General features: G+C 44.7%; 44 protein-coding genes (1 of these 44 running past the window's edge). 10 read left to right on the top strand and 34 right to left on the bottom strand.

Annotated features, from left to right (window positions below):
• The 9 genes from HFE01_RS00220 to HFE01_RS00180 all read right to left on the bottom strand — a co-directional run.
• Positions 1 to 364, bottom strand: partial view of a M24 family metallopeptidase gene (locus tag HFE01_RS00220; RefSeq protein ID WP_107734116.1) — the beginning only. Its footprint begins 743 nt before the window's first position; only the first 364 of its 1,107 coding nucleotides appear in the window; the start codon lies at positions 362 to 364; its stop codon lies beyond the left edge, outside the window.
• A 19-nt stretch (positions 365 to 383) separates the two neighbouring features.
• Positions 384 to 1,310, bottom strand: a complete 927-nt coding sequence (locus tag HFE01_RS00215) for a carbohydrate ABC transporter permease (protein ID WP_167438326.1) — start codon at positions 1,308 to 1,310, stop codon at positions 384 to 386.
• Positions 1,307 to 2,212, bottom strand: coding sequence for a carbohydrate ABC transporter permease (locus tag HFE01_RS00210; protein WP_167438327.1), 906 nt, complete (start codon positions 2,210 to 2,212; stop codon positions 1,307 to 1,309). Before HFE01_RS00210 ends, HFE01_RS00215 begins: the two co-directional genes overlap by 4 nt.
• 33 nt (positions 2,213 to 2,245) lie before the next feature.
• Entirely contained in the window at positions 2,246 to 3,601 is a 1,356-nt protein-coding gene (locus HFE01_RS00205; protein WP_225164849.1) for an ABC transporter substrate-binding protein, read from the bottom strand.
• Positions 3,602 to 3,724: 123 nt separating this feature from the next.
• Positions 3,725 to 5,317, bottom strand: coding sequence for a response regulator (locus tag HFE01_RS00200; protein WP_167438328.1), 1,593 nt, complete (start codon positions 5,315 to 5,317; stop codon positions 3,725 to 3,727).
• 16 nt (positions 5,318 to 5,333) lie between these two features.
• Positions 5,334 to 7,160 carry a sensor histidine kinase gene (locus tag HFE01_RS00195; protein WP_167438329.1) on the bottom strand — a complete coding sequence of 609 codons (1,827 nt, stop codon included), beginning with the start codon at positions 7,158 to 7,160 and terminating at the stop codon, positions 5,334 to 5,336.
• A gap of 13 nt (positions 7,161 to 7,173) precedes the next feature.
• Positions 7,174 to 8,472, bottom strand: a complete 1,299-nt coding sequence (gene melA / locus HFE01_RS00190) for an alpha-glucosidase/alpha-galactosidase (RefSeq protein WP_167438330.1) — start codon at positions 8,470 to 8,472, stop codon at positions 7,174 to 7,176.
• 135 nt (positions 8,473 to 8,607) lie between these two features.
• The gene (locus HFE01_RS00185) at positions 8,608 to 12,633 is read right to left on the bottom strand and encodes a DUF5695 domain-containing protein (protein ID WP_167438331.1); all 4,026 of its coding nucleotides are present in this window, start codon (positions 12,631 to 12,633) and stop codon (positions 8,608 to 8,610) included.
• Between the two features lie 372 nt (positions 12,634 to 13,005).
• Positions 13,006 to 13,698, bottom strand: a complete 693-nt coding sequence (locus HFE01_RS00180) for a TetR/AcrR family transcriptional regulator (RefSeq protein ID WP_016821438.1) — start codon at positions 13,696 to 13,698, stop codon at positions 13,006 to 13,008.
• 136 nt (positions 13,699 to 13,834) lie between these two features.
• Here HFE01_RS00180 and HFE01_RS00175 point away from each other — a divergent pair, with 136 nt between their 5' ends.
• Entirely contained in the window at positions 13,835 to 15,187 is a 1,353-nt protein-coding gene (locus HFE01_RS00175; protein WP_017426322.1) for an MATE family efflux transporter, read from the top strand.
• Between the two features lie 101 nt (positions 15,188 to 15,288).
• Here HFE01_RS00175 and HFE01_RS00170 read toward each other — a convergent pair whose 3' ends face one another.
• On the bottom strand, positions 15,289 to 16,176 hold the full coding sequence (locus HFE01_RS00170) for an AraC family transcriptional regulator (RefSeq protein ID WP_167438332.1): 888 nt from the start codon (positions 16,174 to 16,176) through the stop codon (positions 15,289 to 15,291).
• Between the two features lie 109 nt (positions 16,177 to 16,285).
• On the opposite strand from HFE01_RS00170, the gene HFE01_RS00165 reads away from it, so the two are divergent.
• The gene (locus HFE01_RS00165; protein WP_151255463.1) at positions 16,286 to 17,224 is read left to right on the top strand and encodes an EamA family transporter; all 939 of its coding nucleotides are present in this window, start codon (positions 16,286 to 16,288) and stop codon (positions 17,222 to 17,224) included.
• Between the two features lie 131 nt (positions 17,225 to 17,355).
• On the opposite strand, the gene HFE01_RS00160 is transcribed toward HFE01_RS00165, so the two are convergent.
• The 3 genes from HFE01_RS00160 to HFE01_RS00150 form a co-directional block, all read right to left on the bottom strand.
• On the bottom strand, positions 17,356 to 17,835 hold the full coding sequence (locus HFE01_RS00160; protein ID WP_151255464.1) for a DinB family protein: 480 nt from the start codon (positions 17,833 to 17,835) through the stop codon (positions 17,356 to 17,358).
• A gap of 104 nt (positions 17,836 to 17,939) precedes the next feature.
• Positions 17,940 to 18,272, bottom strand: coding sequence for a chaperone CsaA (gene csaA / locus HFE01_RS00155; protein WP_151255465.1), 333 nt, complete (start codon positions 18,270 to 18,272; stop codon positions 17,940 to 17,942).
• A gap of 57 nt (positions 18,273 to 18,329) precedes the next feature.
• A complete protein-coding gene (locus HFE01_RS00150) occupies positions 18,330 to 19,232 on the bottom strand; it encodes a DMT family transporter (RefSeq protein WP_151255466.1) in 903 nt (300 codons plus the stop codon).
• 158 nt (positions 19,233 to 19,390) lie between these two features.
• Between HFE01_RS00150 and HFE01_RS00145 the strand changes: the two genes are divergently transcribed.
• Positions 19,391 to 20,281 (top strand): AraC family transcriptional regulator, encoded by an 891-nt coding sequence (locus HFE01_RS00145; RefSeq protein ID WP_151255467.1) that lies wholly within the window; start codon positions 19,391 to 19,393, stop codon positions 20,279 to 20,281.
• 296 nt (positions 20,282 to 20,577) lie between these two features.
• On the opposite strand, the gene HFE01_RS00140 is transcribed toward HFE01_RS00145, so the two are convergent.
• Genes HFE01_RS00140 through HFE01_RS00130 form a run of 3 tightly spaced genes read right to left on the bottom strand, consistent with a single transcriptional unit; the run spans position 20,578 to position 22,812 of the window.
• Entirely contained in the window at positions 20,578 to 21,330 is a 753-nt protein-coding gene (locus tag HFE01_RS00140) for an amino acid ABC transporter ATP-binding protein (protein ID WP_017426316.1), read from the bottom strand.
• A 14-nt stretch (positions 21,331 to 21,344) separates the two neighbouring features.
• Entirely contained in the window at positions 21,345 to 22,004 is a 660-nt protein-coding gene (locus HFE01_RS00135) for an amino acid ABC transporter permease (RefSeq protein ID WP_017426315.1), read from the bottom strand.
• Positions 22,005 to 22,044: 40 nt separating this feature from the next.
• A complete protein-coding gene (locus HFE01_RS00130; RefSeq protein ID WP_113050958.1) occupies positions 22,045 to 22,812 on the bottom strand; it encodes an amino acid ABC transporter substrate-binding protein in 768 nt (255 codons plus the stop codon).
• A 318-nt stretch (positions 22,813 to 23,130) separates the two neighbouring features.
• On the opposite strand from HFE01_RS00130, the gene HFE01_RS00125 reads away from it, so the two are divergent.
• The 4 genes from HFE01_RS00125 to HFE01_RS00110 all read left to right on the top strand — a co-directional run bounded on the left by HFE01_RS00125 (position 23,131) and on the right by HFE01_RS00110 (position 27,274).
• A complete protein-coding gene (locus HFE01_RS00125; RefSeq protein WP_113050959.1) occupies positions 23,131 to 24,057 on the top strand; it encodes an ABC transporter permease in 927 nt (308 codons plus the stop codon).
• Position 24,058: 1 nt separating this feature from the next.
• Positions 24,059 to 25,009, top strand: a complete 951-nt coding sequence (locus HFE01_RS00120) for an ABC transporter permease (protein WP_045244152.1) — start codon at positions 24,059 to 24,061, stop codon at positions 25,007 to 25,009.
• Positions 25,010 to 25,250: 241 nt separating this feature from the next.
• Complete coding sequence (locus HFE01_RS00115; RefSeq protein ID WP_107734142.1) at positions 25,251 to 26,894, top strand: peptide ABC transporter substrate-binding protein; 1,644 nt, start codon at positions 25,251 to 25,253, stop codon at positions 26,892 to 26,894.
• Positions 26,894 to 27,274 (top strand): DUF3899 domain-containing protein, encoded by a 381-nt coding sequence (locus HFE01_RS00110; protein WP_107734123.1) that lies wholly within the window; start codon positions 26,894 to 26,896, stop codon positions 27,272 to 27,274. The genes HFE01_RS00115 and HFE01_RS00110 overlap by 1 nt, the downstream gene beginning before the upstream one ends.
• A gap of 256 nt (positions 27,275 to 27,530) precedes the next feature.
• On the opposite strand, the gene HFE01_RS00105 is transcribed toward HFE01_RS00110, so the two are convergent.
• The 16 genes from HFE01_RS00105 to HFE01_RS00030 form a co-directional block, all read right to left on the bottom strand.
• Complete coding sequence (locus tag HFE01_RS00105) at positions 27,531 to 28,208, bottom strand: vWA domain-containing protein (RefSeq protein WP_107734124.1); 678 nt, start codon at positions 28,206 to 28,208, stop codon at positions 27,531 to 27,533.
• 43 nt (positions 28,209 to 28,251) lie between these two features.
• Positions 28,252 to 28,800, bottom strand: coding sequence for a hypothetical protein (locus HFE01_RS00100; RefSeq protein WP_016821461.1), 549 nt, complete (start codon positions 28,798 to 28,800; stop codon positions 28,252 to 28,254).
• A gap of 339 nt (positions 28,801 to 29,139) precedes the next feature.
• Positions 29,140 to 30,240: a toxic anion resistance protein gene (locus HFE01_RS00095; protein WP_107734125.1), complete on the bottom strand. Its 1,101-nt coding sequence runs from the start codon at positions 30,238 to 30,240 to the stop codon at positions 29,140 to 29,142.
• A 96-nt stretch (positions 30,241 to 30,336) separates the two neighbouring features.
• A complete protein-coding gene (locus HFE01_RS00090) occupies positions 30,337 to 31,017 on the bottom strand; it encodes a hypothetical protein (protein ID WP_107734126.1) in 681 nt (226 codons plus the stop codon).
• Between the two features lie 58 nt (positions 31,018 to 31,075).
• The gene (locus HFE01_RS00085) at positions 31,076 to 32,107 is read right to left on the bottom strand and encodes an ATP-grasp domain-containing protein (RefSeq protein ID WP_107734127.1); all 1,032 of its coding nucleotides are present in this window, start codon (positions 32,105 to 32,107) and stop codon (positions 31,076 to 31,078) included.
• A 25-nt stretch (positions 32,108 to 32,132) separates the two neighbouring features.
• A complete protein-coding gene (locus HFE01_RS00080; RefSeq protein ID WP_107734128.1) occupies positions 32,133 to 32,960 on the bottom strand; it encodes an HAD family hydrolase in 828 nt (275 codons plus the stop codon).
• Positions 32,957 to 34,108: a cysteine protease StiP family protein gene (locus HFE01_RS00075; protein WP_107734129.1), complete on the bottom strand. Its 1,152-nt coding sequence runs from the start codon at positions 34,106 to 34,108 to the stop codon at positions 32,957 to 32,959. The genes HFE01_RS00080 and HFE01_RS00075 overlap by 4 nt, the downstream gene beginning before the upstream one ends.
• Positions 34,105 to 35,451, bottom strand: coding sequence for a phosphoribosyltransferase family protein (locus HFE01_RS00070; RefSeq protein WP_107734143.1), 1,347 nt, complete (start codon positions 35,449 to 35,451; stop codon positions 34,105 to 34,107). Before HFE01_RS00070 ends, HFE01_RS00075 begins: the two co-directional genes overlap by 4 nt.
• Before the next feature lie 52 nt (positions 35,452 to 35,503).
• Entirely contained in the window at positions 35,504 to 36,691 is a 1,188-nt protein-coding gene (locus HFE01_RS00065) for an HpcH/HpaI aldolase/citrate lyase family protein (protein WP_107734130.1), read from the bottom strand.
• 167 nt (positions 36,692 to 36,858) lie between these two features.
• Positions 36,859 to 37,593: a TerC family protein gene (locus HFE01_RS00060; protein WP_013369621.1), complete on the bottom strand. Its 735-nt coding sequence runs from the start codon at positions 37,591 to 37,593 to the stop codon at positions 36,859 to 36,861.
• A gap of 26 nt (positions 37,594 to 37,619) precedes the next feature.
• Positions 37,620 to 38,885, bottom strand: a complete 1,266-nt coding sequence (locus HFE01_RS00055) for a TerD family protein (RefSeq protein WP_090888378.1) — start codon at positions 38,883 to 38,885, stop codon at positions 37,620 to 37,622.
• 102 nt (positions 38,886 to 38,987) lie between these two features.
• Complete coding sequence (locus HFE01_RS00050) at positions 38,988 to 39,569, bottom strand: TerD family protein (protein WP_013369619.1); 582 nt, start codon at positions 39,567 to 39,569, stop codon at positions 38,988 to 38,990.
• Between the two features lie 31 nt (positions 39,570 to 39,600).
• A complete protein-coding gene (locus tag HFE01_RS00045) occupies positions 39,601 to 40,176 on the bottom strand; it encodes a TerD family protein (RefSeq protein WP_016821472.1) in 576 nt (191 codons plus the stop codon).
• Between the two features lie 46 nt (positions 40,177 to 40,222).
• Positions 40,223 to 40,816, bottom strand: coding sequence for a TerD family protein (locus tag HFE01_RS00040; protein ID WP_017426303.1), 594 nt, complete (start codon positions 40,814 to 40,816; stop codon positions 40,223 to 40,225).
• Positions 40,817 to 40,844: 28 nt separating this feature from the next.
• Positions 40,845 to 41,291 (bottom strand): tellurite resistance TerB family protein, encoded by a 447-nt coding sequence (locus HFE01_RS00035; RefSeq protein WP_017426302.1) that lies wholly within the window; start codon positions 41,289 to 41,291, stop codon positions 40,845 to 40,847.
• A 490-nt stretch (positions 41,292 to 41,781) separates the two neighbouring features.
• The gene (locus HFE01_RS00030; RefSeq protein WP_243208109.1) at positions 41,782 to 43,551 is read right to left on the bottom strand and encodes a helix-turn-helix transcriptional regulator; all 1,770 of its coding nucleotides are present in this window, start codon (positions 43,549 to 43,551) and stop codon (positions 41,782 to 41,784) included.
• 161 nt (positions 43,552 to 43,712) lie between these two features.
• Between HFE01_RS00030 and HFE01_RS00025 the strand changes: the two genes are divergently transcribed.
• From HFE01_RS00025 to HFE01_RS00015, 3 genes are read left to right on the top strand one after another with little or no spacing between them, the layout of a single operon-like run.
• The gene (locus tag HFE01_RS00025) at positions 43,713 to 44,624 is read left to right on the top strand and encodes an ABC transporter ATP-binding protein (RefSeq protein ID WP_107734133.1); all 912 of its coding nucleotides are present in this window, start codon (positions 43,713 to 43,715) and stop codon (positions 44,622 to 44,624) included.
• Entirely contained in the window at positions 44,621 to 45,556 is a 936-nt protein-coding gene (locus tag HFE01_RS00020) for an ABC transporter permease (RefSeq protein WP_017426299.1), read from the top strand. Before HFE01_RS00025 ends, HFE01_RS00020 begins: the two co-directional genes overlap by 4 nt.
• Positions 45,557 to 45,591: 35 nt before the next feature.
• Entirely contained in the window at positions 45,592 to 46,290 is a 699-nt protein-coding gene (locus HFE01_RS00015; protein WP_017426298.1) for a DUF4097 family beta strand repeat-containing protein, read from the top strand.
• An 84-nt stretch (positions 46,291 to 46,374) separates the two neighbouring features.
• Here HFE01_RS00015 and HFE01_RS00010 read toward each other — a convergent pair whose 3' ends face one another.
• Together HFE01_RS00010 and HFE01_RS00005 are read right to left on the bottom strand one after the other, a co-directional pair.
• Positions 46,375 to 47,682, bottom strand: a complete 1,308-nt coding sequence (locus tag HFE01_RS00010) for an MFS transporter (protein WP_107734134.1) — start codon at positions 47,680 to 47,682, stop codon at positions 46,375 to 46,377.
• Positions 47,683 to 47,711: 29 nt separating this feature from the next.
• Positions 47,712 to 57,653 carry a non-ribosomal peptide synthetase gene (locus HFE01_RS00005; RefSeq protein ID WP_260403043.1) on the bottom strand — a complete coding sequence of 3,314 codons (9,942 nt, stop codon included), beginning with the start codon at positions 57,651 to 57,653 and terminating at the stop codon, positions 47,712 to 47,714.
• Positions 57,654 to 57,671 lie beyond the last annotated feature (18 nt).

The following is a 57,671-nucleotide window of genomic DNA, read 5'->3' as shown; positions in this document are numbered from 1 at the left end:
CTTGAAGCTGTCCCGACTGTTGAAGTGAGACATGCCGACTCTCTAGACCCAGTCTACGAACACCCAATTTACTTGTGAGGTCAGCGATGGTCTGGAAGATTTGTGCCTCATGCCGAATAACTGAATATTCTGCTGCCTGATCTGTTGCCTGCAACATATAGCGGAAATCCGTCACCAACAAAGCCTCTTCCTGCGTAACGAGCGCAATTCCGGCGGAGCCTGTAAATCCGGTCATATATCGTCGATTGGGTCCATGTGTAATAAGTAGTGCATCTATCCCTAGAGCCGGGAATTCCGAGCGTAACCGAGCCAGTCTGCCTGGAACACCCTGTAACCGTTTTGCTGAACCGTTGGGTTTATCCAAAGCTACATCAGCCTCCTTTTTAGCCTTTAATCCCTGTCAGTGTGATGCCTTCAATAAAATAGCGTTGTCCGATAAAAAATATCAGGACGATCGGAGCCAAAATCGTGCTGGATGCCGCCATCAGGTAAGGCCAATTGGTATTGTTCAATCCCCGAAAAGTCGCCAGCCCCAGCGCCAGTGTAAAATGCTTTTCGTCACTCAAATAAATAATCGGGCCCAAAAAGTCGTTCCACACATCAATAAAGGTAAATATCCCGATCACGATCAATGCAGGCGAAGATAAAGGAATAATGACGCGCCATAATACAGTTAGCGGTGTACCTCCATCCATATAAGCGGCTTCGTCCAGATCGCGCGGAATCGTCAGCATAAATTGTCGCATCAGAAAGATGTTGAACGCCCCTCCACCAAACCATGCAGGAACAATCAGCGGCAAAAATGTATTCAACCCGCCCAGTTCACGCCACATGACGAAAGTAGGTATGAGCGTCACCGCATAAGGCAGCATCATCGATCCGATCAGCAGAGAAAAAATCAGATTACGTCCAGGCCAGCGCAGGCGGGCAAAGGTAAACGCCGACACAATCGAGGTCATCATTACTCCTGCCAGCACACACACCTCAATGATGAACGTATTCAGAAAATACCTGCCGAACGGTACCGAAGTCAGTGCTTCTGGGTAATTGCTCCATTGAAAAGGAGAGGGTATCCACTCTGGCGGGAATACGAAAATTTGCGATGTTCCCATCAGAGAGCTACGAATGAGCCATACAAATGGCAACAGCATTAAAACACTGCCCATCATTAAAACGATATACAGTACGATGCGACTGATTTGGAATGGTTTGGAACGGGCGGCGGTAGCAGGACTTCGGGAGCGTTCAGGCTGTGGAAGTGGATGTTGCGGTGTGTCTGAAGGTTTGACAGAAGAAGTAACCTGATTCATGAGCGTTCCCCCCCTTCATAGTGAACCCACTTTTTGGACGTGGAGAAAATCAGAACAGTTAGGACCATAATGACGAAAAATAAGATCCAGGCCAGCGCTGAGGCGTAGCCGATTTTCGTCTCCGTAAAGGCTGTACGCCACAGGTAGAACACATAGAACAGGGTTGAATTGTTAGGTCCCCCGTTTGTCATGACATACGCCTGATTGAATGCCTGAAAGGTGCTAATTAAAGACATAACCAAATTGAAGAAGATGGTTGGTGTCATCGAGGGAATCGTAATATGGAAAAATTTATGCAGTCTATTGCCGCCGTCTACCTCAGCTGCTTCATACAGATGGGTGGGAACCGACTGAAGTCCCGCCAAAAAGATAATGACCGTATTCCCGATCCCCCAGGTGCTCATCATGATGAGCGAGGGTATTGCAGTATTCTCGTCATAAATCCATTTGCTCCCCGGCAGGCCAACACTCTCCAGCAGCGAGTTCAACAGACCAAAATCTGGGTTGAACATCCACAACCACAGCATCGTGTTGGCAATACTCGGCACAATGGTAGGTAAATAGTAAATCGTGCGGAACACCGACAAACCTTTTACCTTTTGATTTAATAGCAGTGCAATGATAAAAGCTGCCGCCAAGCCTAGAGGTACGCTGCCCAGTGCATAATACGAGGTCACGAACATGGATTGGGAAAAGGTAGTATCCGCGGTCAAAATGGTTCGGTAATTATCCAATCCAATAAAGGTCATCTGTCCACCAATCGTCCAATCGGTCAAGCTGAATACGAACGATGCCACAATCGGTCCAATCGTAAATATCATTAATCCCAGGATGGCAGGCAGCGCGAATAGCAGACCCCAGTTTCGCTCCATGCGCATCATTCCTGATTTTGGTCGCTTCATGGGCCGTTCTCCTTTCGCAGCTGTCCTGCCGCATTATTCATCCGGATACACTCCTTGAAGTAGTGGCTGAATAATGGGTTCCAGTTCATCCAGCGCCTGCTGCGGCGTCTTCTTGTTCGTCCAGATTAGATCCAGCCCTGGGGTCAGTTTGGAACCAATATCAGGCCAGTTGCGAAGAGTCGAAGTTGACGGCTTGATCGCATAATCTCTGGCATACTCAATGCCAGCCTGCTGAAATTCCGGTGGATGTGCTGCATTATTCGTCCACGACTGGATGGCCTGCTCGTCGGTATAATATTTTTCTTCGATAGGCATCCACAGACCGGACTTGAACAGATCCACCTTTTCAGGATTGTTATGGTACAAATAAAATTCGAGCGCTTCTTTCGGGTGCTTGGTGCTCTGGAAAATAACTGTGGCCCCCGCAACGATCATCGTTTTGGGCTCTTTAAGCTTCGGCAAAACACCGATACTCCATTGCAGCTGCTTGTTGTTTGAAAAATCGAGCAGGGACCATGTTCCGTCTACCACCATAGCCACCTTTTTAGTCTGGAGCCGAATCGTATTGGACGGCATGTCCTGCTGTTGGATCAAATCAGGAGAAACATGCTCCTTGAAAACCAGATCTTGCAGCTTCTGAAACACCTCTACCGACTCAGGGCGGTTCAGAGTATACTTCTTGCCTGTTTTGTCGGTTAAACCTCCGCCATTGCTTGCTAAGAGCGGCCCCCAGGAGCTGCGGTCGTTGCCAAAGGCAAAGCCGTATTGCACAATATTTTTCGGATCAAATCCGCTGTCTCCCGGATGCTTGCCATTCTGATCCTTGGTCAGCTTTTTGGCAATCTCCAGAAATTCATCCCATGTCCACGCTTTTTCAGGATCAGCCGGAGGAACGGGTACCCCTGCTTCTGTAAACAACTCCTTGTTATAAAATAGCTGCATCACTTCCAAAGCAGTGTAATTACCGATAGACTTGCCGGGTTCGCTGTAAAGATAGGAGGATTTGAGCTTGTTTTTTAATTCGGGATATTCGTCATAATAGGAGGATAAATCTAGGAGTCTACCTTCACTTGCCCATTTCATCGTGAGCGAATCACCTAGGTAGGCGATATCAGGAAGCTGATTGGCAGCCATTAAAGTGTTAATTTTCGTGGTGTAGTCACCAGGAACATGCTCGCCCTTCACCCGAATGTTCGGATGGGATGCATTAAAGCTTTGAATCATCTTTTCCATCGCCTGCTTTTCGTCATTGCTCCCCCAGTACATAAACTTGAGTTCGACCGCATTGGGATTAGCCGGTTCGCCAGCGCTACCACTGCACGCCGTCAGCCCTGTCAGCATCGCCGTCATCACCAGAGCCATCCATGTCCGTAACCTTCGTTTTCGCAAATCAACCGGCCCCTTCCTGAACTGGTTTCTCCTTACAAGCCTATTATGCGCTGAGAGCCCGAAGCCGACCACCTAACGACTCCAGACTCTCTTTGTTTTGGTATGATTTTTTTAACAGCGCGTTTACAAAAATGTTTTGCGGAATTCCGTTGGCGTTAATCCGGTATGCTTTTTAAAGGCAATACTAAAATAGTTCGTATCTGCGAAGCCCACAGCCTCCGCCACCTCTGCTACCTTGCGATTCGGGTCCAACAGCAATTCCCGGGCTCGCTCGAAGCGTACACGCGTCTGGTACTCAGCGAAGCTTTCACCTGTAACCTGCTTAAAACGGGCACTCAAATACTTGGGACTCATATTCATGTACGCTGCAAGACGGTTCAATCCGCCATCCTCCTGAAGGTGCTCACGAATCCATTCCTTGGCCCGTTGGAATTTGCGCGGAATCCCCTTTTCACGCGATTCCCGCACTTGGCGACCCACCCGGACAAAATAGCGTGATACATAATCAATCATCTCAGGTCCGTGCCGCAATCGGGACAGTTCCAATAATGGGTCTTGCTGCTGTATGGATGTTTGTCCTTCGGATGCATCGCTCTGAACAATACGCATAACGAACAGAACAAGCTGAGTGACGATCATTTTCACCTGATTGACAGGCAAGCCCGCTAATTGTCCAGACCATTCCTGCAAAATCGCATGTACAGCAGCATCATTGCCGGCACGAATTTCCGTAATCATCAGCAATTCCTTCTCCAGCAAATGACTACTGTTCGGCTCAGCCGCCTGAATGCTCTCGAAGGGGATGATCTGGCTATAGCCCACCCACCCCCGATGCTCCACAGCCTGTACTGCTTCCTCATATGCTTCAGGAAGCTGCTCCATCCGTTGTACGGGACGGCTAATCCCGATGGACATCCCCTGGCTCAATCGTTCCTGCACCGCCTGACGAATCTGCCGGGCCGTCTGCTCCGCTGCCCTGCAAGATGCCGCCGCCAGCAGTACAACACGCCGATCACGGGAAACCGCCGCACCATGCGCCTTCGTACCGGCTGCTGCCGCAGCCTCCCAAGCCAACTCAGCGAATACATGCGTGCTCTTATTGGCAGAACTCTGCGACTCGTTAGGAGCGGATGCTACCTGCTGCGAGGCCTCCTCCAACTCACAGCACAGCACAGTATAAGGCGGTCTGCTCGTCTCGCCGAAAAATCCCAGCCCGTCCATCTCCTGAACGACCTCGGCCGCGGGGCGCCGCTGCTGGAGCAGATCCAGCAGCAAGTGCTCCCTGTACAATGGCTCCAATGAACGATGACGGTGAATAGCTTCCTCCTCGCTTCTACGCCATTGCGCAATGCGATCCTCAGCCCGTCTCAGAGCCGCTTCAAAGTCTTCGCTTGTCACTGGCTTGAGTAAATAATCAACCGCTTGAAGCGAAACGGCCTGACGAATATACGTCATGGATTCGTACCCTGTCAGGAATAACAGCGGGGTCTGCTGATCCTTTTCCCGAATGGTTTTGGCTATGTCCAGCCCACTCATATCCGGTAAATTAATATCCAGTAAAATCATGTCCGGTCGCCGCTCTGTATACAACCGTAATGCCGTTGCGCCGTCCTCCGCCATATCACTGACTTCCACTGACAGGCCACTTTCCGCCACCATCAGCCTCAGTCCTTCCCGAATATGATATTCGTCGTCCACAATCAGCAGCCGGTACATGCCATCCTCCCCTTTCTTATTCGGTTCGAATGGGTGCCAGTAAGGTAACCGAGGTGTACTGACCCAACTCGGTTGTCACAGACAGACCATATTGGGGACCATAATGCCGAAGACGTTCATGTACATTGCGGAGTCCAAAGCCAATCGCACTCCCCCGCTCGGCATCTAGCGATTTCCGAATATCGTCCAGACGCTCGGCTCCAATACCGCCCCCATCATCGCTAACTGTTAAACGCAAAGCATCGCCTTCCCTCGCACCGGATAACATAATATAGCCGCGGTCGGTACGCCCTTTCAAACCGTGGTAAATGGCATTTTCAACGAGTGGCTGGAGAATCAGCTTGGGTACGTAAAACCCGCAAATATCCTCCTCGACTTCGCAAATCCACTCGAACGAATTCCGAAACCTAAACTGCTGTACCTTTACATAGGCGCTTACATGCTCGACTTCCTGTCCCAAACTGATTTGCTCTCGACCATAACTTAGCGAAATGCGAAAGCATTTACCGAAGGCACCAATCACCTCTGCCATATCCCGCTGCCCATTCGCCAGCGCCATTCCCTTCAGTGACTCCAGTGTGTTGTACAGAAAATGCGGATTAATCTGCGCCTGAAGCGCGCGAAACTCGGCCTGTTTGCGCGACAGCAACGCTTCGTATACTTGCCCGTACAGCTCATGATTTTTTTGCATCATATGAAGAAATCGCTCCCCGATCTGCCCTACCTCATCCTTAGGGTTAAATACAACGGAAGCAGGAGCTTCAGGAGCTTGGGCTGAGGCCATGGTGGTCACACTCCCATCCACCGCCATTAATCGGCTCAATTGAAGCAGGGGGCGACGAATCGTGTCACTTAGCCGATAAGACAGCATCCAGCCCAACACCAGTGCAATCAAAAAGGTCCAGATGGTCCAGGCCCCAATTTGCCGCGCGTCCTCGAATAGCACGGACTGATCGACTTTTTGTAGGAGTGTCCATTGTCCCTCGTTTAACGGTCCGTAGGAAATCATCGTCTGGCGGCCGTTCCATGTTCTCCAGTCCTTCGTAAGCACGGGTCTATCCACAGCAGATTTGGCGATTTGTCGCAATAGCGATGGGTCCGCAATGCTCTGCTCCGGCAATCGGTATACAGGCTCGCCCTCCTGATCGAGCACCCACATCTGGGTATTGCTGTCTGTTTCATGAAAAGCAAGCCCCCGAAACAGACTGGCCTTGTCGATTTCCAACAGCAAAAATCCAAGCGGCTCATAATCTCCAGTCGTTTTTCGCAGCAGCTTTCCGACGTAAATACGATCCTCCGCCATCCCGCGCCCTGATTCAAACGGCGGATGAGCCATCCACATCATAGGTTGCTCGGCGAGCAGACGGCGGTAGTACACACGTGCTTCCTTTAATGTAGGAAGGCCGCCAAAACGGACCGAAACATTCCCTTGATAGAGAGAATGCTTGAGTCCGCCATTGGCGGCATAGATGAGCGAGGACGTGATATACGGCTTGGTCTGGGTTTGCGTACGAACGACCATGCTGAGTGTTTCGTCGTTCCGCAAGTATTCATAATCATCTTCTGGCTTGGTCTCCAGTGTGGACTGCACATCAGGATTGCTGAGAATGGCGTTGGTTAGATCATTCAAATCGGAGAGTGTCGCATTAACGTAATTTTCACTCATTTGCCGGGACTGCATTGCCAGTGCTTCTGACTTCTCACCAAGAGAATGGGCCGCAATCCGGTAAAAGGTAAAGGTCAGCACTACCATCGGAATGACGGTCAGTACCAGCGTCAATACGATAAATTTCCCACGGATCGTAGGAATCCCGGCAAACTTTTGACGCCCTCTGCCCCCCATTCATTGGCCTCCCTTACACATAAGCGGGAAGCCATGTCCCGTGCGCTGCAATCAGGTCGTCACACAGAGAAACGATATCATCCATGGATAACTCAGCTGAAGTGTGCGGGTCCAGCATGGCGGCGTGATAAATATGTTCTTTTTTTCCCGTAATCGCAGCTTCAATCGTTAATAGTTGGGTGTTGATATTCGTTCGGTTCAGTGCAGCACATTGGGGCGGCAAGTCACCGACAAAGGTCGGCGTAACCCCATTACGATTCACCAGGCAGGGCACCTCCACACAGGCTTCCTTCGGCAAATTGGTAATCAAGCCTGTATTCATCACATTACCGCCAATGGCAAAAGGCTGATTGGTTTCAATTGCCTCAAATATATAAGAAGCATATTCGTTCGACCGTTCATGGCGCAGATCCTGATTGCCCAAAAGTTCCTCACGCATCGTCTCCCAGCGTTCAATCTGGCTTACGCAGCGGCGCGGATATTCATCCAAATGAATATTGAACCGTTCAATCAGCTCCGGATATGTCCGTTTGATAAAATACGGATGATACTCTGCGTTATGCTCGGACGATTCCGTAATGTAATAGCCGAATTTCAGCATCATTTCAAAGCGCACCATATCATGATGCTTTTCCTGCTGCTTGGCGGCAGCCCGCTTTTTAATCTCAGGATACAAATCCACCCCGTCCTTGCTCACTTCGAGCAGCCATGCCATATGATTGATACCTGCAATTTTCGCCTTTACCCCTGCCTGCTCCAGTCCAAGACTTTTGAACAACTCCGGTATACACGCCTGTACGCTATGACACAGCCCTACTGTCCGGACACCACCGTGTACGTTCATTACATTCGTCAGCACAGCCATCGGATTTGTATAGTTGAGGAACAGTGCATCCGGGCATACTTCGCGCACGTCTGCTGCAAAATCGAGCATCACCGGAATCGTTCTTAAATTGCGGAAAATGCCGCCAATGCCGACCGTATCGGCAATCGTTTGGCGCAGACCGTATTTTTTGGGAATCTCAAAATCCGTAATCGTACACGGATCATAGCCGCCCACCTGAATGGCATTTACTACATAGGCTGCTCCACGTAGCGCTTCCTTGCGGTCAGTGTAGGAGTGAATCACACAGGTACTCCCTGTTGTTTTTTTCAAATTGGATAAAATATTTTCCGAATCCTTCAGCCTTACGGGGTCAATATCGAACAACGCCAGTTCAAAGCCCTGCAAAGCAGGTGTCAACATACAATCGCCAAGCACATTTTTAGCAAATACCGTACTGCCTGCACCCAGAAATGTAATCTTGCTCATACTTTGTCCCCCATTCACCTTTTTGTTCGCGGTTTTGCACCTCATATGCAAGGATACCCATCGCCACTCTCCCCTTTACAGGAAGAAAGTGACGATGGGAAAGATTAGCCATGACTATGCGTTGTTGCCTCCCACTCAGGATACTCCCACTGATTTAGCTGGGCTGATAAGCCGAGGCGGCCAGACAGATGTTACCGGAGATGTCGTAGTTGGCGGAGTTGTTGAAGTCTCCGGGCTAACTGATGTTGCCGGTGAAGCCACGGCTCCTGCCTCCATTACGGTTACCTTGGCTATTGCCTTCAACTCTGTCCCTTCCACTTTGCCCTTCAATTCAAACGAACCTGGAGCAGCATATTGTGCAGGGTCTATATCCTCCCATTCCACAGCTACCCATTTGGTGGAGCCTTCCCCATACGTAGCTTCCACTACGCTTGGCAGTTCAGGTTTTTCACCCACATGAGTGGTTACATTCACCTCTTTTAATGCAGTAATGTTCTCAGTTGCCACCAGACTCTGTGCTGTACCAGAGGCCAGACCTGCCACCTCGTTTGCATTCAATGCGCGGCTGTAGATCCGGAAGTCATCCACCAGACCATTGAAATATGGATCAGGGTACTGGGACTTACCGATAAAATTATTTTTCGTCTGTCCCAGACTGGTTGGATTCAAGGTCAGATTGGTATTGCGTCCCACTTCTTTCCCATCCACGTACAAAATACCTGTGGAGCCCGAAAGCGTGACCGCAACATGCTTCCATACGCCTGTCGGCAATACAGGGGCATCAATCGTCTGTTCCTGTCCTTGCCCGTTACCCTGATTCGTAATGGCAAATAGCATCCGGTTCCCGGCTTTAGGGGTCAGGAACATATATTCATTGGTCCCGGAACCAAAGTCAAAAATCCGCACATAATCGCTCAGGCTGTTCGCTTTGACCCAGCCGGATACGGTCAATTGCTGTGCCCGACTGACAATTCCTGCCGGAAGCTGCACATAGCTGTCCTTGCCGTTCAGGCTGACAGCATTGCCTGTTTTACCCGCAGCCCATGCCACGGTCCCCTTAACGGTAGCATCATTGCCGCTATCTGATGAATCTACAGCAAGAGCACCGCTTGTTTCGTCAAACTTGTAAACGGCAAGCCGTTCAGGTAACGGTGCCGCCGGTTCAGCGATCACAGTTACTTTAGCCTCTCCTGATAACTGGGAATCGCTGGCTGTCAGCTTGAAGATATACGTTCCTGGCTCGGAAACATCCACCTTCGTACGTATTGATGTCTTGCTGCTGAATGTGACCTTCGCGTTCTGTGGTCCTTCAACCAGACTCCACTCGCTTGTCACTTTTCCTTGCGGAAGCCCGTCATCTGTAGTTGTACCTTTCAGAATAATCTGATCCGGCAGCTTCACCTTGGAATCTTTGCCTGCATCAACGACAGGTGCTTTGTTGGGATCTGGTGTGGTTGGTGTCAGCTCTACCGTATAGGAGGATGCTGTACCAATTTCCAATTTAAGCTTATTGGTTGGTGCATACGCATTAAACTTGCCTTGCGATTGTCCCCCCACTTTAACCAGGTACGTTCCTTTCTTTAAACCATCAAATGTAACGTACGTAGAATGAGCTTGGCCCGGCGTTTGATTTTTCAATTGAAGCCATACATTATCCTTGGATGTTGCCAGCTTGGCTTCAGTATACTGATCCTTTTCCAGCTCGATATACAGCTTTTCCGTGATCAAATTGACCCGTTTGAACAAACCGTCCAGCGGCTTGATCGTATACACGTTACCGCTTTTGCTCACCTCTGCACCGTAGCCCGTCAATCCGAATATCGGATCAACCGCGATATCCGCGCTTAAGGTTTTAAGTGCACCGAACAATCCGAGGTCAGCCTCACCGCTCATGCCGCGCCAGCCGTTAAAGAGCGGGACGTTTTTACCGCCGCCGGTGCCGTTTGTTCCGTTATTGCCTTTTTCCGCTTGATACGTCCATGCGACCGCCCCGATGTTCTCAGGATCCGAGCTGATTTGCCCGGAGTTAATCGCTCCGACATTGGCAATTTTGGCAGCATAGGACAGCCGTTGTTGCTCCTCGCGATGATTGTCCTCATGATGACGAATCCAGTCATCCATCGCATATCCCGCAAGTGAAGTCGTGTACTGGAAGTTAAACCAGTTCTCCCCGGTAATCGTCACCGGATCGGTATAGTAGTACCATACAGGCATATGACCGCGTGACGCACGAGTTTTGGCATTAATTTTCCCCATCATTTCCAGGGCTTTACTTTGCTCGCCCTCTGTATCTATATTCTGCTTGGCTAACGTATATACAGCCTCTTCGCCTGTATTGTCGTAGCTATATTCAGAACCGTAAGGATACTTTGTATTTTTAAAATTGTTATATTTGCGATCCATTTTTTCCTTGAGATCATTCGCTTCATCATCGTAGCCCTCATCATGAAGGGCCTGAATAATATCCGGTGTGGTCAGCTCGCCCATCAAACCTGTTTCCCAGTTGTACGCAACGGGTCCTTCATACAATGCTTTGAAAATGTTATAGGCCCGCAGCAAATAGGTTTCCTTCGGATGCTTGTAAGTGACGAGATCCGGGTATTCCTTGGCAATTTTGTACATGCTGAAATACGTGTTGTATACATGCGGGTATGCATATCCCCGGTAGGTCGGTGTATCATTTGGCTCTGGCATCAGGAAATCATGAATTAAATAATCCTCATGATGTCCATTCATCAAATTCGTCCAGATCGCCGTCTCCAAATAATCGTCCACAGCCCGCACTTCTTTGGCGACTGGAGAAAGCGTGTTTTTCTCAGCCAGGAACTGTCCGTGGGTCAGACCCCAATCGTCCCCCCAGCCCCAATAGCCGTTAAAAATATTGCGTTTGGATTTGGTATGCATCATCCAATCGTCAAATACCTTATCGCGTAAATCACCTGGTACGTTCCACTGGGTTTTGTCTACCATAAAGGTAGCGTGCCGTTGCAGCGCCTGATCAATCGGCTCGATGGCATAGAATTGCAAAACCGTTTTGCTGCCATTTCCGTATTCCACCGTAATGAAATTCGGGCCCAGCTTAGTAAATTTCAGTTCATAAATGTGGTGTCCTCCGGCCTTGCTATCCGTCTGCGGAATAACGGTTCCGTCTGGATAGGTCACCTTGTTGATCGTTTGCTTGGTACGCAGATCCACCTTCGCCTTTTGGTTCGTAGGCACAATCATGCCTGGTACGACCGTAGTATCCACCAAGTTTTCTTGATACAACGTATCTTTTACATCATGCTCGTCCTTCACCGCCAGAAACTTGAAGCCATAGTTTTTGCTTTGACCGGGATTCAGGATCAGACTTGTGTTGGGTAAATATCCACGGTTGGTGGACTTGATCACATTGGAATGAATATAAAATACATTCAATCCCTCCAGCCATTTGCCTTCGTTGGCCGGATTCCAGGCCCACTTGCTGCCCGGATGCTCCTCATCTCGCCAATGATCTTGATATTCAAAGCCTGCTCCTGTTGTGGAATCAGGAATCAGTAGCAGCGAAGAACCAATGCCGCTCGGACGCCCAGCTGTAATATAGGAGCTGTTATTGCCGACGAAGGAATGCGTCACGACTCTCGTTTCGTAAATCGCATCACCATAGGTCCACTGCTCATTAAAAGGTAAAGGTAATCCAAAATCGCCAATCTCTAATTTTTTGCCACTCGTATTCTGTACCTGTATATTCCACAGTACTGAACCATTCGACTCCGCTGAATAGGTTTCAATGACTTTAAAATTGCGTATGCCTTCTGCATTATTTGAGTTCTCGTACGTGACCGTAACACGGTTGCCGCTGGTCGTAATCTTACGTGCGTCTGCCGACTTATTTGTCCACGCCTTCGTCCAGCTACCTTCATCCAGTCGGTACGTGAACATCAACTCCCCTAGCCACTGATGATCTGCCGTGTTCTGCTCAGGTGTCACCGATGCGTTCATGACATATTCCGTCGGAAAAGCATCTCCTTTGATACGAATAGATGAAATTTCCCCATGCTCTCCTGTCTGAATCGTCAGCTTGTCATTGGATAGCTCATGGGCCTCTGCCGTATGCGCCCCAAACAACACAGACGCTGTGGTTAAAAACAAAAACGCCGCCAATATTCCCTTAAATTTCATCAACACGGCCTCCTTTTTGATCTCGGGGTCCTGATTTGCTTGCCAATCACCTGAAGTCTCTTCATTTCGCCGCAACCTCCTTGGAAATGTAAGCGCTACAACTCTATTGTACAAAGCCTTGTCCATTGGTAAAATCAACATTTTCAACCGATTTATATAGGATTTCAACCTAATCGTGTCGTGGGATGAGTTACGACGAAGGAAGTGAGCGCGCGTGCAGATTGTGCTTCCGCTCACTGTTGCGACGAGATTTTTTCAAGAAATTTATATTGAGCTGCTATAGTGGGGAATAAAGTTATATATTCAATAACAATTTAGAGTAAACGCAAACCTAATTAAAACCGCCCATCCAATAATGGATGGGCGGTTTTTTTACATACTACTTTCCTGCTCCTTGATCACCTGCTCAATTCCCAACAAAATCAGCTTTAATCCGAACTCGAACGCTCTGTCGGTTCCCATCAGCTCGAACAGCCCATTTTTGAACATCCGCCGGAATAGTCCTACTTCTGTCTCACTCATGGAATCCAGAAGGTGAACCATCTCTTCACCCGGAAGTGCTCCCTTGTCCTTATCCTTAAGGAGCGCGGAGACATTACGTTCATGCTGATAATCGTCCAGGACGAAGTAGGAGACATAGTTCACAAGCGTTGTAACCACTTGCATTTTCTGCTCTTGCTCAAGCGGCGCCGACTCCACGCAGAGCAGCATACGGTTGGTGAACCGGATGATGTCCGGTTCGTGGGGCAGCGTCATCATCATGAGCTGCGTGGAGCAGGGGTACCGATACAGTACACTCCGCATCGTTACCGCCAGCTCCCTCAGTTGCTCCTTCCAGTCCCCCTCGGAATGAAACTCCTCCAGAATCGTTTTCGATACCTGGTTGGCCAGACGCTGATAGAGATTCTGCTTGCTTTTGAAGTACCAATATAGAGAGGGAGCCTGAATTCCCAGCCGATCGGCCAATCGTCTCAAGCTGAATTTCTCGATACCATCCTCCCCTAGAAGCTCCCACGAAGCTTCTAAGATCTTATCTTCCGAAATCTGAGGTTGCTGCTTTTTCATCGGTTATCCGCCCTTTAATCTAACAGTGTAAGTTTATTCTTTACAGATTTATTAATTCATGATAACATCTAACACTGTAAGGTTCAATCTAACGGTGTTAGATTAGGCCAAATAAATAAAGAAAGCAGTGACTCGCATGGATGCAGAAAACCTCCATTACTTTGAAAAAGCACCGATCGCTAAAGCCGTAGCTCACTTCGCTGTACCGATGATGCTAGGTACGTCAATGAGTGTCATCTATTCCATCTTAAATGCCTATTTCCTTGGCACTCTCCACAATACCGCCATGTTAACCGCACTCGCACTAACCTTGCCGTTATTCGCGGCCATTATGGCGATAGGAAATTTGGTTGGCATCGGCAGCGGTGCATTTATCTCCCGATTGCTGGGAGAGAAAAAGTATGCTGATGTAAAGAATGTGTCTTCATTCGCCTTTTACAGCAGTTTAGTTCTCGGTCTTATCTTGATGGCCCTTGGTCTCCCGTTGATCGATTCACTCGTTCAGGGTCTGGGGGCGACACCTGACTCCTTCGGCTTCACGAAGGACTATGTCACGATTATGCTTATAGGTTCGCCATTCGTCGTATTATTCTTCACACTGGAGAATATCGTGCGCTCGGAGGGTGCTGCAATTACGTCGATGATCGGCATGATACTCAGTGTTGTCGTGAATATTATTCTCGATGCGCTGGTCATCTTCGTTTTCCATTGGGGCGTGATCGGCGTTGCGTCAGCTACGGTTATTTCTAATGTGGTTGCGAGTATATTCTACGCCTTCCATATGGGATATAAGAGTCAATTTTTAACCATCTCCATAAAATGGTTCAAGGCTACCAAGGATATTCTGAGCAATGTATTCAAAATCGGAGTTCCCGTGTTTATTATGAGTCTCTTTATGGGTGCAATGTCACTCGTCTTTAACCATTTTCTTGTCGAGTATGGGGATCAGGCCATAGCGGCTTACGGAATTTCCTCACGTTTATTACAATTTCCTGAGTTTATTTTGATGGGCTTATGCGAGGGTGTTGTACCATTGATTGCCTTTAGTTTTACAGCGAATAAATTACGAATGAAACAAACCATTGGATTTACAATCAAAGCGATTTTGGCCTTGGCAGTCGTGTTTGGCATCATCGTCTATCTGATTTCCGACCATCTAATTGGTTTATTTACCAATGACCCGCAATTAATTGTAATGGGCAGCTACATTCTGCATGTGACCTTCTTATCCTTGTTCATTACGGGGATGACCACGTTGTTTACGGGGATTTTCCAAGCAACGGCGCAGGGAACCGCTGCGTTTATTATGTCCGTCATACAGGGAATTACTCTGATCCCCGTGCTATACATTGCCAATCGAATGAGTGGCTTCCACGGGGTGGTCTGGTCGCTCGTCATTGCGGATGCCGTCGCGTTCCTTGTTGGAACTATTATGCTGTATGTGCTGCGGAACAGATTGCAGCCAGAGCTGGATCATTTAGTACAGTAGAAAACATATAACATGCAAGAAGGCAGGATAAGGACATTAACCGATCCTGTCTTTTTAGATTCCGCCGCTACTTAGCGTGGTAATAAAAAAAGCCCTGAATATCAATCATCCATTTTTAATTTTTTGTAGGCTAATGGTGTCATGTTCATCGCTTTTCTGAATCTTTCTATAAAATAGCTGGTACTGTTAAATCCAACCTTATAGGCAACTTCTGTAACGTTAAATTCTGCTTGTTGCAATAAGACTAAGCTTTTTTGAATCCGATAATCCATTACATAATTCAACGGAGTTACCTTTAAAATTCGTTTGAAATATCGGCAGCATTCAGAACGGCTCAATTGACCAGATTTTGCAATATCATCTAATGTGACTTTTTCAGCATAATGCAAATAGATCCAGTTTAACATTTGTTTGATCCGTTGATTCTTTACCATTTCCACCTGGTCGTATTCTAATGGAAAACCATTCATGACTAGGTTTTTCCAAATTAATGTTAAATACATCGTAATATCGATTTCATAGTATGGAGATTTATGTTGAATACATTGATTAATCTTCAACATGGCATCTAAAATGTTTTTCCCCCAAAGCTCGTCAGAATCTATGTATACATAAGGTAAATTTGTCGCTTGAATGTAAGGAGCTACGTAAGGTGTGTAAAGCTCTTGTGATAAAACGAAATGAGGAGAAACATTTAAACAGACATAGACGCAACCCGATTGATTCTGATCTTCCGCCATATGTAGGCAGCCACTATTTATAAATAACCCATCACCTTGTCGTACGATTCGTTTATCCTCATTTATTTGGAAGATCGCCTCCCCTTTTACAACCAGAACAAATTGAATTTCATCATGCCAATGCAGTGGTATGTATCCATGTATATTTTGGTTAATCGTTGTTTCATAACATGCAACCGGTAGTACGACCGTCCGATGCTCGGTTAGTTCTTTTAGGTTTTGGCCAATTATGAAATCTTTTATTTGCAAATCATCACGACCTCAATATATTTATATTTTAACATCAAATTTAGGTATAATTTAAAATTTTTTTCACCTATTATAACACTATTATTATATTTCAAGGTGGAGAACATTCATGGATAAATCAGCTAGAAAAACAGGATTATTTCTTGTTATCACAGGAGCTATATTTTGGGGGATCAGTGGGACCGTTGCAAAAAAACTTTTTCAACAAATCGATGTAAATTGGCTTGTAACAACACGTTTGCTCATAGCTGGTGTTTTACTCTTGGCCCTTCAATTTTTAATAAAAGACCGTACACAAATATGGGGTGTGTGGAAAAATAGAAGGACTGCTTTCCAACTCGTTGTCTACGGTTTGGTTGGTATGCTGTCAGTTCAATATACGTATATGGCATCGATCCAACGAGGTAATGCTGCTGTTGCGACATTATTACAGTATTTAGCGCCTATAATGATTATCATCTATTTAATTCTGCGAAAGCACACTGTCTTCACACGAAAGGATCTGTCAGCGATTTTGCTGGCTTTAGTTGGTTGTTTCTTCTTGTTAACAAACGGCTCCATTTCTCAGCTATCCGTTCCGACGATCGCAATCGTTTGGGGGATCTTATCAGCAATAGCCCTAGCTTTTTATACCCTATACGCAATACCTCTTCTAAAGCAATACGATTCCCTAGTTATTGTGGGTTGGGCGATGGTTATCGGCGGTTTTGGATTAAGCTTGATTCATCCACCTTGGCAGGTTGATTTTAAAACCTTGACACTAGAAACCTATTTATATCTAGCATTCGTGATCATATTCGGCACAATGATCGCATTTTGGTTCTATATAGAAAGCTTACAAAGTCTTTCACCAAAAGAAACAAGCTTTCTAAGTAGTCTGGAACCTCTAGCTGCTGTTCTAACAACTGTGTTTTGGTTAAAAGAGCCTTTTGGTTTTTTCCAATGGGTAGGTGTAATATGTATCATCGGACTGATATTGTTATTGGCATTCAATAAAAAGCCTTCTTCAAATAACCAATCAAGAGAAGATATCCCGCTCTCAAAGTAAGCTAAGCTTATGGAGAGGCATTAGGATAAAGCTGCTCCTTAATGGAGAAAACGGCAGCCGTTTTTATGGCTGCCGTTTCATTATATTTATGAAGCTACTGTTTGAGGTGTTGGGGCTCGCTAGATAATACATCAAACGTTAGTTTTACTTTGAGGTGGTTGCTTAATCATAAAAGGTACATTTTCTACTCCAACCATTCGTACATACGTAAATAATTGACCTTTATGGTGAATCTCATGGTCTTTCGCCATGGATAGCCAGAAGCTCCCAGTGCCGAGAAAGTTTCTAAATTCAATCTCCTTTTCTAGCTGTTGAGCATTTAATTCCTTCAATTCTCGGATTGTTTCCTCCGTCAATTGATCGACTATGTTGCGTACATCGGCTATTGTGTGATATTGATCTATTTTTGTCGGGGGAGTGAAGGTACCATTTTTTACGGTATCCACGAACATTTTCATAGAACTGGCTATGTGAACGATTAGGGAACCCATGGGCATCGCATTGTCCCAAGGCTTAAAGTCAATATGCTCATCAGGAATGACTTCAACCAATTCTTGCAACACCGATCTGTGCCTTAGCCATTCCTGAAGATATTGAGCTACTACAGACATGTTACCAACCTCCAAAATTTAGTAGTTTTCTAAGGTATTCATTCTATATTCGCAACCAATTCCCTTCTTCATGAAAAGGTCACAGATGAAACAGGAACCATTTATTATCCGATGGGCGTTCCATCAGGTAGTTTAATATCTGGTTTCAATAAAACCACGTCCCCCTTCTCGGGGATACCTCCAAGGACTAATACCTCTGAATTAAAGCCTGCTATCCGTCGAGGAGGAAAGTTGACTACAGCTATGATTTGTTCTCCTATAATCTCTTCCGCCACATATCTTTTTGTAATTTGTGCACTCGATTTTTTTATTCCAATCTCTTGTCCAAAATCGATTTCAAGTTTAATAGCAGGTACTTTGGCTTCTGCAAAAAACTCAGCGTTAATTATAGTTCCAACCCGAACATCGAGTTTCAAAAAATCATCAATCGTTGCCATGTAAGTATTCTCCTCATCCATTATTTTCTTAAATTTCACGATAAACCGTAGACAATTTTAATATTTTGCAACCGCAAACTTTAGCGATTTTGCCCAAAAATACATCCCCATACCGAATAAAGTCATGATTCCACCTATGAATTGAAATGCAGACATTATTTCTCCCAAGAATAAGTAGGCGAGAAGTATGGCGAGAACAGGCTCTCCAATAATACCCACTGACACCATAGTTGCCCCCATTGACTTCAACAGCAGATTAAAAATATATTGACCAAAAATAGTTGGAATTACTGCAAGTAATAAGAAATACGTCCAATCCGACGAGTCATATTCGATCAAGGAATAATGATTCACCAAATTGTAGACTAGCAGGACACTGCCGCCAAGAAAAAAGACAATCACACTATAAAAATTTGCACTTATTTTGTGGCTTACCTTCTGTCCTGCTATCATATAAGCCGAAACCAAGATTGTTCCTAATAGGGATAACCCATCTCCGATTAATGCCCCTTTCGAAGTCCCTATGTCTCCCCAAGCTATAATGATTGAACCGATAAGAGCAGCGATCAAGCAAAAAATAGTGAATAGGTTTACTCGTTCTCTGAACATAAAGTATGAACCAATCATTACGAATAAAGGCTGCAAGGATAAGATGACCATGGAGCTCGCAACTGAGGTATATACCAAAGATTCCATCCAGAATAAGAAATGTAACCCGAGAAAAAGACCAGCCAAGAAAACGGTACCCCAATCTTTTTTGGTCATATCTGAGGTACGGAGCATTTTCCAGGGTACAAAAGGAAGCATTAATATGACTGACATATACAATCTATACATTCCAGCCACGGAGGTTGGAGTATGTGAAGATTTTATCATGATGGAAGAGACGGAAACCGACAAAATACTGATGAACAGCATAAAATACGGATTCAAAGATAGCGATGTTTTATTTATTTTCATAATGACCCTCTCAGATGTGTTTGACCCATTGTCTGTGCACAGAACAATTGAATAATAAACTGAACTGAGTATAATAATATCACCGCTTTTATTTATTTTGTGTAAGTATATCTTTCATTTATATAGGAATATCGTCATAAGAAAGGACCTTCTCTTCAATGGAAAAACAACTGCACGAGACCATTCTCTATCCCGATGTTTCATTTCCATACATCATGTACACCCATTCGGTTCATGAAAGTATTCCTAAAGGTAGAGGATTTAACGATCTACATTGGCATGAAGAACTACAGATCACTTTGGTTACTAAGGGAAAACTTGTTATACAAGTGAACGGGATTGATCATGAATTAGACACAGGTCAAGCTATTTTAATTAATAAGGGTGTTCTTCACGTGACTACCCAGCTTTCACATCACGGTCAATATGTCAGCTTTAATTTTCCAGAGAAGCTGTTGGCCTTTTATGCGGATAGTGCGATGGAAAAAAATTATGTACTGCCTTATACAAACTCTTTCTTACTGTCGCTTGTAATTAAAGGAGATGCTGAATGGCAAATTCAAATACTACAAATGCTGTGGGATATGAAACAGAAGTTTGATATGAAAAAAAGTTGGGGTTGGGAATATGAGGTATCCATCAAAACGGCACAATTATGGTTCATCTTAATATCTAATATTTCGCTTTCTGAGGAAGCACCTAAATACGTGAAAATACAACAGGAAAGACTTCAATTGATGCTTAGCTTTATCCATCAAAACTACTTCAACAACATAACACTACAAGAAATTGCCGATATAGCACATTTAAGTGTTTCAGAGTGCACTCGTAGTTTTAAGCGAACTATTCATATGACACCTTACGACTACTTGATTAAATACCGCATCAAGAAAAGCAGTGAATTACTAACCTCAACACAATATACCATCACTGAAATAGCCCACAGAGCGGGCTTCAATCACGTAAATCACTTCATTCAGTCTTTTAAAAAACATTATAATAAAACACCTAAAGAATTCCGCAAATTAAGAAATGAATTCATGAATTAAGAAATGAAGTAGCCAGTGTCAGCTTTTATTGCAACCTAACAACTGCAAAAAAGGGAGATGGCGCTTTGCCATCTCCCTTTCTCTTATTCCTACTCACACTTCCTGCTTAAAAACATATTACATACCAGGTGGTCGGTGAGCGGAGCGGGCAGAATTGTTCTGAAGAAGCGGAGCGTTCGCCTTTGCAACGGGGTTTTAACCTTACCAGGTGTCATATTAATGAAAAAATCCCGTTGCAACAGCGATCGGAAGAACAATCTGCACGCGCAGCGCCTCCCCTGGAAAGAACTATGTTTTTAAGCCTCCACCCGATTCAAAAACACCTTCGTCCGTTCCAGCTGCGGATTGCCAAAAATCTGCTCTGGTGTACCAGATTCCGCAATTTCTCCATTATCCATAAAAATGACGCGATCCGCCACATCTCTCGCGAAATTCATTTCGTGGGTCACGATGACCATCGTCATATGCTCTTCAGCCAGCTTTTTGATCACTCGCAGCACCTCGCCTGTCAGCTCGGGGTCAAGGGCCGAGGTCGGCTCGTCAAACAGTAAAATATCAGGGTTCATCATCATTGCCCGGGCAATCGCTACACGTTGCTTCTGTCCCCCCGATAATCGGGACGGATACGCATCCGCTTTATCCGCCAAGCCGACTTTAGCCAGCAACTCGGCGCTTTGGCGTCGCAGTTCAGCCTTGCTCACCTTTTTCACCAGCTTTGGAGCCAGTTCCAGATTATCCTGCACCGTCAAATGAGGGAACAGATTAAAATGCTGAAACACCATGCCCATTCCGGTAGTAATGCTTTTAATGTCGCCTGCCGGAGCATAGTGACCATTTTCCACCAGTGCTTTATCATGGATGCGAATCGTCCCACCCGTCACATCCTCCAGGTGCACCAAGCTGCGAAGCATGGTACTTTTCCCTGAGCCTGAAGGACCGATGACAGCTACAACCTCGCCCGCTTTAACATTAAAGCTCACTCTTTTCAGAACGTCGAGTTGGCCGAACGATTTTTTCAAATCGGTTACTTCTATTGCGTTTGTGTTCATATCCGACATTCCTTTTACTCAAATTTAAAGCGTTTTTCCAGCGCTCTGAAGAATATGGTAAGCACCAAAGCCATCAACAAATAAATAACGGCCGCTACAACATAAGGCACAATCGTAAAATCGCGGTTTACAGCTGTATTAGCAAAATGCAGAAGTTCCGGTACCGCTACCGCATACAGCAAAGCCGTATCTTTCACCAAGGTCGTCGCCTCATTGGTTACCGCAGGCAAAGCAATCCGTACCATTTGCGGCACAATGACTCTAATCAGCGTTTGCGACTTGCTCAAGCCCAGCACTTGCGAAGCCTCGTATTGCCCTTTATCAATCGACAACATTCCACCTCTAAAAATCTCTGCAAAATAAGCCGCATAATTCAGTACAAATGCCAGTACCGCAGCCGTTGTCCGGTCCAGTACCAGATACTCCCCAATGACAGGCAACATCGGCAGACCAAAACAAAAGAACAATAATTGCAGCAAAAGCGGCGTACCTCTTATAACATAGATGTACGTGTGCATCAACCAGGCAATAGGCTTAAACCGACTTTTGGCCAGCAGCGTAACGATAAATCCGAGCGGAATAGACAAGATGAGCGTAATGAAAAATAAAATGACCGTCATCTGTGCCCCTTCAAGCATAGGCTTCATAATTCGTAAAATATATTCCATACTCATAACCTTCGACTCCTAAACCCTTAGTTCATTACATTACGTATTAATTTAATACTTTATCTTCACCGAACCATTTTTTTGAAATCTCAGCTGCTTTTCCGTTCTTGTGTAGCTCATCCAAAGCAGATTGTAGCTGCGTCAACAGCTCTTCATTCCCTTTTTTCACGCCGATGCCGTATTCCTCAGGGGCCAGTGATTCATCAAGCAGCTTATACGTCCCTTGTTCCTTGGACATATAGTACTTGGCAACAACCTCATCAATAACAACTGCATCTAGGCGACCGGTTTTCAGATCTGTCAAAGCAAGAACGTTATCCGGGTACTCAGACACTGACTTCAATTTACTTTTAATCGGATTCGCATCTAATGCATCGGCTGCTGAGGACAACGTTTGGAGCCCCACCGTTTTGCCCGCCAGATCAGTCAGCTTGGAAAGACTGGAAGTGGCCGGAACGACAATAACCTGACTATTTTTCAAATATGGCTTCGTGAACAGCACCTTTTCCTTACGCTCATCTGTAATGGTGTATCCATTCCAAATGAGATCAATACGTCCACTGTTCAGTTCGGATTCTTTGGCAGACCAGTCAATCGGCTGGAATTCCACTTGCTTGCCCATTTGTTCCCCTGCCGCCTTCGCGTAATCAATATCAAAACCGGTCAGCTCATTATTTTCATCTCTAAAGCCCATCGGCGCGAATTTATCATCAATTCCAATAATCAACTTGCTGTTATCCTTAGCGCCGGAACATCCGGCCAACACGATCATAATCAACCCAATCATCATCGTAAACATGGCTGCTTTTCTCATCTTATTCCCCTCCAACAATGGTGACCCCCGCATTCAAGAACAGGTGGCAAACGCTTTAGTTCGTTAACACGTTATCAGAGTATCATCATACCATACCGCAGGATACTCGTCGAGAGGAATCAGCGGAATCTTAACCTTATAAACATGGAAAACTTGTGACGAAAATTTGACCTGTGTTCTATAATGTAAAACCTTACCTTGACATGTTACCTTATCCGTTTTATTATTTCCTAGTATTCTTATATACTTTTATTTATTTCGAAGATTCAGCAGCAATAGAATGTAAATCAGCTTGATAGACAGGAGAAATAAAGTCCCATGTACATTTTAAAACGTCTTTTCACGATGCTCATTACGTTATGGATTATCGTTACTTTAACGTTTATTATCATGCACATCATTCCGGGAGATCCGTTCTCGAACGATTCCAAGACGATTCCGGAGGCCGTATTGCAAAACATGCGTGCTCGGTACAATCTGGACAAGCCGCTCGCTGTGCAGTATGTGTTGTATCTCAAAAATCTGCTCGTGCTGGATATGGGGCCGTCTATTCAATCGAAAACGACTGACGTAAATATGCTTATCGCCAGAGGCTTTCCACCATCTGCACTACTAGGCATTCAATCTATCGTGGTAGCGATTATAGCCGGTATTTCACTCGGAACATTGGCTGCTTTACACCATAATCGACCACTGGACTATATTTCGATGTTTATCGCCATTGTGGGTATTTCCGTTCCCAGCTTCATATTGGCACCACTGTTAATCAAGTATGTTGCTGTCAAATGGCATCTGCTTCCGGTCGCCTCATGGGGAACCTGGCAGCATACAGTGCTTCCGTCGTTAGCTCTCGCTGTTTCACCTCTTGCTGTTATCGCCCGTTTTATGCGGACAAGTATGCTAGAAGTCATGCATGAGGAATACATACGCACCGCCAAAGCGAAAGGATTGTCCTCCTGGGCAATAGTCATTCGTCACGGACTACGCAATGCATTGATTCCGGTGCTGTCCTTTATCGGACCGCTATTCGCTTCCGTGATTACAGGTACCTTTGTTGTCGAAAAAATATTCGCCATTCCCGGCATCGGTAAATATTTCGTAGACAGTATCTTTAACCGGGATTATCCAGTCATTATGGGGACGACCATTTTCTACAGTGCCATTCTGGTTGTCACCTTATTTTTAATTGATATTTCCTATCGCCTTGTCGATCCGCGAATCCAATTAGTCAGCAAAGGAGATTAACATGAAAGCAGCACCTACTGTCGAAAAGGACAGCCTTTTTAGTCTTGTAGACCGCAGTCAGATGCCCACCCCCACGTTGACCAGACCCCAAGAGTCACCCTGGCGGGATCGGCTTCGCAGACTTTTTAACAACAAGCTTGCCCTGTTGGGGCTTTCCCTACTTATCATTATTATTGTGCTGGCGATTGTCGGACCTTCCATGGTTCCTTATGCTCCCAGCGACCAGTCCCTTTTGAAGACAAATCTTTCTCCTTCGGGAGAGCACTGGTTTGGCACGGATGATCTGGGCAGAGACGTATGGGCACGGACATGGGCCGGAGCCAGAATTTCACTTATGATTGGTTTTGCTGCTGCTGCCATTGATTTGGTGCTTGGCATACTCGTCGGCTGTGTAGCTGGTTATTGTGCAGGCCATGGTAAAATGGGCGACCGAATCGACAATGTCCTGATGCGAATTATTGAGATTTTGTACAGCATTCCTTATCTGCTGGTCATCATTCTGCTGCTCGTCATTATGAAGCCCGGCCTGCTCACGATGATTATTGCTTTATCTATTACCGGATGGGTCGGCATGGCCCGGGTAGTACGTGGGCAAATCCTACAGCTCAAGCAGCAGGAATATGTACTGGCAGCCCGTAGCCTGGGAACATCTCATTCACGCATCATTTTCAGGCATCTACTGCCGAATGCAGCAGCAATCATTATCGTAAATTTGACGTTCACTATTCCGTCGGCTATTTTTGCCGAATCGTTCCTGAGTTTTCTCGGTCTGGGGATTCAGTCTCCTTCGGCCAGTTGGGGGACGATGGCTAACGATTCGCTCGGCGTTATTTTAAGTGGTCAATGGTGGCGCCTATTTTTCCCCGGTCTGATGATATCGCTCACCATGCTGGCGTTTAACACACTTGGAGACGGGCTTCAGGATGCACTTGACCCGCGTTCACAGCATTAAAAACACAGATATCCAAATTGGACAAGGAGGGGTGTCACCATGATCCGCAGCTTCTCGCCTAACCGCAGAAACAACGGCAGTTCCTTTATGGAAGTGCGCACACGCGGCATACCTGCCGGAAAGGAGGTTGAATAAATCCCGGCTGATCGTTTCGCTCTCTATAATATTGCTGATTTGAAATCGTTTTGGGATTTACACACAACGTTCAAATAACTAACCATAATAATGGAGGAAAACCATGATGAAAAAAATGCATTGGATGACAATCATCCTACTTTTGGCTGTAACGGCTTTGGCAGGATGCTCTGGTACTGGGGATAAGACAGCAAGCAATGACTCGTCCGCTGCGTCTCAAGCAGATGTCCCGCAAGAAATTACAGCCAATCTGGCAGGTGGTGAGCCTTATACACTGGACCCTGCTTTCGCATCAGACACAACGTCCTATTTTGTCATTGATAACTTGTACGAAGGGCTGTATACATACGACAAAGCCGGTAAAATCGTAGAAGGTGCTGCCAGCAAAGTAGACGTGTCTCCTGACGGCAAAACATACACCTTTACCATTCGTGACGGTGCAAAATGGTCGAATGGTGACCCGCTGACAGCTAAGGATTTTGAATACTCCTGGAAACGGGTACTGAATCCGAAAACGGCTGCTTATGACCCTTCTGCCCTCTACTACATCAAAGGTGCCGAAGCGTACAACACAGGCAAAGGTAAAATTGAAGACGTAGGTGTTACGGCTAAAGATGATAAAACACTTGTCGTTGAGCTAAAATCACCGCTGAGCTTCTTCCCTACGATTGCTGTCGGTCACGCCTATTTACCTGTGAACCAAGCTGTTGTGGAGAAAAGCGACAAATGGGCAGCAGAAGCTAACACGATTGTTGGCAATGGCGCTTATGTAGCCAAGGAATGGAAACATAACGAGCAAATTACGCTGACGAAAAACGATCAATACTGGAACAAAGATGCCATTACAATGGCAACGATTAATTTTAAAATGGTGCAAGACTCCACAACCTATTATCAAATGTACAAAACAGGTGATCTGGATCTGATTTTGAGCCTTCCTGTAGATACACTGGATCAGGAAAAGAGCAGCAAGGAATTCCTGTCGCACCCATCTTTTAGTGTGTACACGTATTCTTTCAACGTAAAACAAAAGCCGTTTGACAATAAAAAAATCAGACAGGCCATTGCCTACGCCATTGACCGTGAAGCACTGGCTACCAACGTAACCAAAGGTGGCGAGACTCCGGCATACGGCTATGTTCCATACGGAACAACAACACCATCTGGTAAGGACTTCCGTGATGAAGCGCCGAAAAAATACTATGAGTTTGATGCAACAAAAGCAAAACAATTGCTGGCCGAAGGTCTGAAAGAAGAAGGTTTGACCAAGCTGCCTCCGATCACTTTCAAATACAACACGTCGGACAAGCATAAAAAAGTAGCTGAAGCTATTCAGGAAATGCTGAAAACGAACCTGGGCGTTGAAGTGACGCTGGAGAATCAGGAATGGAAAACATACATTGATACCTTTAAACAAAAGAACTTCCAGATCGCCCGTATGGGCTGGGAAGGAAACTTCCTTGATCCACTTGGCGTATTGGGACACTATACTTCCAAAAATTCGAACAACTTTACCAACTGGAGCAACCCGGAGTATGACAAGCTGATCGAATCCTCAACCTTTGAGCTTGATCCGGCAAAACGCTTTGAACAGCTTCATCAGGCGGAAGACGTATTGATGGAAGATTTGCCGATTATACCGATCCAGTTCTCTGCGGACACTGCATTAATTAGTCCTAAAATTCAAGGCATCGTATTCGATGCTCGTTCGAATCCAGATCTCCGTTTTGCAAAACGGGTCGTAAAATAATGATTTTACGTTTTGGGATCACTGCCCTGATTATCGGTACCTTAGGATTTCTATACGCCGCACCCCATCTCGTGTACGGTCGTGAAAACCTGGCTACTGCAAATCTACTATTTCTGTTAGGATTGCTAGGCTTGGTAATCGGTGCAATCTTCCATGTCCTGCAAAGTGGCTTTCTCACCCTCTTTCTGCGGGGATTTGCCGACATCGGGCAGTTGTTCATGCGTCAATCCAAGGCATTGCAGGAGGAAAATGAACGTTTGCGTTCCGATGAATCTCTGTCAGCCTGGAAAACATCCATGTTCCGCCACCTCAAGGTATATACTTCGGGGTGCGGAGCGGGACTTATATTTTGCTCGATAGTATTAATGGGGATGAGTTAGGTGGTATGAGAAGCTTTCTTGCGATTGGCGGTTAGTGGGCACTGCGCGTGCAGATTGTTCTTCCGATCGCTTCGCTTCTCCAGAACAATTCTGCCCGCTCCGCTGGCAACCGCCAATAGAGCTTCTACATGTTTTAGAGTAGGTGTAGGAGTGAATTAGACCAAGAGTAAATCACTTGTCCTGCCGCTTTGTAACTGATCTACAAAAAAAGAGAGAGTTCCGTGGATTTTATTCATGGGACTCTCTCTTTTTTATTTTAATAAATATGCTTGTCCTTCGCTTCTTGCAGCCATGACGGGAACTCGTTAAGCAATAGTTCGTACAGTTGATTGTCTTCCATAGATTCGATATCTTGTATTTGGAAGAAATTGGCGTTGTCTACCACACGACCTTCTATATTGTCGAGCTTCTTTAATACGCCAAAATCAGATTCACCCACACCGATAAATTGCCAGAAAATTGGTTCTCCTGATGAATCAATGACCGCGTTGTCAATATTGTCCCCTTTGCCACGCTTCACACCGCCATCATTAATAAAAATAACAAAAGCCGGATCTGAAGAGGGTTCTTCCTTGGTGTACTTGGCGATGACATCGCGCATCACTGGAGGCTCATCATTTCGACCAAACTTGGGTAAATAATCATTGGAAAAAATATGTTTTTCCACATAGTTGTCAACGTCATTTTCGGTAACGGATGGCAACCGTGAAAAACGGTGATCATAGACCCACACATCCAGTACACCATCATCATCCAAAGAACTCGCTACAGCAACAATTCGCTCCAACACTTTCTGAACGGTCCCATTTTTGTACAAACTTCTCATAGATCCTGAAATATCGAGCACTAATCCAACTCTCGCGGTCACATTCGTTAGATTCTTTTTAGTCAGTACCAATTGCGCATTCTTTTTAAGTAAAGAAATACCGCTCATGTTCCCCACGCTCCTCTATGCTGTTTTCACTAGTCCATTTAACCTACCATCTGCGTCGTCGCTCGTCGCCACTTAGAGGAAAGTCGCTCAATTCTCCGAGTTGGTCATGTGCAGCCTTATAAATGCGGAGAATCGCTTGCACCTTGTTAAAATCATTGTCTTCCGGACCGAATCCTTCCATATACATCCTTTGGATAATGTTTTGGAAAAAATCCATACGCTCGCGGATGGAATCCTGTTCGATTTGCAGCACATCTTCAAAGCTGTGTGTCTCAGCAAATTCAGACAGCTCATCAAAATCCTGTTCCTGATATCGCTCTCCCCGAGTTTCGGGATTGAGATCAATAGAGGTACGCAGGGTTGACAATAAAATATTTTCACGTGCCAGCATGACATGAAAATCTTTGTTTTTAAACAGATCCGTAACGATCAGACGGCACATTTCCTTGTTTTGCAGCAGAATCCCATCAAAGGGATGCAGCGTCCACACACCGTAGTTAAAAAATAAATTAAAATTGAAGCTACTGCTCCCATACTGATATACAATGTTGATTTTCGATTCATCGATGATTTCAAATGAAAATTCCAGCATGCATTCTCCTTTGGGATTCCAATATTTAACTCTATCCTATCAGAAAATGCATGATTTTCAATAAAAAATTTTATTTCACAGTTTCATTTAACTCCACAATAGAGTCTGCTTTTTCACTACTGGCAGCCACGAGTAAAAAGACAATCACACACCCCAAAATAAAGGACATCATACGCTCATTCTCTCCTTTGTCATTTCACTTTTTAAGAGTTTATGCACGAGAATGCTATATATGTTCATCATGTCCTTTATGGTCCGCTGCCAAACCAAAGAAAGACGCCTTTTGAAATCACCCTGGCGTCTTTTTTCATAGATTATTGTGTTATTGTATATTAGCTATCAGTTTAAAAACGAACTTAGCCCCTCAGAAGAATGGTTGTCCTTCAGTGGTTTGGATTGTTCTTTCCCTTCGATGCCCAAACGCTGGTTAAGATTGGCATTGATTGCTGTCATTTTACTTGTATAATCGTGGCAACTTTCAATAATTCGACGGTTCGATTTTTCAGACAGATCCAAAGCAGATACCAAATCACCAATCGCCTGATTCACAGCCTCCAATGACATAGAAGGCTTGCTAAGCAGATCCGTTGTTCTCTCGGTCGTCGTTTTGAGAAGCTTCGCATTTTCCTTGAATTGATCCTCAATCGTACGGTTAGTCGCATAAACGGCCGAAATAATTTTATCTTGATCCGCCAGTGCCATCGCGATCATAGCCGATACGGTGATCAGATTCGATGTTTTATCAATCGCATTATTAACAGAATCAATCAGTTTATCATTGTTATCATTAATAATATCCGTTGCTGCAATCGCCTGATTGTATAACAAAATCATTTCAGTCATCGACTGTGTGCGAGTAACCACTTTGCGCAATCCCCGCTCCAGATGAGGCTTACGATTTTCATTTTCCGGCTTGGCAATCTCGCTTTCGAACAGCTCTTTCAAGCGATTACCAAAGGCAATTTTCGTCTGTAAATTGTAGATTTCTTCAATGGAAGCCTTCTTCAACTGCCTCATGCTGACGATATTCTCTTCCAGATTATCCTTACCATCTCTCAAGGCAGTAATGATTTTCTCGATGTTCGTCTTCACCGACTGATACTTGTAGATATAGTTTTTCAACGGGCTTTTACGCAGGAGCTTGCCAAAAAAACCTACATCTTTACTCTGCTGGAGCGTTTCGCATTCATCCCGGAGTTTTAAGATCATATTCGAAACCTCAGCCCGGTCACCAGACATGAGGTCGTTTACCGGACGATCCAACATTTTAAGGGTTTGTCCCGCCCGTTCCTGCGTTTTAACCCCCAGCTTGCCAATGTCATCCATTAAGGTATCCAGACTCATAACATCGCTTTGCGATACCTTTTGAATCAGCTGTGAAGCCTCCTCAGTCACCTTTTGTTCATCTTCTTTTTTCAATTCAGCCCATGGGGTCGCCATCATGCTAACCTCCTATTCTGAAAACAACTGTTGCTGAAAGCTAATAGTGTTTTTCAGAGCAGCTATGCTGCTGATTTTGTATTCTATTAAAATAACCTACAATTCGGAGCTGCTGTACCGCTGGTGAATAAGCTCTGCTTTGCTCTGTAATTCCATCAGGTCCTTATGCTCCACCGTGGATACAATTACAGATATTTTGCTATCTACATCTCGCAATCCGTTTAGTAGCGTCCTGCGGTTGGTCCGTTTCGCGTCGCCACTGAGACGAAGAAACGGGTTAATCAGTCCATTCAAGTCCTTCAAAATCAATCTCCGAACCGTGTGATTCACTTCACTATTGTTCAATTCATGCAAAAGCGGGATGACCCGCTGTAAACGTGCAAATAGAGCCAGCGCCTTTTCGACAATTTCGTTATCAAGCGCATCTTTCTGTCCCTCGGAGATCACCATATCCTCCAGTACATCCAAATACTCCATGACCTGAATAAATTCACTGGTCATCTGGTCTGGCAAACGTGCTTGTCCTGTGATAGACTCTCGCAGAGCGGTAGTTTCCTTTTCATGTTGCTGTGCCTGATCAGCCTGCTCCTGCATCACCGGAATCACGGAACCGGTCAGATTAGGACGAGGATGGCGAACAGCCATGACAGCACTGTATCCTCCGATACAAATGATCGGGATTGCCAGACACACAAACAACGGCAACCAATAACTTAGTAAAAGCGCAATCAGGTAGCTGACCACAGCAATCGTGGCACCCCACATTTTAGAAGTCATAGCTTATACCTCCTGACGTAAACCCTTACCATATTGTAGAAAACAATATTTGCCTATGTCAATGTAAGGATTTGCGTATCGTGACTGGCTGCTCGATGTGACTGGCTAGAATGTCGTATTGCGGGTGTAGTGAACCGATTTCATAACCCAAAGCCGATTTCACCGCCAGGTAAGGAAAATTGATACCAGACAAGCACGATACATGAAGTCCTCCAGACATCCGCGGATTGATCTCTAGCAACTTGGCCTGCTCGCCGTTATATTTCACTTGAATGTTATAATTGTACGGAATGTGATACGCCTCAGCGACCTTCTCTGCCACCTTCAACAGCTCAGGATGCTGCTCCAGCAGCCGTAATCGTCCTCCTGCCTTCCTACGCGGAACAGCTGCTAACAATTTTCCGTTTCGGTCAGCCAAGCAGTCGATACTGTATTCGTATCCCTCCAGCAGTTCCATCACCATCAAATTGGGAAACGTCTCTGTGGAAGACAATACGCGATAGGCCTCCTCGAACGAAATATGATTCAGTGCATGGCCGAACAGTTCCTCCAGCGGATCACGTTTATTATCAATGATACGAAAGCCCATTCCACCTTCTGCATTACATGGCTTGAAACACACCTTATGCCCAAGCGCCATTAATGACTCGTAAGCCTGTTTAAACTGCTCGGCATTACTGGCAATGGCATAATCGGGAATGGTGACAATATCCTTTTGACGAATAGATTCATAAAAAAGATCCTTCTCCATCAATTGCTCCAGCAGTTCGGTATCCCGGCACACCATTACTTCTGTACCAATATCGTCGAACAAATAAAGATGCTTGCTAATATCGAGCATATTCCACCGTGGAATAAAGATATCAATTTCATGGCGTCTGCAAAAATCAGCACAAAACTGTGCATACTCCACACCGCTCGTGCGCGGCTCTACTTCAGCTACATCACTGGCCTGCAGTGCCATGTGCTGCGGATCAGAGTGCGTGGCATAGATCTCGAACGGAATACCGTCCTCATTGTTGCGTATAGCATTCATATAATGATACACCACCGAAAACCAGCGGTTAAAATACACTTTGACCTTCTTCACAACGCCACGTCCCCTATTATTTTAATCATGAAGTACGAGACGCTGTCATGCTCCCGTGTACCTCATAGACATATTCCATAATTTCATTTGCTGCATAAACCCCCGACACTTCCGTAAATCGGTAATTGACCTCTAGCTTATCCCGCTGCTGTTCCCGATACAATTCACCATGACGCGGGGCAATCGCATAGTCGGCATAATCAAGCAGACAACGGTCCAGTAAAGAGTCACCGGATGCAACCACAGCTCCCCCATTGGTGAGGTTACGGATATGCGCCACGGCTGCCTGTTTATTCACGGCCGCAGGCACCAGATATACTTTGCGCCCTTGAATGGATACCTCCCAGCCCATTTCATGCATCATCCGCCCCTTCTCCAGCACCTGTTCCAGCGGCATCCGATCCCGTTCAATTACAAAAGCATAAAATAGTTCATCGCAAAAACGCTCGTTTACGACCCAGTCTTCATGAAGAACCTGTCCGAACACCTGACGTGCCTCTTCCGCATGAGCACCATCGCGGCGTACTTGTTCGTGAATACGTCGATTCCACCCTCGGTCCACCTCGCCTCCGACAATGATGTTTCCGCCATTACTGGTCACGGCATATGCGGGAACCAGCTCCGTCTGAAACACGGTGATTCGTCTATACTGTTCCATGGTCCGAGTCGTCACAGGCATAAACATGACATCTGCCGGTAGTGTCTTGAGCCATTGCAAAGCTTGTGCAGAAATAAAGGCCGACGTCGCCCCATCGATCTGTTCCGCAGGCAACAGACCAGGGGACTCCAGCGGCACGCCAAGCGAGCGTTTGGAGTAAATCAGCGTCTGATCCAGGTCACTGGCGTAGATCATTCTTGTCCCCCTTTGAGCGGCTTGATGATCCCGCAACAGGAATAGGTCAATCCTTCAAATACCTCAACAGGCACTCCACGATCCTTGGCCAGCAGCATAATATGCTGAAGATTCGGATTATCTTCACGGTCAATCAGAATTTTCCATGGCACCCTGCGGAGCAGTACGCGAGTCGTCTCCCCCACTCCCGGCTTGACCAGATTAATATCCCGAATCCCAAATGCCTGCTGAATCGCCTCAATATCCCGTAAGCCCTGCCACGTCACGACAGGCGGATTCAATGTCATCTGTTCCGCATAGGCAGCCGCCGTTTTAGCCACGGCTTGAAAATAACCGGACACCGTATCCACAAACGTATTGGATTGATCCACCGACCGCCAGGATTCATAAAATTTAGCCCCATGAAAGTCGTCCGGACCTATCAGATCATCGCGTAATACCGTCCGGCTCATCAGACCTGATACGGTTGAATTCAGACAAGCGCTCGGGATCAAATAATCTTCTCGTGTACCAAAGGTCTCCGAGCAGCTACCCGGATCGGCCAGCACCGCCAGATCATCATTTAGGCGCAGCCCGTAATCTGCATTCATCTCACGACAGGCCTCGATCAACACCTGACGAATGGCGCCTTTCCCCGTCCAGCCATCGACAAACTGAAGTTCAATCCCCAGCCCATGCTGCTGTAGAATGTACAAAATAGCATTCCGGTCAATGCCTTTGCCACGAATAATAGAAATACTGTAATGCGGCAAGGATACGCCATACTTCCAGTCAATATAACGCTTGATCAGGATACCAATAGGCGTCCCTGCTCTGGCAAGAGAAACAATCGCCGTGTTCAATCCTCTTTTTCTCACAATCATCTCAGCCACAGAAGCTGCCGCTAATGCAACCTTTTCGGCAGATTGGGCAAGCGTGTCGTGAAACAATCCAATATACTCTGCTGTGGGCTGATATTCCACTGGCAGCATTTCTGAATAATGGACGCCCGACTGTATCGCTTCTTCCCGATCCTCCGTCCCTTTTTCCAACGCAACCTGGCTCAAATCCTTTAATAAAAAGGTGACATCCGAGGCAGGATAACTGCCTAGCGGTACGGGCGGATGAATGTTCTTCTGCTGTATTTGCTCCATAAGTGCTTGCTTCATATCCGCGCTCCTTTACTCTCCTGCCTAGTTAAACCATTAAAATAAACGACATGCACTTTATCACAGCCCAGACGGCTCAATGCCTCCAACATGGGCTTCATTCGCTCTGGGTCCGACTCTCTTTCCAGCAAAACGAATATTTCGTCATATTGACCTGGCTCTACATTATAAATAAAATTGCGTACCGTACTGTCCTCAGGTGAGGGATAGGTCACGCCACTTGCGACGCCATACCCTTCTTCTCTATGGGGATACACCGGGCTGCGTGTGGTGGACTGATAATATACGTTCGGGCCTAACTCCGCTGCAATCCGCATTGGAATGTACATGAATTCCCCCGTACCCATTACCAGTGTTCGTTGTCCTGAACGAAGTTGGTTCAGTCGTTCAGCTGTGTACGCGATTTCTGCATCCAGCGCTGGATTGTCGGCGGATTGTAGACCAAAACGGCCTGTATATTTAAGATAAGGAGCTGTATTGGCGTACCCGTCGGTAGATATGGAGGTATGTGATATCCGCTCAAAAGCGGAAGCATCCTCTTCAAAACAGCGGTCAATTGTTCCAGACAAATCTTTATTAACCTCTGCGGTGCTAGTGGCTGCATGCTCTGCGTTCCCGGTCTGTCCGGCATATTCTGCGTGATCCAGTACCGGTGTTCCCTGTATTTCTATCTTTCCTTTGAGCAAACTTAGAGGCGTAATCCTAATATCTAGCTCTGCTTCCAGATCAGCAAAAGCTCGCTCATCGCTGTCTGTCCGCCAGTCCAATAACGAAGCTATCACATACTGTTTGCGCGGAAAATGTTCCTGAATATCCCGTATAATATTAAGCGTTGTTTTTCCCGTCGTAATCTCATCATCTACCAGCACAATGGGTCCATCTCCGGCAAAAGCATCCTCATTCAGTGCATAACAACGATGATCAACAGCATGAGAATGCTCTTCTTCAAACCGAATAATAGGCCGAAGGCCCGGAATATCCTCGCGTGTCGTATGAATATACGTGGCACCGCCATCAAACAACCGATACATGCTGTGTCCCAGTGCTGTAGCGGTCTCGGCAAAACCAACAAATTTAATCGGTTCTGGAAAAGAAAAAGCCAAACGCTCATCCATCAGCTTTTGATAGGCCTCTTTTGCATAATTCGGGTCAAGAAGTCCTCTCACGGCCTCTCCAATCAGTTTATCCATCTGTTGTCCTGACTGTGGGACAAGCTCTTTATATAGGAGGATCGCCAGGGCCGCCCCACTTAACAGAGAGGTGTATGGATTTACCGAAATATGCTTGCCCAGCACCTTGCTGACAAACAAAAACGAACGCTTTTTATTGACCCGTGCCGCCATTGCAAACAGCTTGTCCACAGGAAGACGGAATGGATTATGAGTCTCCGTAATTCTAACGCTGAACTGCTCCAGAATTGGCAGCAGATGTGTTTTCATGGTTGGGTAAGAGACTGACAAAATGTTGTTGTTCATGTAACACCCCGTATACTTTAGATCTATTTATAATACGATAAGCCCAATTCAAATGAGGCTTAATTTCATTCATTTTGTTGGCATAGGTGCTCTTGAATACACCTAGGCTACCGTCGTTACGTTCAACAATTTCAAGTGCATCCATATACTCTTCATGGGTCACCGCATACATGGCCTGTACCGGCTTAATGTGGGACGGATGAATGATCGTTTTGCCAATAATCCCATTCTCTTTATCCATCATGACTTCGCGAATCAGTCCGTCCACTGCATCTGAGATGAAGTCCATTCGCAAGTAGCGTCCCGGCTTCCCAAATGCGTCTTCGAAGGGCGATACTCTTAATTGAGGTTTAAAGATACGTTCTCGGTGAGAGAAATACTCCCATACAGGACCGGAAACGACATAGTCCGAGTCCACGCGTCCGAACAAGTTAATAATATCTGCGATGCAATCCCGAATGACGGCAATTTCATAAATCGTAATATCCGGGCTGCGTCTCAGCCCATACAGACTGGAGAAATCGGTGGCCCCAATTCGTACATTCAGCACATATTCCTGAACCTCATCCAAAATTTCTTTAATCGCCAGCAGTTCTTTCCAACGAGTTTCCCGATAAATAATTTTAGAGCTTTCGAGAATCGGCAATCCATACAACACAGGCGTACGGCTTGCGTCTCCTGCCCCTGTATGCATAGTCCGGTTATATTCAGCAATGAGTGCAAAATACGCCCGTCCATTATCAGAAGAGAACTTGGGGAGGACAAAGCCCGTGAGCAGCGCCAGGGTTTCTCCCAAACTGTTCAGCAGTCGTTCCAGCTGCTCCACAGAGCGCACACGTACAAACAGCAAAGGTAATTGCTGTTCACTCATCATCCCTGTTCGTACATAGGACAATAGTTGAAGCAGTTGCTGTGCCAGCGATTCTTCGGCCTGTCCGACCTGCTGATCCCCTATAGCATCCTCCAAATCCAGAATGACTGTGGTTAGTCCTTCATGCTTTCCATTTTTGATCTCTTCCGCTACCTCCGAGCGGGTTGCCGGCATGTACAAAGCCGCTCCTATGGCATAAGCCAATATATTTTTGGGTGAACGGTTATGAAACTCCATCGGTGGAGTACAGAAGATCGCTTCTACTTCCTCAGAGGTTAAATCATTAAAATATTTCAGGGCCCTTCCCCTCCTCTTGCTCTATCTCGCCTGACTGAAGCCCTGTGCCTCGGGTATAAAAGAAATCCCCCCTTAGTTTCAGGAGGGATTTCGCTATACTTTGTACATTAAGCCTCTTTGTCGGCCTTTTTCTTTCTTTTCGCCGAGCTAAGAATCATTGTGCCTACAAAGACGGCAATCAAAATGCCGAAGAATAATACTTGCGACATATGAAAGCCAAAAGCAGCAGCCAACATTTTACCCCCAATAATGGCGATCATAATAAAGGCTGTCTGTTCCAGTTCCGGAAATTTATCAATGAGCTTGAGGAACACTTGTGCAACACCACGCATCATCAGAACGCCGAGTATACCACCCAGGAACAGAACCCATACTTTCTCGCTCACACCAAAAGCGGCAATGACACTGTCAATACTGAAGGCAATATCCATCAGTTCGACCATTAATACGGTTTTCCAGAAAGAAGTAGGTTTGTTTTTCACTTCCCCATCACCCTCGGACTTGAATAAGCCCTTGTAAGCGATGTAGAGCAGATAAGCCGCACCCAGCACCTTAATCAGCGTGAACTTAATTAGGAAGGTACCCAAGCCGATGGCCAGAAACCTGAATATATACGCACCTAAAATCCCGTAAAATAAGGCTCTCTTTTGCTGCTCTTTTGGTAAATGCTTAACCATAACTGCGAGAACCAAGGCGTTATCCGCCGACAAAAGACCTTCCAGCAAAATGAGAGTTCCAATAATCCCCCAACTCACCGGGTCAGTAAGCGTACCTACCACATCACTCCATGAAAAGAAATGCCCGTAGTTCTCGCTGATATTTTTAAATAAATCATTCAACATGAAAAGAGTGCCTCCGATAATTCAATTTATTTACTACCCTGCGTCCAGCGCATGCCCCAGTTATATGCCTGATCCATTTCACGATGACCGCCATAAAACTGTACGAGTCTCTCAATACTAAACGTTTCATCGTTCACATTTTGGATCATTGCAATCGCACACATCCCTTTGCGATTGTCATGTTCATTCATATGAACGATAATGTCTGGCCCGTCCTTCTGGTACAGCGTGACTACCCCGTCTGCTTGTGACCAGTTCGTGACTCCTTCATAAATGAAGGTAAACACCAAAATTCGCTTAATTTCAGAAATTTTAGCCCCATTAATACGGAGATTTTCCCCTGTTTTCACAGAGCCCGTACGGTCGTCACCATCCAGAGCAATGTACGGGAAGCGATTTAGAGAACCGAAAACTTCCCCAAGCGCCTGAACGACACCTTTATCCCCGTTCTTCATCTCATACAAGCAGCCCAGGTCCAGATCGACACCCTTGGAGCCACGACTGAAAAAGCCCTTGCTCTGCTGTACCTGATTCCAGTTCAGATTGATTAGGATTTCACCTAATCCGCCTGAGCCCTTTTTCAGGTTAATGGTATCGCCCTTTTTCTTCAGCTCAATTTTCCGCAGATTCAGATTCACCGGAGTTGCTGATGGCTCTGGTTTTGGAACAGGGGGTGCAGGTGGCGGTGTGGGTGCTGGCCGAGGCGCTGGAGGTGGTGTAGGCACTGGCACCGGAGGAGCCGGATTATTTTCCACTTCAATGCCGAAATTTTCACACAACGCATCCAATCCACCGGAAAAACCTGCGCCTATCGCATTAAATTTCCATTCACCGTTATGGCGGTACAGCTCGCCTATTACAATGGCCGTCTCGACTGTAAAGCCACTATCCAAATTAAATCGTAAAACCTCTCCACTTATCGGATGAGCAAAACGTATAAATCCGCCTTGAACCTGTCCAAAATTTTGCCGTTTCTGATCCGCATCATAAATGGTCAGCGTAAACGCAATCTTCTCGATATGGGAAGGTATTCTGGTTAGGTCCAGGGAAAACTGTTTCTTGTCACCAAACTGTTGTCCATCTGAATAGGTGATAAAAGGTGTAGTCGGATTATTGTAAAAGATCAGATCCTCATCGCCTGATACTTTCCCTCCAGGGCCCAGCAAAAATGCAGAAGTATCAAGTTCCAGAGCCGCTGAGGACTCCCAACCGATCCCTATGTTGACATGGCTCAGGCCCGGATTCGTTTTGGTCAAATCCACCTTCTGCCCCTTTACTACGATAACAGCCATGATTGTGTCACCTTTCTGTCCGTTTGTCGTGTTCAGCGTACGCCCTTCAATGGCTTAAAAAGAAAGGGGGAGCGCCCTTTGGACACCACCCCCATGTGGATATTATTGAGCGTCCAAGCCATAGTTTTTAGCAAGCGCACCCAATCCACCAGCAAAACCACTACCGATAGCCTGGAATTTCCAGTCTGCATTGTGACGGTAAAATTCACAGAATACCACAGCTGTTTCGGTGGAGAAATCCTCTCCCAAATCGTAGCGCAACACTTCACGATCCGTTGCCGCATCTACCACACGTACAAAGGCATTGGACACTTGTCCAAAGTTTTGCGCACGTGCCTCATAGTCATAAATCGTAACTGTAATTCCGATACGATGGATATTTGCAGGAATCTTTGCAAAATCAATAATAATTTGCTCGTCATCCCCGTCGCCCTCACCTGTACGGTTATCGCCTGTATGAGTAACAGCACCCGCTCCACCTGTTGGGTTATTGTAGAATACAAAATCGTCAGCTGCCTTCGCTTTACCGTCCTCATATAGCAGGAAAGCCGAAGCATCCAAGTCAAATTCTGCGCCGCCACTATATTTATTGGTATCCCAGCCAAGACCTACGACAACACGAGTCAAGCCTGGATTCGTTTTGGTCAGATCAATACGTTGTCCTTTGGAAAGACTAATCGTCATACTGCATACCTGCCTTCTTTGTGTAGATTTTTTAAGCTAAGCCGTAATCACGTGTCAAGCCTGCAAGACCATCCTGGTAACCGCTGCCAATGGCATTGAACTTCCACTCACCGCTATGGCGATACAACTCGCCTACCACGACGCCTGTTTCGATCGAAAAATCTTCTCCCAGATCAAAGCGAACCAATTCTTCGTTGTTTGCCTCATTTACGATACGTGCGTAGGCACGGGACACTTGTCCAAAGTTTTGGCTGCGTTCTTGTGCATCATAGATCGTAATCGTAAAAGCGATTTTTTCTACGTTAGCAGGTACATTGCTCAGATCAACTTTAATTTGCTCGTCATCTCCGTCACCTTCACCTGTGCGGTTATCTCCGGTATGAACGACAGAACCGTTCTCGTTTTGTGGATTATTAAAGAAGACGAAGTTCTTTTCCGTTTCCACTTTGCCGTCCGCATTCGCCAAAAATACGGATACGTCCAAGTCAAAATCTTTACCGCCATCGTACTTATTGGTGTCCCAGCCGAGACCAACCGTGATTTTGGACAAACCTGGGTTTGTTTTCGTCAAATCGATTTTTTGACCTTTAGATAAGTTAATTGCCATGAGTAAGTACCCCGTTTCTCATTAGTTTTGTATGAGCAATCTAAAATTACATATAACGCTGAGCCAGCACATCAATATGTACGGCATGGGTGCCTGCACCGATTGCAGCAAACTTCCATTCGTCGTTATGGCGATAGAGTTCTCCGCAGATCAGTGCAGTCATTCCCTCAAAATTATCAGATAAATTAAACGTCACCAGTTCCTTAGAATTAGCACCGTCCAGAATGCGGATATACGCTTTCTCGATCATGCCGAAATCCTGTTTCCGGTTTACGCAATCATATATATTCACAACAACAAGCACTTTATCGACATTGGCCGGAATCCGTGCCAGGTCAATCATAATTTGTTCATCATCGCCGTCACCTTCTCCGGTCAGATTATCACCGGAATGCACGACTGAGCCGCACGGGCTTTTTTTATTATGGAAGCATACTACATTGTCAGATTGAGTTAGTTTCCCGTTGGCATCCAGCAAAATGGCAGAAGCATCACAATCAATATTGGGTTGCTTCTTGAAACCAAAAAATCCTTTGGACTGCACGGGATCCCATCCCAATCCGGCTATAACCTTGGTTAGTCCTGTGTTTCCCTTGGTCAAATCAATTTTCTGGCCCTTGACCAGATTAATTACAGCCACTGATTAACACACCTCCCTTCCATAAAATTTACAGACTAAATTCAGACGGATTCAAACCAAGCGCACCACAAATCTCAGCAACAATCCGTTGCTCATTGGCATCAAAGTCACCGTCAGCTGCACCAATCGCACTGCATACGCCGACGACAAGTCGACCTACTTCAGGCTTGCCTTTCAATTTACTAATCGCTTTCAATGCTTCCTGTTTGCCGATTTCAGGTGAAAATTCAAAGTTTGCTACATAGTGATTGAAACGGTTGATGACCTCACCCATATCAAACACTTTCAATTCCTCACTGATATTTATGTATCCGGCCATTTTTGTTTTTTCTTCCGGACTAATAGTACCGTCGGCAAATGCCACTAATGCACAACCTGCAACAACAGCTTCCATAAAATCTTTGTTCTTAAATTTCTTAACCTGGTCGCCCAGTCCTTTTTTAGTTGTATTCAACCAATTTTTAAATGTACTCATATTTCCCTCCACAATTACGTATTTGGGTATAATCTATCCTAGTTAATTTCTTCCTTTACTATAACCTGAATTACGATCTTATTCTACAATAATATACAAAAATGCGGTAAATCCGATCTACCTTTTGTAGGTATCCTCTCTATCTTTAGCCCTATTTTCTGTCGAAAGTATCTCTTCCATTATCACCCATTTGATAGCGCAAATGCAAGTTTGTAGAATGGTAGACTTCTATGGATATGCAACAAAATACAGTTGCTATTTTACATATACGGTTTTGCTAAGGTAAACGTTGCACATACTTGCGGATCACAGCATACAAAAATAGCGTCGACCAAATTTAGGACGACGCTATTTTCACTTCAATCTATTAGGTTCGGTCGTATATAGCTACTCTTTTAATTCCGAAGCTGAAAACCTCTGTCTAATGTAGGATATCTCTTTCACGTTGTTTAAACAAGTGACACACGCAGTCTACCCATCTTGCATTTTATTAATAGTCTGTAAGCAACTCTGTTTTAGCTTTTTCAATCGCTTCGTCACGGCTTTGCACTTGCATTTTTGAGTATATGGTCGAAATATAGTTTCGAACCGTTCCTTCAGATAAGTGAACCTTGCTTGCAATTGCTTTATAACGGTGTCCTTCAGTTAAACAATGCAGAATTTCCAACTCCCGCTCTGTCAGTCCATAAGGATTCTTCATCGTCCCTGTCATTTGCTGAAACAATGTACTTGCTACTTCTTGGGTTATCATCGTTCCTCCGTGATGCACTAGCCGTATCGTATTAGCCAGCTCTCTTGGATCAATTGATTTTAGTACATAACCTTCAGCACCCAAAGCAAGTGATTTCGTAGCATACGAAATGTCATCAAAGGTGGTGATCATAATTACACGTATGTTAGGCCAGCTTTCTTTAATTAGCTTCGTCGCAGTAATACCGTCCATCTGGGGCATATGTACATCCATTAATACAACGTCTGGCGGGTCGCTGGCACATTGATCTACAGCAACGTTTCCGTCTTCCGCCGTTTGAATTCGAAAGTCAGGTTCGTTTTTGAGCAACAGGCCTAAACTGTCCCGAATGAGTAATTGATCATCCACCAACAATACCTTGATCTCTGGATTACTAACATCTGTATCCTGAAGCAATGGTATAGAACAGGTCACAATCGTTCCTTCGCCTTCTTTGGAATGAAGGTATAGCTTGCCTTGAAGAGACGAAAGCCGCTCTTTCATTCCTGAAAGACCAAACCCGAACTTAATTTCGTCACTTCCCTTCCCATTGTCCTGCACCTGCAAAATGATCTGGTTACGGTCGTAGTGAAGAAGCACCTGAATAGAATTGGCATGCCCATGTCGGCTGGCATTAGTCAATAATTCTTGTAAACAGCGGTACAAGGTCAGTTTTGACTGTTTTATGACAGGAAGCGGCTCCCCCATCGTTCTGAACACAACACGAATGGCAGTATTCTTTTTGAATTCATTAATGATATTTAGCAAGGATAGATCCAAAGATGGATCCTCCTCCATAGGGTCCATCTGATGAACTTGCTTTCGGATATCTTCGAGCCCTGTGCGACCAAGTTGAAGAACAGACTGCAATCTTTCAGTCCCCTCTTCAGAAGAGATATAAGGACGTAATGTTTCCATACCTAAGATAATGGAAGTGAATGTATGGCCAATCGAGTCATGCAGCTCGCGAGCCATGCGGTATCTTTCTTCCAATAGTGTCATTTGTTCAACCTGAGTCGAATACTGCTCCAGGGTTTGATACTGCTTTTTTATTAATTCGAGTTTTTGTTTGATCCGATCTATAGAACGAAATGCCATTTGTAATCCGAAACCAATACCGTATACAAACGAAGCATCCACTAGGTTCTGGAATACGTCTTCTATCGTCCAATGAAACGCCCCTCTTCCTCCCAGGCAAAACATCACCAACGCAAGAGGTAAAGTTACCGCATGTGAACGGCCACGGCTATAAAACGAAATCGTAAAAACAGCTGGCAGAAATAGTCGGACAAGCTCATATTGATGAGCAAATAGCAAAGAAATTCCACCCACTAGAAATACTTCCGCCAACAAATACCAGCGGTAATGAATTCGATCAATGAACAAAGGTATTGAATAGCAAACGAGAACAGAGATAAATACAACAGTGAAAGGGAAAGATGGGCGGTCTTGATACGATAGCAAAACAAAGCAAATCAACCACAAGATTCGGAATACAGCAACAATCCATTCCTGCCAAGACCAGCGCATATTGCATCCAAGCATGTAAGTACCCCATTCTTCTTAAATTAAGGTAATTTTTTCAATCTTTTCACATCATAACAAGGTCATGACATTTTGTCACTAGGGAGTATGACTGCACTCCTGATACTTTATAGACAATCAAACTGTTGGCGGGGAGGGAATCGTTGTTGTCACTATTACAGATTCGTAATTTAAGTAAAAAGATTGGAAAGAAAACCATTGTTGAAGGATTGTCCTTGGATGTAAAGGCGGGGGAAATCATGGGTCTTGTTGGCCCAAATGGAGCGGGCAAGACGACCACTATTCGGATGATCGTGGGGTTAAATTCAAAATCGGGAGGCCAGGTATTTATCCACGGCCAAGATATTGATCGCTCCTTCGAAAAGGCAATGAGACATGTTGGAGTTATCGTCGAAAATCCAGATCTGTACAAATATTTATCCGGCTATGACAATCTGATTCATTTCTCAAGAATGTCTCCAGGGGTTTCTTCGGAACGTATTCAGGAAGTAATCTCGCTCGTCGGACTTGAGGACAGCATTGATAAGAAAGTGGGAACTTACTCTCTAGGAATGAAGCAGCGACTGGGATTAGCCGTTGTACTGGCCCATAAACCTTCCTTGCTTGTGCTTGATGAGCCTACCAATGGTTTAGACCCAGCAGGAATAAGAGAGCTTCGGGAACATTTAATCAATCTGTCTCAAAAAGAAGGCGTTGGTGTTCTTATTTCTAGCCATCTTATGGCTGAAATGGAACTGATGTGTGATCAGGTAGCGATTTTAAATAAGGGAAAACTGATTGGTATCCATAATGTAGCTGAGATGATGGATAATCGGCTTGCTCCTGTTCGGTTTGAAGTAGACAGACCCGAATTGGCTCTTCCTGTATTCCAGTCCATGCTGGCGGGGAAAGAAATTATTGCAGATCAACAAACTCTACAAGTTGACATTACAAAGGATCAAATTCCGGGTATTACAAAGAAACTTATGGATACGGGGGTGAACATATACAGCGTTCAGATTACGAAACAGACACTAGAGGATAAATTCATTGAAATCACAGGGGGAATTGAAAAGTGATTCAGTTAATTCGCAATGAAAACATGAAGATTTATAAGCGTAAACGTACCTGGCTTATCATCATACTGCTTATTTTGTATGTATTAATCCAGATGGCTAATTTAAAAAGTTCTGGTATGACTGAGTACAATGAAGGCTGGAAAACACTCTTACAGCATGAAAATTCAAAGCTAACGAGAGATGCAGCAAAGTCAGACGCTCTACCCATTGAGAAAAAAATGGCAGCAGAAAAAATTTTGATGAATCAGTATTATTTGGACCATAACATCGCTCCTCAATCCAATGCTTGGAGTTTTACAGTGAGCCAATCCAGAAATTTAATTGTAGGTATCTCTCTTTTAGCTCTTATCGTGGCTGGCGATATTGTAGCCTCTGAGTTTTCTGCCGGTACAATCAAATTTTTACTGACACGTTCAGCTACACGCTCAAAAATTTATTTTTCTAAATATATTGCAACTCTCTTGTTTGGAATATTTTTGGTTTTGCTTACTTTTCTTGCTGCCATATTTTTCGGTGGATTAATGTTTGGCTTTAAGGGGATCGGCGATCCCTACTTCTTCGTCAAGGATCAAACCATTCAACAGGCAGATATGATTCAAGCCTTGTTAGGAGGTTTTTTATTTAATATACCTTTTATGGTTATCGTGTTGACATTTGCATTTATGATTTCTGCAGCATTTCGCAGTGTTACATTTTCTATTGTGTTCTCTATGCTAGCAGCTATAGCAGGATTCGTCTTGAGTATCACCATGAATGGATGGCCTTGGACAAAATACTTTGTGTTTTCCAGTACAGATCTCAATCCTTATTTTTTTGGAACGACGCCAGTGGAAGGAATGACCTTGGGCTTCTCACTGTTCCTCCTTCTACTTCATCTGGTCGCTATGCATCTCGTTTCATATCCTATTTTTACAAAACGGGATGTAATCTAAATCTATACTAACTATTCTGAAACGGAGTGATTGTAATGAAATGGCTCACTACTTTAGTGATGATCTCAATGTTACTGTTAATTGCAGCCTGTTCATCCAAACCTGCAACATCTTTAAACAAGGAACTTGAATTATCATCTGCCGGTATTTCCAGCTTAGTTCTAGATAATAGCAACGGTCAAATTGAAGTTGTCGGAAACAAGAATACAGATAAAATACAAGCCAGTGTCGTTGCTAATGGCAGCAACATGGATAAGCTAAAATTAAGTCTGGAGGGAAAAGATGGTGTAGCTACTCTTAATACTTTTTTCGAGGGCCAATTCATGTCAACAGGTCCCCAAACAGTTGATGTCAAGCTAACCATTCCGGAAAAAATGAAACTAGAAATTAAACATCCGCATAGAGATGGAGATATTCAAGTAACGAATTTAGCCTCGGATGTAAGCATTGAAAATGTGAATGGTAATATCACGCTTAAAGAAATCGGTGGAGCCATTGATTTAACCAACAGAGATGGTGGGATTACTATTCAAAATAGCTCATCTGATGTCAATATTGAAAATGTAAACGGACATATTCAAGCAGATAAAATAGGGGGTACTGCATATATTGAGTTAGGTGACGGCTCTCTGGATATTGATCAAGTTGCAAAAGATGTTGTCATTATTCAGAGCGGCAATGGAAAAGTAAGCATCGGTGATGTGAAGGGGAAAGTGACTCAAAGCAAAAAATAACTGAAAGACCAAAAGGCCAACATAAGTTGGCCTTTCCATTAACATCAGGTCCTTCAATCACATCATCATGAGCAGAAATTCAGTTTATAATGCTGATACTCGTTCTTTTTCACCTACGCTATTAAGGACTGGTTCGGTATTTTGACTGAAAAAGTTACGTAATGCTTTGTTCTTATGAGCCATGATCCCCATCACCAGAGCAACTATTCCCGATGCCAGAGGAAGGTATACCCAATGGATTCTATCCAATAGTATTCCGTACAACCCGATTCCGAGCGGAGTTGCTAGCATAGTGATCGAGCTGATTACACCAAACACCCCGGCTCTGATATGTTCTGGAGTATACAGCTGCACATAAGATATCATGGGAACATTGCTCATTGAATTAAAAAATCCGGTTACTGCCAAAATCATAATGAAGATGAACGTCATCTGTATCAGGCTTCCTGATGTTGAGGGAAACAATAATGGGAAACACCATGTTAGGAATAAGATGGCTTGAAGCTGAAACAGGATAAATATTTTGGTAATAACAAATTGATGTACTTTTCGACGTGAAACCACAATGGCTCCCGCAATGACTCCTACGAACCAGGCTCCTTGAATAACAGATAGTTGCTGAGCTGAAAGTTGAAGTTCCTGATAAGTCACATATGGCAATACAACCTGGACTAATGGAGCGAGCATAAAATTGATACCGACAAAGATGACAAGTAAATACATTATGGCTTTTTGCTTGTTTATATACGCAAACACATCTTTGACACTGTCCAAATAACTTGAGGATACCGTTTGTTCATCAGTTTTCCTAAATTGTAACCATAGTTGCATCAATCCGGCCGAAATAAATGTTATTCCGTTAATCATCACAATCGTTTCCAAGCCCCAAGCTCGATAAGTTATGGCACCCAGGATCGGGCCCAGTACATTTATGATTGCTCCTATACTTTGATAGGAAGAGTTTACGCTATGAACGTTGTCTCTTTCCACTAAGTTAGGAATTGAGGCGTTCAGCGTTAGGAACGTAAATGATTGAATTAGGCTTAATATAACGGAAAACACGGCAAGTAACATGACATTGGTTGAATCCAACAAGAAAATGGGTAAAAAGATTAGTAGCGCTATTCCGCTTAATATTTCGGTTATGACAAGCACTTTCTTCTTATTGCTCCGGTCTATAACTACCCCTGCAAAAATATTGACAAATACTCCGGGCAGAATGGACAAGCCTAACACCATTGAAAATACAGTGGCCGATCCGGTGATATCCAAAATATATAGACTTAAAGCAAACTTAAAAATTGAACTTCCTAGCTCCGATATAAGCCTGGTCACAGAAAAAATAAATAGGTTCCGGCGAGCATAAAACGAAAATTCCTTTGGCTGATTCATGAGATCCCCCTATTCGGTTAGGGCAAGAGTTACAGAACGGTTGCCCAGCGTCTTTCCAATTGCTCCAAGGCACTTTGTAGATGATTCCGTACTATACTTTCGTCTTCTGAAAAAGGTAGAGTTAGTGCCACAAACAGATTAGACTCGCTATCATGCCAAACTTCGCATAAGATTCGTGTTCTTCCTTCAACATTGACATTACCCAGATCCACCGTTTGTAGGAGTTGATGCTCACTTCTCAGCTCACCAAGGAAATTAAATACAATTGGCATTCTATCCAAAGCCTGCTGCAAGTATCCTCCAGATAAAGGATAATCGTTCTGTACATCCGGGTTATACATTAAGTTAGCAAAGCTGATATTATGTTCAGCTGCCCATTGAACACTTTGGCGAACCTGCTGTTCTAGAGATACCAGATTTTGGTCTAAATTTGTTAGTATCGGGATATGATCTACAAATTCGCCAATAACATCATAGTAACGCTTCTCTCCAAAGCTTCGACCATATTGCGTTACCCAAATGGGAACCTGACTAAGCTCGAAATACATTTTACAAAAAGCAGTGAACGTAAAGAATGCAATCTCCCAATGACTAGTGTTGTCCAAGTGAATTGCTCTCTCGGAAGATTTCAAATCCCAAATGACAGTTGTATGCCCTTCAAGTACTGCTTTTTGACTTACAAAATCGGTTATACGACCAATTGCACGATCAAACTTATCTAGATTATAGGTAGTAACTAATTCCAAATCATCAACACCCTGAGGTCCTTCCATAATATGAGCTGTAAAATCAGAGTAACGATTTCTGCTCCCTTTAGGCGTTTCCTTTCCAGCTCGTACACATTCATAATAAGTGTTGAACTGGTGCTTAATAATCTCACTGCTCATAAAGTCAAAGATCGAGTGCGAAAAAGGTAATATAAGCATGTAGTCTTTCAGATTCTTTTTCACAATCAATATCCGATATAAGAGTGAATTGCTCAGTTCATGCTGCCTGTAAAAATAAGGCCAGACGATATTATTCAGAATCACTTGCTGTGTATCTTCATCGTACATAGAGATATCAACCAGTGGTACAGGAAGATGATCTGGTGCTTCCCTTACTTGCCACTGCAATTCTCCGTTTTCTTCACACAGCGTACTTCTCATCAAATCCTGCTCTCGAATAATCTGCCGAATCGCTTCTTCCACATATTCCATGTTCATATGTTTTTCTAGCGGAATAATCGTGCCAGAAATATCACTATGTTGGAGATGGTAACGTTGTGTTGGAGAAACAGGCAGTCTCTCTATCACTCCTAGGCTTAAAATAGCTTTGGAGAAAACGTCCAAATCATTGTCAATTCTTTCTGTCCATATGCTCTTAATGTCTTCAAGATTGGCCTTTTCCAGTCTCAGGTTTTCTTCCCCGTGCCAAGTGATGTAATGAGGCTGAATCGATTCATCGCATTTCATGTCCAACAGTTCCATAATCTCTTTTTCAAAAGAAATGGCTCCATCTTCTAGATGCAGAACGATATAAGATTTTCCATTGAATTGCTCTTGTTGTAACCATCCCTTAACGTTCAGCTTTTGATGCAGCAACGCTATAATTTGATCAAATTGTTGGGCAAGTGCAGAATGGTTTTCTTCCATCCCTTCCACATGTAGTGCCAACTCTCTGACCGTAGGGTATTGATAGATACTGCTCAACCGTAATTCACTACTCCAAATCCCCTGTAACCTGGATGCAAGCTGAATAGCCGTTAAAGAATGTCCTCCCAGTTCAAAGAAATTATCGTCGATACCCACATGTTCAATACCAAGTACACTCATCCAGATCTCAACTAATTCCTTTTCCAGCTCACTGCTTGGCTCCACATATTCCGTTCCGGTACCAAATTCCAGCTCAATCTCTAATAGCATACGACGATTAATCTTACCACTCGACGTGAGCGGCATCTGATCCAAGAATACAAAATAGGCTGGGATCATATACTCTGGAACTGAGATAGATAAATTTTGTCGCAACATTGCCGTTGTCACATGAGGTTCGGCAACAACATACGCCCCCAAACTAGGCATCCCCGTTCGGTCATCAGCACGGGCAAGTACTGCCGCTGCCCGAACTCCATCATGCGCAAGCAAAGCCGCCTCAATCTCACCCAGCTCGATCCGATATCCGCGGATTTTCACCTGATGATCGATTCTGCCCATATATTCGATATTTCCATCCGGCAACCATCTGGCCAGATCCCCTGTTCGGTACATCCGTCCTCCCGGCTCGTATGGATCTTCTACGAACTTCTCTTCCGTCAATTCCTCCCGATTCACATATCCTCGCGCTACACAGTCGCCTCCAATATGCAGTTCGCCAGGTATCCCTATCGGTTGCAAACGGTCCTTCTTATCCAAAATGTACAATTTTACGTTATCAATCGGCTTCCCGATCGGAATGCTCTCCGGTTCATGCTCGACAGGACAGTCATAATACGCCACCTCCACGGTCGCTTCCGTTGGCCCATACAGATTGTGCAGCGTGGCACCGCCGCCTCCTATCAGACGGTTAAACCGACGCACATGCTCTGTCATCAGTGCTTCCCCGCTGGCAAATACCCGTCGTACACTGCGCATTTTCCCCGCAGCTCCGCTGTGTTCCATGTATTCCAGAAACGCTCCTAGCATTGACGGCACAAAGTGCAATGCCGTTACCCGGTTAGCCTCAACCGTTTCAGCTATTGTGGCCGGGTCCTTCTCTCCTCCTGGCTCCAAAAAGCATACCGTTGCCCCTTGGATAGCCCACGAGAATAGTTCCCACAACGATACATCAAAGGTATACGGTGTCTTTTGCAGGATCACATCCTCCGCTCCAAACGGAATCCGCTTTTGCATCCAGTGCAGACGATTGATCAGCGAGGCGTGCTCAATCATGACTCCTTTAGGCTTACCCGTAGATCCCGAGGTGTAAATAACATACACCAAATCCGTCGAGCGATTGATCGACTCCGGATTCTTTTCTCTTTCTGTTTGCTCCTTTTTCTGTACCAGCAAATCTTCGATAGCGATCAGTTCCCTGGTTGTTCCATGACAGCGAAGCTGCTCCACTAACTCCTGCTGGGTCAATAAAATGGATGCTCCACTGTCCTCCAGCATGAACGCCAGTCGTTCTTCAGGGTCCTCTGGATTCAGCGGCAGATAGGCTCCACCTGCTTTCAAGATTCCTAGTAGTCCGATAATCATCTCCAACGATCGGTGAACCGCGATCCCCACCACACGATCAGGTCCTACTCCTTTTTCCCGCAGCACATGAGCCAACCGATTCGCTTGGGCATTCAGCTCCCGATACGTTAACTGCCGTCCTTTGTAAAGGGCTGCCGGATGTTCCGGTGTTCGCTCCACCTGCTCCTCAAACAATTGATGGATTGTCTTCGCTCGCGGATAGATCGCTGTCGTATTGTTAAATTCATTCAAAATCACTTCTTTCTCCGGTAAAGAAGTTACTTCAATCGAGGATATACTTATCTCTGGATTATCCACGATTTGTCGGACTACGCCATTTAGATGATTTTTTATACGTTCCACAAATTCTCTACTTAAGGTATCAGCGTTGTACAGAAATTTAATGTTCAGTTCGTCTTTCAGGGAAACAATAAGATTAAAGTCATAGTTTGTCTGTTCATAAAAGGCCATGTCTCGCACATGAATTTTCAGATTGTGCTTCTGTAGCGCCTCTTCTTCTCCATACTCCGGGTAATTTTCAAACACAATAATATGATCTAACAGGCTTTGCTTCAGTGTGGTTATGGACTGAATGTCAGCTAATGATGTGTACTCATACTTAACAGATTCGATGGAGCTTTGTTGAGCTCTCTTGGCCATTTCAATGAAGCTTTCATTCTCCTCGCCATAAATTCGCACGGGAATAGTATTAATGAAAATACCTACCATGCTCTCAATGTCTGGGATTACTGGCGGTCGCCCTGATACTACGGCTCCAAATACTACATCGTTGGTATTGTTATATCTTTGAAGCAATGCCCCCCATATGGATTGGAACAACGTGTTGACTGTAATCCGATTATGAGATGCAATCTCTGTTAATCGTCGTGTCATTGTTTGGTCTAACGAAAATTCCAGCTGACTCGTGCGGTAACCACCTTCTTTAGCCTGCAATTTGAACGTCTTCGGTATAACTGCACATTGCGCATATCCATCCAAAGCCTGTTTCCAATATTGCATGGACTCCTCTTTGTCCTGCTTTTCCAGCCAACGGATATAAGTTGAATAAGCAGGGGCTGTCTCAGACTTAAGCGGTCTACCATTTTTCAAATCTAGATACATGCTCATAAAATCGTGGTAGACAATCCCTACGCACCATCCATCCATAATCATATGATGGAAGGTCCACATCATAAGGAACTTATCAGGAGTTGTTTTTAATACATTTATACGTATTAGTGCTTCATTGGATAAATCAAATCCACGCAGAAGATCTTGTTTTTTGTGATCCTCAAGATAAGCGATAATTTCTTGCTCGTCCATCCCGGTAAGGTCATAAAACTGAAACTCTGCATGTTGATATTTACGCACTACTTGCCGAGGTTCACGTATACTGGTAAACACAAAATTCGTACGTAATACTTCATATTTTGCCAACAATTCTTGAAAACTCTGTTCCAGAAGTTCCTGCTGCAGTTCACCTTCCATTTCAATCGCTACTTGTTCCACATAAGCTGTAGTTTCTGGCTCCATCATGTAATGGAACAGCATTCCCTGCTGCATAGGTGTTAACGGGTAAATATGCTCTACTTGTTCAGTCCCACCAAACTGCTTGAGAATCTGATCTAACTCAGGAATAGAGAGAGTATGGTCTTGGTAATCAGATGGTGTGAGAACCTTCTGTGAAATGCTTGTACAGTGATTAATTAACATTTTTAAATGCTCAATATACATAAGGGATAATTGTTCAATAGCATGGTCTGCATGCTCGCCACGAATATATCCAAATTCAAGTAACAGTTGGTCTTGGGAAACAATACTATTAATGTCCAGTGTAAAATGACTTTCTGCCCCTTCACCAACAGAACGTCCCGGAGATAGCGGTGACGATTCAAAGCTCCCCTCTTGCGTACCATCCATAAATTGTCCCAGATAATTAAAACTGATTTGTGGCTGTATGTTAAAATCTAAATCTTGAGTATGTTCCACATCGGTCAAATACTTCAGAACTCCGTAGCCAATCCCTCGATTAGGGATATGCCGAATCATTTCCTTAGTTCGCCGAATAACAGAAGAAATATCTTCACTATCCCTCATATCCAGAACAATAGGAAACATCGAAGTAAACCAACCTATGGTTCGAGTAACATCTATCTCCTCCATAATCTCTTCCCTGCCATGTCCTTCAAGATTAATAGCGAAGATTTTACTACCCGCCCATTGTTTAATAGCCAATCCAAGTGCTGATAACAATAAGTCATTAATTTCGGTATTATAGGCCTGATGAGCAGTTCCAAGCAGTAGCTGTGTATCTTGCTTGTCCAACCGGACAGCTATGCTCGTTCTTTCTTTTTTCACTCCACCCTCATCAGTACCTGTGCTCTTCTGAGGAAATGGAGACTCACATTGAACACCTTCAATTTGCTGCCAATATGCCTTCTCCTTCAGTAAAGTCCGACTGTTCGAATACTCTGCAAGCCGGTCGGACCAATACTGAAAAGAGTCCGTTTTATCCGGCAAAGCGATATCTTCACCCTGTAATGCCTGGGTATATGCGCTCTCCAAGTCTTCCAATAAGATTCGCCAGGAGACCCCATCAATAACTAAATGGTGAATAGCAATCAGCAAATGCTGGCCTTGATCTGTTTGGAACAAGCCAACCCGGATCATCTCACCTGCTCTTAAGTCCATGGTAGCCTGTAGCCGACTCGCCTCTTCCTCAATCTTGCTTTCAGCATCGTTATTTCCTTGTAGATTATAAATATTTAAATGAAGAGGCCTTAACTGCGTTTCCGTATGGTATTGGCAAACAGAACTCTGACCAATCTCATACGCCATTCGTAGGGCATCATGGTGAATAATAATATTCTCCAAAGCAGTCTTTAGGGCTTCTTCATCGAATACACCACTAGTAAACAACATAACTGCTTGATTAAAATGGTTCCGATCATCCTGTACATTTTCGAAGAACCATCTTTGGATTGGAGTTAGCTGTACCTCACCTGTTACCGCCTTCTGGTCAATGATTCTGGAACGACGTTGGACATATGGTGCTACTTGCTGAACAGTAGGGTGCTGAAATATGTCCTTCATATCCAGCTTTAATCCCTCTTGGCTCAACCTTGCGATCACTTGAATGGCCTTAATAGAGTCTCCTCCAAGGTCAAAAAAACTGTGACTAATTCCAATTCCCTCTTGTCCCAGCACACCTTCCCAAATTTTAACCAACTTCTCTTCCGTAGGGCTTGTTGGTGGTTCATACAGCGTGCTCAAGTCTAAGTTAATATGAGGCTCTGGCAGTTTCTTCTGATCCACCTTGCCATTAGCGTTCAGCGGCAAACTGTCCAGCAGGATTAAGCTGGATGGCAACATGTAATCTGGTAAATACTTCGCCAAGTAACGGCGAATAGCTGAAGTATTTAATTCCCCATCTGTCACCATATATGCAGAAATACGGTTTTGGCCGGATGGATCCGATTTAGCTATAACTATTGCCTCTTTAATACGTTCATGGGATAGTAGTTGATTTTCAATTTCACCAAGCTCTATACGAAAACCCCTAATTTTCACCAGATGATCTTGGCGGCCTACAAATTCAATATTTCCATCTGGAAGCCATTTTGCAATATCACCTGTTTTGTACATTTTCTCGCCTGGATTAAATGGATTGTCTATAAACTTTTCGTTTGTAAAATCAGGTAGGTTCAAGTAGCCCTGGGATAGTGCATCCCCTGCTATACAAAGCTCTCCCGGTATACCAATAGGCTGCAATTTAAGATTTTTATCCAGAATGTACACAGTAGTACCTGTAATCGGGGCTCCAATCGGAATTGTACCTTTCCGTTCATGAATCTGATCTACACCATAACAGGTAGCAAAGACCGTGCTTTCGGTAGGTCCGTACATGTGCAGCATTTTATGGGGTCCGATATGTTCAAACAACTTGCTCACATGCGGTAGCGAAACCCGCTCTCCACCAAAAAGTATTTTTCGAATTGTAGTAAAGCATTCAATATTGGTTTCTATCAACGTATTAAACAAGGCGGTAGTAATAAAAAATACCGAGACATTTTCATTTCGAATCAAGGAAGACAGTTTTTCTGGATTCAGCATATTCTCTTTACGTAAGAGAACCAGCTTAGAACCATTGACCAGAGCGCCGAATATATCAAAGACCGACCCATCAAAGGCATAGTTGGATAACTGCAAGAGAATATCCTGTTCCGTAAGATCGATATAATTGGAGTTTTTAATCAATCTCTCCACGTTATAATGCATGGTCAGATTCCCTTTTGGTTTACCTGTTGAGCCAGAGGTATATAGCACATATGCCAAATCATCCGGTTCATTCACATAAGGTAAGTTACTAGAATCCAAATCCTTAACGATAGTATCGAGCTGATCCAAATCAAGGATTTCCCCTGCAAACGCATCTGCTCCTGCCTCTTTTATGAAAGTTGATTCAGTCAGGACATGATGGGAAGCCAATAATAGTGTTATCTTGCAATCGTATAGCATCAGACTAATTCGCTCCGCAGGATAATCTGGTGCCAGAGGAACATACGCACCCCCAGCCTTTAAAATCCCTAGGATTCCGACTATCATTTCAAAAGATCGCTCTACCATCATGCCTACAAGCGTATTGGCCTGTACTCCTTTTTCTCTAAGCACTCTGGCAAGCTGATTCGCTTTATCGTTTAACTCGCTGTAAGTCCATTGTTGTTCCTCGAACGATACTGCGACACGCTCCGGCGTCTTCGCTACCTGCTCTTCAAAGAGCTGATGCAGCAATTTTCGGTTATCTTTCTCGTTAGAAGCGGGTACCGTATTAAATTTCGTTAACAAAATCTCTTCTTCGGATGCAGTTACCATGTTTACGTCGCCAATCCGTGCATCCGCAGAGTCCACAATAGTCTGTAAAATCTGCAAATAATGCTTCGACATTCTCTCAATACTTTCTTTGTAAAACAGCTTATTACAATAATCAATTCGAAAAGAGAGTCCCTCTTGATCCGCTTCTGCTGTTAACGTTAAGTCAACTTTGGCTATGCCAGCTTCAACAGAATAGGGCGATATGGATATCCCGTCAGCTTGTAAGCTTACCGAATCGGTATTTTCTAGAGAGAACATCGTATCAAACAGAGGATTTCGGCTTAAATCCCTGTGAAGTTCGAGCTTATCCACAAGATCTTCTATTGGATAATCCTGATGTTCGAATGCTTCCAGGCTGCTTCTTTGCACCTCCAGTAAAAATTGCTTGAGCGTTTTGTCAGCAGCTGGGCGGTTACGCAGCACAAGTGTGTTAACGAACATCCCCATAATATTTTCTAAATCCGTATGATTACGACCTGCTATTGGAGACCCTACCACGATATCTTCCTGGCTTGAATACTTATGCAGCAATACGTTGTAAGCCGATAGCAGTACCATAAATAAAGTGGTCCGATTTTCTTTAACAAATTGTTGTAGACCTTCACGAAGTGTCTTATCAGCTTGAAAAGAATACCGGTCACCTTCAAAGCTCTGTACTTGAGGCCTCGTGAAATCAGTTGGTAGATTAAGGACAGGAAGCTCATCCGAAAACAAGTCTAGCCAGTATTGTTCCTGCTTAATCAAGTGTCCTTCTTTGATCCACTCACTATTCCAAACGGCGTAGTCTTTATATTGAATACGCAATGGTGGCAGTGAGTTCCCGTGATACAATGCCGTGAAATCATTAGCCAAAACGCTCATGGAAACACCATCTGCAACAATATGGTGCATATCTACCATTAAAATATGCCTATTGTCCGAAATACGCACCAGCTTCGCCCGCAACAATGGAGCCTGACCTAAGTCAAACGGTCTTACGAACGTTTTGAATATCGCTTGAATCTGTTTGTCCTGTGCTTCTATTCCGATATCATCAACCTGTTGGAGACTCAGTTGAAATGGAACCTCACTATGAATTTTTTGTACTGGCTCCTCTGTGCCCCACTCAAATGATGTCCGCAATGCCTCATGCCTATCTATTAGATCCCTGAACACTTGCTCCAGCCGCTGGATGTCCAGTTCTCCCTCCATCAGTAAGGCAAAGGGCATATTGTATGCTGTTTCTGCTCCTTCAAACTGATGTAAAATCATTTGTCTCTTTTGAACGGATGTCACTGGATAAGAATCGCGTAGCTCGGCAGGAGCAATATCCATCATCGTCCCAGCTGCAACCTCTGGTCCGCAGATCAAAACACTCATTTCTTCGATGGTCGGATGTGCAAAAATATCACGGAGTGGAATTTCAACTTGCAGCAACTTATTGATTCGAGACATAAGTCGAGTCGCCGTTAGTGAATGTCCACCCAGTTCAAAAAAGTTGTCATGTATACCGATGGAGGATATGTCCAGCAACTTCTCCCAAATCTCGGCTAGTTTTCTTTCCGTTTCGTTTCTTGGTGCAACATAGCTGGTGGCTCGCATCCCATGATCCGGTTCGGGTAGCGCTTTACGGTTAACCTTGCCACTGGACAGGTGCGGCATAACATCTAGCCGGACGAAATGACTTGGCACCATGTAATCCGGTATAAGTGCCTTCAAATGTGCCCTTAAAATAGATGTGTTCAAACCTTCTCCGCTTTCGAAATATGCGCATAAATATTTGCTGCCATCTCGATCATCAAGGGCAAGTACCGTCGCCGCCCTGACACCTTCATACGCGAGTAAGGCCGCTTCAATCTCACCTAGTTCGATCCGGTAGCCCCGAATTTTCACCTGATGGTCAATCCGACCCATATATTCAATGTTTCCATCCGGCAGCCA

The organism is Paenibacillus sp. EKM10P (genome assembly GCF_011800655.1).
GTDB classification, from domain to species: domain Bacteria; phylum Bacillota; class Bacilli; order Paenibacillales; family Paenibacillaceae; genus Paenibacillus; species Paenibacillus polymyxa.
The sequence above is the reverse complement of the archived record's forward strand: the minus strand, read 5'-3'. Positions and strand labels throughout refer to the sequence as shown.

Coding starts and splice junctions, on each gene's coding strand:
- HFE01_RS00215 (WP_167438326.1), bottom strand. CDS start 1,310: ATGAATCAGGTTACTTCTTCTGTCAAACCTTCAGACACACCGCAACAT.
- HFE01_RS00210 (WP_167438327.1), bottom strand. CDS start 2,212: ATGAAGCGACCAAAATCAGGAATGATGCGCATGGAGCGAAACTGGGGT.
- HFE01_RS00200 (WP_167438328.1), bottom strand. CDS start 5,317: ATGTACCGGCTGCTGATTGTGGACGACGAATATCATATTCGGGAAGGA.
- HFE01_RS00195 (WP_167438329.1), bottom strand. CDS start 7,160: ATGGGGGGCAGAGGGCGTCAAAAGTTTGCCGGGATTCCTACGATCCGT.
- melA (WP_167438330.1), bottom strand. CDS start 8,472: ATGAGCAAGATTACATTTCTGGGTGCAGGCAGTACGGTATTTGCTAAA.
- HFE01_RS00185 (WP_167438331.1), bottom strand. CDS start 12,633: ATGAAATTTAAGGGAATATTGGCGGCGTTTTTGTTTTTAACCACAGCG.
- HFE01_RS00180 (WP_016821438.1), bottom strand. CDS start 13,698: ATGAAAAAGCAGCAACCTCAGATTTCGGAAGATAAGATCTTAGAAGCT.
- HFE01_RS00175 (WP_017426322.1), top strand. CDS start 13,835: ATGGATGCAGAAAACCTCCATTACTTTGAAAAAGCACCGATCGCTAAA.
- HFE01_RS00165 (WP_151255463.1), top strand. CDS start 16,286: ATGGATAAATCAGCTAGAAAAACAGGATTATTTCTTGTTATCACAGGA.
- HFE01_RS00160 (WP_151255464.1), bottom strand. CDS start 17,835: ATGTCTGTAGTAGCTCAATATCTTCAGGAATGGCTAAGGCACAGATCG.
- csaA (WP_151255465.1), bottom strand. CDS start 18,272: ATGGCAACGATTGATGATTTTTTGAAACTCGATGTTCGGGTTGGAACT.
- HFE01_RS00150 (WP_151255466.1), bottom strand. CDS start 19,232: ATGAAAATAAATAAAACATCGCTATCTTTGAATCCGTATTTTATGCTG.
- HFE01_RS00145 (WP_151255467.1), top strand. CDS start 19,391: ATGGAAAAACAACTGCACGAGACCATTCTCTATCCCGATGTTTCATTT.
- HFE01_RS00140 (WP_017426316.1), bottom strand. CDS start 21,330: ATGAACACAAACGCAATAGAAGTAACCGATTTGAAAAAATCGTTCGGC.
- HFE01_RS00135 (WP_017426315.1), bottom strand. CDS start 22,004: ATGAGTATGGAATATATTTTACGAATTATGAAGCCTATGCTTGAAGGG.
- HFE01_RS00130 (WP_113050958.1), bottom strand. CDS start 22,812: ATGAGAAAAGCAGCCATGTTTACGATGATGATTGGGTTGATTATGATC.
- HFE01_RS00125 (WP_113050959.1), top strand. CDS start 23,131: ATGTACATTTTAAAACGTCTTTTCACGATGCTCATTACGTTATGGATT.
- HFE01_RS00120 (WP_045244152.1), top strand. CDS start 24,059: ATGAAAGCAGCACCTACTGTCGAAAAGGACAGCCTTTTTAGTCTTGTA.
- HFE01_RS00115 (WP_107734142.1), top strand. CDS start 25,251: ATGAAAAAAATGCATTGGATGACAATCATCCTACTTTTGGCTGTAACG.
- HFE01_RS00110 (WP_107734123.1), top strand. CDS start 26,894: ATGATTTTACGTTTTGGGATCACTGCCCTGATTATCGGTACCTTAGGA.
- HFE01_RS00105 (WP_107734124.1), bottom strand. CDS start 28,208: ATGAGCGGTATTTCTTTACTTAAAAAGAATGCGCAATTGGTACTGACT.
- HFE01_RS00100 (WP_016821461.1), bottom strand. CDS start 28,800: ATGCTGGAATTTTCATTTGAAATCATCGATGAATCGAAAATCAACATT.
- HFE01_RS00095 (WP_107734125.1), bottom strand. CDS start 30,240: ATGGCGACCCCATGGGCTGAATTGAAAAAAGAAGATGAACAAAAGGTG.
- HFE01_RS00090 (WP_107734126.1), bottom strand. CDS start 31,017: ATGACTTCTAAAATGTGGGGTGCCACGATTGCTGTGGTCAGCTACCTG.
- HFE01_RS00080 (WP_107734128.1), bottom strand. CDS start 32,960: ATGATCTACGCCAGTGACCTGGATCAGACGCTGATTTACTCCAAACGC.
- HFE01_RS00075 (WP_107734129.1), bottom strand. CDS start 34,108: ATGAAGCAAGCACTTATGGAGCAAATACAGCAGAAGAACATTCATCCG.
- HFE01_RS00070 (WP_107734143.1), bottom strand. CDS start 35,451: ATGGCGGCACGGGTCAATAAAAAGCGTTCGTTTTTGTTTGTCAGCAAG.
- HFE01_RS00065 (WP_107734130.1), bottom strand. CDS start 36,691: ATGGAGTTTCATAACCGTTCACCCAAAAATATATTGGCTTATGCCATA.
- HFE01_RS00060 (WP_013369621.1), bottom strand. CDS start 37,593: ATGTTGAATGATTTATTTAAAAATATCAGCGAGAACTACGGGCATTTC.
- HFE01_RS00055 (WP_090888378.1), bottom strand. CDS start 38,885: ATGGCTGTTATCGTAGTAAAGGGGCAGAAGGTGGATTTGACCAAAACG.
- HFE01_RS00050 (WP_013369619.1), bottom strand. CDS start 39,569: ATGACGATTAGTCTTTCCAAAGGACAACGTATTGATCTGACCAAAACG.
- HFE01_RS00045 (WP_016821472.1), bottom strand. CDS start 40,176: ATGGCAATTAACTTATCTAAAGGTCAAAAAATCGATTTGACGAAAACA.
- HFE01_RS00035 (WP_017426302.1), bottom strand. CDS start 41,291: ATGAGTACATTTAAAAATTGGTTGAATACAACTAAAAAAGGACTGGGC.
- HFE01_RS00030 (WP_243208109.1), bottom strand. CDS start 43,551: ATGCGCTGGTCTTGGCAGGAATGGATTGTTGCTGTATTCCGAATCTTG.
- HFE01_RS00015 (WP_017426298.1), top strand. CDS start 45,592: ATGAAATGGCTCACTACTTTAGTGATGATCTCAATGTTACTGTTAATT.
- HFE01_RS00010 (WP_107734134.1), bottom strand. CDS start 47,682: ATGAATCAGCCAAAGGAATTTTCGTTTTATGCTCGCCGGAACCTATTT.